Origin of the sequence: Streptomyces sp. NPDC049687 (assembly GCF_044465285.1) — a bacterium.
Lineage (GTDB): Bacteria > Actinomycetota > Actinomycetes > Streptomycetales > Streptomycetaceae > Streptomyces.
The window spans coordinates 114,406-172,076 of sequence record NZ_JBITLN010000003.1 but is presented as its reverse complement, the minus strand read 5'-3'; the positions used below and the strand labels follow the sequence as shown (position 1 = coordinate 172,076).

The following is a 57,671-nucleotide window of genomic DNA, read 5'->3' as shown; positions in this document are numbered from 1 at the left end:
GACGACGATGGGCGTCTTGCCGATCTGCCGCGCGATGTCGACGGCCTTGGCCAGGGTGGCGTCGCTGGTCTTCTCGCCGACGACGATCTCCAGCAACGCCATCTTGTCGACCGGGGAGAAGAAGTGCAGCCCGATGAAGTCCTCCGCCCTGGGGGCGCTTTCGGCCAGGCCGGTGATGGGCAGGGTCGAGGTGTTCGACGCCAGCACCGCGTCCGGGCCCAGATGGGCGGCCGCCTCCTCGATGACCTTCCGCTTCAGCCCCGGATCCTCGAACACCGCCTCGATGAGCAGGTCGGCACCGGCGGCGTCGCCCGGGTCGTCGGTGGGACGGATGCGGGCCAGGATCGCCTCCCGCTGCTCGGGAGTGGTGCTGCCCCGCTCGACGGCCTTGTCCAGGATCTTGGCGCTGTAGCCCTTGCCGCGTTCGGCGGCCTCCAGCGAGACGTCCTTGAGGACGACCTCCAGACCGGCCGTCGCAGCGACGTGGGCGATGCCGGCGCCCATCATGCCCGCCCCGAGGACGACCAGCTTTCGTGCCTGGTACGGCGGGTAGCCCTCCGGCCGGCTGGCACCCCGGTTGATCGCCTGCATGTCGAAGAACATCGACTGGATGATGTTCGCGGAGATCTGTCCACAGATCAGCTCCGCGCAGTAGCGCGACTCGATGGCCATCGCGTCGTCGATGTCCACCTGGGCGCCCTCGACCGCCGCGGCGAGCAGGTTGCGGGCGGCGGGGGCGGGGGCGCCGTGGGTCTGCTTGCGCAGGACGGCCGGCAGCGAGGGCAGGATGGCCGCCAGTTCCTTGCTGTCCGGGGTGCCTCCGGGGATCTGATGGCCCGGCCGGTCCCAGGGCTGAGCGGGTTCGGGGTTCGCGGCGATCCACGTGCGGGCGGCTGCCGCCAACTGCTCGGGTCCGGTGACGAGTTCGTCGACCAGCCCCGCCTCGAGAGCGGCCTGGGGGCGGAACTTCCGGCCCGGGAGCAGGATCTGCTGGAGGGCCGTGCGCACGCCGAACATGCGGACCGTGCGGGTGGTTCCGCCGCCGCCGGGCAGCAGGCCCAGGGTGACCTCGGGCAGGCCGACGCTCACGTGGGGCCGGTCGACGGCGATCCGGTGGTGGCAGGCGAGCGCGATCTCGTAGCCACCGCCGAGAGCCGCGCCCTGAAGCGCGGCGACGACCGGCCGCCCCAGCGTCTCCAGGCGTCGCAGGGCTTCCTTGACCCCGTCGAGCATGGCGGTCACGTCGGCGAGGTCGTCCGTGGTGCAGCGCATCATCATGCCGAGGTCGCCGCCGGCGAAGAAGGTCTTCTTGGCCGACGTGATGACGACTCCGGTGATGGCCTCGCGCTCGGCGTGCAGGTGGTCGACCAGGGCGGGGAGCTCGCGGATGAACCGGTCGTTCATGGTGTTGGCCGACTGGCCGGGATCATCCATGGTGACGGTGACTATGCCGTCCGCGTCACGTTCCCAGCGGAACATGGAGTGGTCGTACTGCGTGGTCATGTGTGCCTCCGTGGGCTGGTGAGGGGGCGTCACAGACGCTCGATGAGGGTGGCGACGCCCATGCCGCCGCCGATGCACAGAGTGACGACGGCGCGACGGGCCTGACGTCGTTCGAGTTCGTCGAGCGCGGTGCCCACCAACATCGCTCCGGTCGCGCCCAGCGGGTGTCCCATCGCGATGGCGCCGCCGTTGACGTTCACCTTCTCCATCGGGATCGCCAAATCCTTGGCGTACTTGAGCGGTACCGCCGCGAACGCCTCGTTGATCTCGAAGAGGTCGATGTCCTCGACGGTCAGGCCTGTGCGGTCGAGGAGTTTGCGGGTCGCCGGGATGGGGCCGGTCAGCATGATCGTCGAATCGGCGCCCGAGGTGGCGGTGGCGACGACGCGTCCGCGGGCGGTCAGTCCGCACCGCTCGCCGACGTGCTCGTCGCCGATCAGCACCAGGGCCGCGCCGTCGACGATGCCCGAGGAGTTGCCGGCGTGGTGCACATGCTCGATCCGCTCGACCCAGTGGTAGCGCTGGAGAGCCACGGCGTCGAAGCCGGCTTGGGTGCCGAGCTTCGCGAAGGACGGTGTGAGCGGGGCGAGCGATGCGGCGGTCGTGTCCGGTCGCATGTGCTCGTCGTGGTCAAGGACCGGGATGCCGTTGCGATCGTGCACCGGCACGACGGACTTCGTGAAGTAACCGCCGGACCAGGCGGCCGCGGCGAGACGCTGCGAGCGCTCCGCGTAGGAGTCGACGGTCTCGCGGGTGAAGCCCTCGATCGTGGCGATCAGGTCCGCGCTCACGCCCTGCGGGATGAAGGACGTCGCGAAGTTCGTCTCGGGATCGTTCATCCAGGCGCCGCCGTCGGCGCCCAGAGGCACCCGCGACATCGATTCGACGCCGCCGGCGATCACCAGGTTGTCCCATCCGGAACGCACCTTCTGCGCCGCGGTGTTCACGGCTTCCAGTCCGGACCCGCAGAAGCGGTTGAGCTGAAGTCCGGACACGGTGTCGGGCAGACCGGCCGCGAGCGCCGCCGTACGGGGCAGGACCGAGCCCTGGTCGCCGACGGGCGAGACGATGCCCAGGACCAGGTCGTCCACGGCGGCGGGATCAAGGCGTGGATGGCGTGCCTGCAGTTCCTGGACGAGTCCCACGACCAGCGACACGGGCTTGATCGTGTGGAGGGACCCGGACCGTTTACCCCGGCCTCGCGGGGTGCGGATGGCGTCGTAGATGAACGCTTCCGGCGACGACGGTGTGCGGGAGGACATACCTGGGCTTCCTTCCAGGAGTGGGAGCAGGTTGTCCCCGGGACCGTAGCTTAGTTAATATTCACTAAACAAGACCCTGATGTGTTTTCGTTTCGGGTCCGGCGAATCACGCGGGCAAGGCGATGGGAAGATGAGCTGTGGCTAGAGCGACGACACGAAGTGGTCAGCGCGCACCCCGACTCGGAGCGGAGGAGCGTAGAAGGCAGCTGGCGGAGACCGCGGCGCGGCGGTTCTACCACCATGGCTTCCACGCGGTCGCCCTCGCCGACGTGGCGACCGAGGTCGGAGTCACGGCCCCTGCCGTCTACCGGCACTTCCGGAACAAGAACGCTCTGCTCGCGGGCGCCATCGACAGTGGGCTCGACGTGGCGGACGCGGCTCTCGACGGCGCCGGGCAGTCGCTCGACGACATCCTCTTCCGCCTGGCGGGCGCCGCCCTCGACCGGCGTGATTTGTGGGTTCTGTTGCAGCGGGAGAAGCGGCATCTCGGTGGTGAGGAGCGGGCGGCGATCGACGCCAGGTTCGCCCGCTTCACCCTGCGGTTCTCCGAGCAGCTGAGGCGCGCTCGCCCCGACGTCGACCTCGGCCAGAGCAAGTTGCTCGTCACGGCCGCGCTGGCGACGCTGGCGAGCGCCTCGGTCAGCGGCGTACATCTGCCCCGCACCGAACATCAGCGCGTTCTCGCCGCCGCCGCGATCGCCGCCGCCCACACGCGACTGCCGACGGGGGAGGACGGCCAAGCAGGGCTGCCCGCCAAGCCCCGCCGCCCGCAGGACGCTCGGTCACGTGCCGAAGAGCTGCTGGAAACGGCGATCGAGCTCTTTCACGAGCACGGCTACACGGGGGTGAGTCTCGACGACATCGGTGCGGCGGTGGGCCTGTCGGGGCCCAGCATCTACTACCACTTCGAGACGAAGTCCGAGATCCTCGTGACGGCCTTCGCCCAGGCCGCGCACGGACTCGCCGCGCATGAGGGGGACGGAGGGGCGGGGGTCCCGCTCGGGGATCTGGTACGTGACTACATCCGCGCCGGCGTCCAGCAGCGCCACCTTTTCGGCGTCTACGTGACCGAGGCGATCAACCTCCCGCGGGAGGCCGCGGACAGGATCGGCGCCGAGCTGGACGCGAACGTCGAGGCGTGGACGGCCGCACTGCGGCTGCTGCGTGCCGACCTGTCCACCGGCGAGGATCGCGCACTGGTCTACGCGGCACGAGGAGTCGTCAATGACGTGGTCCGCGTCGGAGACCTGCACGGGCGACGGCAGATAGAGAGCGAGCTCGGCGCACTCCTGCGCGCGGTGCTTGAAGCGGATCCGGCCCGGATCGCGCCTGACGAGGTCTGACTCAGGCCTTCGGCGGATTCCGGTTGGCGGACGCGGACGCGGACGCGGCGTAAGGCCAAGCCGGGGCGGGGATTGGAGTAGGTGCCGGCCCAGCCTCCCGGTGAAGTCCCTCATGACCGATGGCGCGTGCCCGCGCCGTGGAGCATCGCGAAGAGTGGGTCGGGCCGCCGCCCCGGCACAGACCCGCAGGACCGGACGCCGACGGGTGATCGTTCTGATCCGTACCGATGCTTCGACCAACGCAGACCCGTTGTCCGCCGGGTCGAAGACCTCATCGGCGTCAGTGAGGACATCGGCTTCCTGTGCGCCGCCCACACGGCGCGGTTCAACTGGATTGACGGGCGGGCGAGTCCGCCTGACAGGCGAGTGGCTTCGGCGGTAGGACTGCCTCCGAACCCCGACCATCGCCCTCGGTCCGGCTGCCGCGGGGCCGTCCGGGCGAGGGCACCGGGCAAAGCAGCCTGCCGCGCCGAGACCTTCCTCGGGGGCAAACAGCCACCCGATGGTCGACCCGGAGACCTTGCTTAGTGAATATTAACTAGGTAAGTTTCAGCGCAACGAGTCAGCCACGTACCCATGGCGAGTCGCCAGCCCTCCGCGCAGGGCGCCTCTGCTCCTCTCTTCTCGTCAGGACCTGACAACTGACAGCCAGCCGTTCAGCGATCTTCCGCTGAACGTCCCTCCACACGGGTCTCTGGCCCCGCCCGTTAGCCGCACGGGGCCCCGCACATCCGAAGGGAGCACCTCGATGACGACGGTGTCCGACCTGGCCACGGCCTACCGGCATGCCGGTTACCGGGCGATCGGCTTGTGGACCGAAGACCGGATCGGTGATCTGCTCTCCGCGCAGGCGAAGCGGTTTCCGGACAGGGAGCTGTTCTCCTTCGAGGGACGGAGCCTGACCTACCGGGAGTTCGACCTCTGGACCACGACGGTGGCCACCGATCTCGTCCGCCGCGGTGTCCGCCGGGGCGACCGGGTTCTCGTGCAACTGCCCAACTGCCTCGAAGCCCTGGTCCTCCAGGTCGCGGCATTCCGGATCGGCGCGATCGACGTCCCCGTGGTGCCGATCTACCGCGAGCACGAGATGCGCCGCATCCTGGCCGACTGCCGCCCCAGCGCGGTGGCCGCCGCGGCCGAACTCGGCAAGCGGCGGCCGACCGAGGAACTCGACGGCCTGCTCGCCGAGCTCGGCCTCTCCCCGGCCGTGCGCTACGTGGTGGGCGGCCATCCGGACGGCTGGGCGCAGGTGCCCGACGCCTCGGGCGAGGCCGGGCCGCTGCCCGAGCCGCTCGCGGCGGAGGAACCCGCTCTGCTGCTGTACACGTCGGGGACGACGTCGCTGCCCAAGGGCGCACTGCTCTCCAGCCGCGCGCTGTTCGCACACATGCGGAACTTCCAGGAGGTGCTCGGCGCCGACGAACACACCGTGACGCTCACCCCGACGCCGCTCTCCCATCTCGGCGGCTTCCTGGCGGCTGTGATCTTCCCGGCCTTCCTCGGCGGGCGGTCCGTGATCACACGAGGCTGGCAGCCCGACGAGGCCCTCGGGCTGATCGAGCAGCACCGGGTCTCGCTCATGATGGGGGCCACCGTGTTCGTCTCCGACCTCGTGGAGCGCTACGAGCGAGACCTGTCACCGGACTACCGCCTGCCGACGTACGCCTGTTCCGGTGCCGCGATCCCGCCGTCCCTCGTCGACCGTGCCGGAAACGTCGGCGTCGCGGTGGTCCGGGCCTACGGCATGACGGAGACGGCTGGTGTGTGCGCCGCCGCCTCCGCGGACGACTCGCTCGCCCGGCGCCGGGAGTGGGACGGACGGATGCAGCGGGGCATGGAGATCCAGGCCGTCGACGCCGACCGGCGGCCGGTGCCGCCGGGAACCGTCGGTGAGCTGCGGATCCGGGGACCGCAACTGCTGTCCGGCTACACCGACCCCGACCTGACAAAGGCACAGATCGACGGCGAAGGCTGGTTCTACCCCGGCGACGTGGGCGAGGTCGACCCCTCCGGCTGGGTGCGGATGACAGGCCGCGTCAAGGACATCATCAACCGCGGCGGCGAGAAGTTCTCCACGATGGACATAGAGCTCGCCCTCGCATCGCACCCCGACGTCGAGGCGGCGGCGGTCACCGCCGTGCCCGACGCGCGCATGGGCGAGGGCGTGGGCGCCTGGATCGTCCTGAGACCGGGAGCCGTCTGGCACGGTCCCCAGGCGCTGATCGCACACCTCGAGACGCAGAAGCTGGCCAGACAGAAGATCCCCACGCACTGGCAAGTGATCCCCGAAATCCCCCGGACCGCCACCGGCAAGGTCCAGAAACACCACCTCACCGACCTCGGCGAGCGTCTTCCGCACGAAGAGAACTGACCGTTAGGAAACTCCCCGGAGAAAGGGAACCGCACATGACCACGTTCGAAAACATCACCTCCGTCGTCAAGGACGGAGTCGGGACCATCACCTTCGACCGGCTCGACCGCCGCAACGCGCTGAGCGTCGAGCTGATGACGGAGATGAGCGACCAGCTGGACGCGTGGGCGTACGACGACGAGGTCGCCGCCGTGGTCCTGACCGGCGGCGAGGACATCTTCTGCGCCGGCCTGGACCTGGACCTGCAGTCCGGGTTCACCGAGGAGACCCGCGCGGTCTACTCCGAGGCCTGCCTGCGCGCGTACGGCACCCTGCTGAACTACCGCAAGCCCACCATCGCCGCGGTCGGCGGCCCGGCGCTGGGCGGCGGCTGTGACATCGCCGTCTTCACCGACATCCGGATCGGCAGTGAGAACGCCCTCTTCGGATACCCGCAGATCAAGTTCGGCCTCACCCCCTATTTCTCCCCCCTCTGGAGGATCGTCGGACTGAGCCAGGCGAAGCTGCTGACCTTCTCCGGCGACCGGATCGACGCGAACGAGGCGCTGAGGATCGGCCTCATCGACCGGCTGGCGCCCGAGGGCCAGGTCGTCGCGCAGGCGAGCGACCTCGCCGCCTCCATCGCGGGGACGACCGTCAAGTCGGCCGTCAACAACAAGGAGATGGCCCGGACCTCGCCGGGACTCGACCCGGTCAGCGCCCTCACCTACGAGACCCTCGCCTACCGCGAGGTGATCTGGCACCCCGACATCGTGGGCCGTATCAACGACGCCTACAGCAAGATCAGGAACAAGTAGCGGACGGCCGGCGGCACATCCACCCGAGGAGCCCGATGTCCTTGTTCCTGCCCCGACCAAATGCCCCCAGCGCCCTCACTCCCCGGGAGCACACGCGGCTGGACGACGCACCCCACGCCTGCACCCCGGGTGCGGTGGAAAGACGCTTCGGCGTCCTGGGGTGTCGCGTCCAGGGCAGCTTTCTGCGAACGGTGATGCGCACCGGCCCGTGGATGGACGGCTCCGACGGACATCAGGCAGGAGCTCTGGCGGTGCTCCTCGACCACTCGATGGCCGAGACCATCTACAACGCGGCAGGACCGGGACGCTGGTCGCTCACCACCCGGCTGGCGTACGACATCGTTGCCCCGGCACCGTGGCGGACCGCTGCGCTGTACGCCACGTCCTGGGTACCGCGAAGTGATCGGAGCGGTGGCTTCGCCCAGTGCGAGGTGACGGACGAGCGAGGCGAGCTCGTGGCGGTGGGCTCCACCTGGGTCCAGAACGTCGCGGCTTCCGGCCCACTGCACCCGGCGGCTGCGGATGCCGCGACGGAGGACGCCGTCGGCAGCGGCGCCGCCAACTTCACCGACCACCTCGGCGCCCGACTGACCGTGGCCGGCGAGGACACCCGGGCCGAACTTCCCCGGACCGAGCCGTGGAACAACGGATACGGAACGCTCCACGGCGGCATCTGGGCGGGGCTGGCGGAGCTGGCGGGATCGGCCGCGCTCGCCCACCACGGGAGCGACCTGCGAACGGCGACGGTCAGCGTCTCCTACCTGCGGCGGACCGACAGGACATCGGTAGCCGCGGTGGCACGGCCGGTGCACCTCGGCCAGTCGTTCGGCGTGGTCGAGGTGACGGGAACCGACAACTCCGGGCGGCGGTGCGTCAGCGCGACCGTGACAGGACGGCAGCACGCCCGGTGATCCGGCCCCGCACCTGAAGGAGCAGAGGATGACCACCAGACACATCAGCGTCGACGGCGGCGGCGCGATCCGCCGTATCGCACTGAACCGGCCCGCCCGTCACAATGCGCAGACCCCTTTGATGTGGGCCGAACTGGCGGAAGCCGGAGCGGAACTGGCGGCGGACCCGCAGGTGCGGTGCGTCGTCGTCAGCGGTACCGGCGAGTCGTTCAGCTCGGGCATCGATCTCGACGAGATGCGCGGACCGGCCGGCTTTCTCCAGCGGCTCGCCGCCCATCCCGAAGGCGACCCCGACCCGATGCTGCCGTCCATCGCCAAGGCCCAGGAGGCGTTCCGCTGGATGGAGCGGGCTCCGTTCCTCGTGATCGCCGCAGTGACCGGGGTCGCCTTCGGCGCCGGTTGCCAGCTCGCCCTCGCGTGCGATGTACGCATCGTCGCGCACACGGCACGGTTCGCTCTGCGCGAGGTGCGGTACGGACTGATACCCGACATGGGGGCCACGGTCTCGCTGCCGAGGACGGTGGGCCGGGAACGCGCGCTGGACCTGATCCTCACGGGCCGGGAGTTCACGGGAGCGCAGGCGGTGGAGATGGGGCTCGCCCTGAGCTCGCACCCGGACGCGGACGTGGCAACCGCCGCGAGCGCGTACGCCGCAGAGATCGCGCGCGTACCGCGATCCGGCATCGCCCACACCAAGGCGGCGCTGTCCGAGCCGGATCCCGACCGAAGCCTGCAGCTGGCCGCCCGCGGCCAAGCCGCCTGTGTCCGGCAGGCGGACCTTCCGCGATCCGCAGGAGACAGTCCTCGGACCCCATGATGACGCCGACGGGTCACCACCTCTCCGCAGGGAGCCAACATGACAGACGAGCCGGGACCGCTGGATTTCCGTGATCTGGCGGTGGTCGTCACCGGAGCCGGATCCGGTCTCGGCCGACAGTACGCACTGGATTTCGCAGCAGCAGGAGCCCGGGTCGTGGTACACGCACGCCGGGCGGCGGCAGCCGAGGAGCTGACGGACCGCATTCGGGCGGACGGCGGCACGGCCACTGCCGTGGTGGCCGACGCCCGGGACGGGGCGGCGATCGTCACCGCGGCCGTCGACGCATACGGCCGGATCGACGCCCTGGTGGTGAACGCCGGCCATGTGCGCGATCACACGTTCCAGCGGATGACCAAGGAGGAATGGACCGACGTCGTCGACGTACACCTGGGCGGCGCCTACGAGGTCACGGCGGCTGCCTGGCCGCACATGGTGCGGCGGCAGCGCGGGAGCATCGTCCTGACGACGTCGGGCGCGGGCCTGCACGGCAACTTCGGCCAGGCGAACTACGCCGCCGCCAAAGCCGGCCTCATCGGCTTCGCCAAGACCCTGGCGGCCGAGGGGCAGCGGCACGGTGTACGGGTCAACGCGGTCGCCCCGATGGCGCACACCGGTATGACGGACGGTGTCTTCGACGACGAGCTGCGCGCCCGCCTTTCCGCCGCACAGGTGTCACCCTTCGTCCTGGCGCTGGCGCATCCGGCCTGCACCAGGTCCGGCGCCGTCGTGGAGACCGGCGGCGGCTGGGCTGCGGAAGTGCGTTGGCAGCGGTCGGCCGGCGTGCGCTTCACAGCCGCAGAGCTGACTCCCGCCGCCGTGCTCGAACGCTGGCCCGATCTGGCCGACTTCACCACAGGGGCCGACTGGCCCAGCAGTACCGCTGACTCCCTCGCCGCCGCGCGCACACGCCCTGTCACCGATCGGCGAACCGGCCGGTGATCGCGGAGCCGGGCCGCCGGACCGACACGAAGACCGCCACCTGATACTGGAGAAGAGCTGAGGGAGACTCCGCGGATTCCTCAAGGAGCCGGTCAGGACCTCCTCTCTACGGTGCCGGGTACCCGTTCCGCCGTGGAGGCGGGCACAGGGCGCCCGGCCATGTCGCTTTCCTGGCGCTGCGGTCGGCAGGACGCACAGAGCTGCCAGTCGTCGCGTCGCCCGCCTCGGCAGACGATTACCGGAGCACGGAGTGGGTGGAGAACGCGAGGGACGGCCTCGCGGGCGTCGCGGCACTCGTTGTCGATGCCCGCGAAAAGACGCCGGCTCGGCACCCGAGCAACACGCAGCCACGCCTACGGCATGCTCGCAGCACCGACCGAAGGGGTCGTGGCCTCTTCCTCGTCGCTCAGCTGACCAGCGGACGGGGCTGCCGCTACGGAGAACGAGGCAAGACCATCCGGCCAAGCCGCCCCTCGTGGCTTCGCCCCACCGTTGAGTGCCATGCCATGCCCTACGCCGGGGCCGCGATGCTCCGGGTGCTGTCCGTCGTAGGGGAAACGGGCTGGTGGGCGGCCAAGGATACAGCCGCCCACCGGCTCACAGGCCGAGCCGGGCTCGGATGTCGGCCGCAGCTCCACTGATCGCCTGATCGATCCCGAACTTCACTGCGGGGTCGAGGAGCGGAGCGCCGACGATACTGTCGGTGGTGCCGCTGGGGCCTGGCTGGGCGGCCACCGGCCGGCGGTGGCTGAACTCGTCGAATCCCGCCTTGCCGGTGTAGGCGCCGGTGCCGGAGTTGCCGACTCCGCCGAAGGGCGCGTCGACGGAGTGGTGGAGCAGGCCGTCGTTGCGGGTGACACCGCCGGAGGTGGTGCGCTGCAGGAAGCGTTGGAAGTCCTCGCCGTCCTCGCCGTACCAGTAGGCGGCCAGCGGCGACGGCCGGTCGGCTATGTAGGAGATCGGCTCGGCGACATCGTCGTAGACATGGATCGTCAGGACGGGTCCGAAGACCTCCTCGCGTTCGATCTGCGCCTCGGCGGGGACGTCGAGCAGGAGCGTCGGCGGAATGAAGCGGTCCGCACGGGACGGTTCCTCCGCGATGGGCGTGATCCTCCGGGCGCCCTTCTCGACGGCGTCCTCGATCAGGCCCAGCACGCGGTCGAAATTGCGTTCGTTGACGAGGGGCACGGCGGCAGGATTGTCGGTGTACGTGGGGAAGAGCCCGGCGAGTTCGGCCTGGAGCGCGGCGGTGAACTCCTCCGCGGCGCTGCGGGGCACGAAGACGTAGTCGGGGCAGAGGCAGACCTGGCCGCCGTTGAGCATGCGGGTGGTGGCGATGCGGTGCGCGGCCAGCTGCAGGTCGGCGTCGGGGGCGACGACGACGGGGTTCTTCCCGCCCAGCTCCAGCGTGACGGGCACGAGGTTCGCGCCGGCGGCCGCGGCGACCAGCTTGCCGACGGCCGGCGACCCAGTGAAGATGATCTTGTCGAGGTGCAGGTCGGCGAACTCCCGCGCGGTCTCGACGTCGCCGCACACGACGGCGACCTCGTCCTCGCGCAGGTACTTGGCGACGGCCCGGGCGAAGACCTCACCGGTGCGGAGGTGCACGTCGGTGAACTTCATGATGACGCGGTTGCCGGCGGCCAGTGCGTCCAGCGCGGGATGGACGGCCAGGCCGATGGGGAAGTTCCAGGCGGTGACGACCCCGACGACGCCGAGCGGCTTGTGCTGGACGAAAGCGGGGACGGGGCCGTCGACCGGGGTCGGCTTCATCCACTCGCCGAGGTTGTCGCGCAGGTGTGCCGCCTCCTCGATCAGGACGAGAAGCTCGGTGGCCTTGGTCAGGGTGGCCGGTCGCCGCCCGTAGTCCTCGGCCAGCGCGTCGGCGATCTCGTCGGCGGCGTCGAGTACGGCGAGCAGCAGCCGGTCGACGCGATGGCGGCGAACGTCCGCGCTGGGGTCGCCCTCAGCCCGGAAGGCGGCGCGCTGCAGGGCGACAAGCCGGTCCAGTTCCTTGCGGTCCACGTGGGTCGGCGCGGGGGGTGGGGAGGCGTGAGTGAGAGAGGACATGCGGGTACTCCTCGGATCGTTGACTGACACGGGGTCTCGATGCGGCCCCCGAGGGGCGTGCGGTGCCCGAGAGGGCGGCCTGCGCAGGGCGGTGCAGCGAAAGGACCGCCCCCGGCTCGGCAGGCCGGTCAGGCGGAGGCGGGCGCTCCCGCACTGTTCGCGCCTGCGACGAGCTGGTCCATGGCGCGTCGCGCGAGCGTCTGCTCGTGCAGGCGGCGGGCGGACTGCAGCAGCCGGATGCTGTCCGGGCCCCACATGCGGCGCAGGATGTAGCGCTCGTAGGGGCCCTGCTGCATCAGCCAGGCGATCGGGAGGAAGAGCTTCGCGGCACGGACGGCGGCCTTGTCCTTGCGCGGGCTGAGCCCCATCGACCGGCGCATCCTGGCCGGGAGGGTGCCCATGACGGGCAGCTCGATCAGCGTGGTCTGCAGCAGGTACGGGACGAGCGCGCGCACCTGTGAGATGTGGAAGTTCTTCTTCACCGCCTCTTTGGACAGCTTGGTCCAGTCCTCGCCGGTGTCCGGCAGGTTGTTCACCGTCGTGGTGGGCTCGAAGAGGTCGGCGTACTTCTCGTACAGGGCCCCCAGCTCGGCCATGTTCGCGGGGATGTCCTCCTCGGCCGCCCCGACGAGCCTCAGGTACGCCCCGGTCTCGGCGACGAACTGGTCGCGCTGCTCGGGGGAGAGACGGTGCGGGAACTTTCCGTCGCGGAAGGCGAACGCCTCGTACACACGCAGCATGGGGTGCATCTCCGTCAGCGCCGCCCACATGGCGTCCCGCGGCTCGCTCGCGGCGTAGCCGCCGAGCTCGGGCCGGGCGGTGTCGATGACGTCGCCGGCCACCCTCTTGTGGATGTTGTGGAGGTGCTTGTACATCAGCTTGGCGGTCTTGGAGTCACCGAGCCACATCGGGGCGTGCATGCCGGAGTTGCGCGAGAGCCGGTCGAACACGTCCAGCATGTTCAACGTCCCCTCCCGCGCCTTGCGGGAGACCGGATCGCGGTCCCGCAGGCCGGCGACGATCGGGTTGTAGCCCTTCGTCTGCACCGCGCCCTGAACGGCGTTGAGGAAGACGACGGTGGCCGGGTGGAGGAGGACCTCCCAGACCACGCTGCCCGGGCCGAAGATGCCGTAGTCCGGCGTGCCGTCCTCGTTGAGCGACTCACCTGCCGCGGTCGGCTCGCCGAAGCGCCGCCAGCGCCTCTCCGTGCCGAGCAGGTCCTCTCTGGTGATCTTCACTTTTCCCGTCTGGCTGCCGTGACCTGCGGCGGCAGTGCTCATCTCGAACTCCTTCATTCGGCACCACTTGAGTTCCCGCCCGGGAACTCAAGTCGCCAGCAAGCTATGCTCGGGGGTGCGCCGCGTCAACCCCTGCGAGGGCTTGAAGGTAAAAGGCCGTGAACATCACAGAACGGACATAGTTGTCCGGTGATCGGGAGGACTCGCGGGTGGCCGACCGCGGCGGCCCTCGCCTTCGCGGGCCCCGTGCCCCCGCCGAGCGGCAAACCTGCCCGCAGTCCGCACGGCGGCCTGAGGACGACTTTTCGGCGGACCCGTGACGCCTCGCCGGTGCGCTGACCCTGAGGGCGGGCCAGGGGCCGCGCTTGTGGTTCTTCGGTCGGGGCCGCCGTCAGTCGCGCGCCGGACCGGGGGTGTTCCGACCGTGCAGCAGGACAGCCTCGATGCCGCCGAGGAGGATCTCGACGCTCATCTCGAGCTGTTTCCGGTCGTACGTGTCGATGGACAGGTCGACCATCCGCGCGAAGTTCTCGAACTCCCGCTCGTGCCCGCTGAGCGCCTCGCGTGCCATGAGTCGCCGGGGGCGCTCGCCGCTCCGTGACACGAAGACGACGTCCTGCGCGTACGCCATGCAGACGTTGGTCAGCAGGGCCAGCACCCGCAGGGCGGACTCGTCGTCGAAGCCCGCCTCCGTCAGCTTCTTCGCGACGGCCTCGGTCGGTACGCCGAGCTTCGCGAGGAGCGCGTGGTCGAGGCGCAGGTGTTCGGCGAGCGCGTCCGTGGCGATCACGTTGTCCGCGAAGCCCAGGGCGTAGACGCGGCACGCTTCCTGCCATGAGCAGTCGGCCGGGATGTCGATGTCCGAGGAGTTCTCCGAGAACGCGTCCAGAGCCATCAGCTTCAGGAGGGTTTCGCGGTCGGTGGCGTGGTGTCGTACGGCCTTGCGGTCGACTCCGAGCTTGTCGGCGACGGCCTGCACGGTCAGCGTCTCCGTGTCGAGGGAGCGGGCCGCGTCGATGATGCGCCGCAGGTCGAGCCCGGCCCTGCGGCCGACGGGGCGCCGCCCCCCGGCGGACTGTGTCCGATCTGCGGCAACCACGACTTTCGCTCTCCTCTGCACGGGGGCTTGACCGGCCGTACCGGCGAGCTTAGCTTGCTCCCAGACAAATTCCCGACCGGGAACTTGTCTGGGAGGGAGTGCACGACGGAGTTCGCGGAAGATGAGCACCCGGCCACCGCAGGCCGGGGCGGCACGAAGATCGACCGGGCGGCGGCCGGGGACGGCAGCGACATCGCCCACCCAGAACTGGGCGGTACCCGGCCAACGAGCCCCGCGAGGCGATGTGTGTCGTGCTCACCGAGATGCTGCGCGCTTACGAGCCTTCGCCTTCTGGGGCGGGAAGAGGCCGCACCACCTCCCCGGCCGGCGCGACCAGCTCGTCCTGAGGCGGCCGCATACCTGCGCCTCGTCGGGGCGACCGAGGAAGCCGCAACGGCAGGCACTCGCCGAGCGCACTCCCGCCCCGGCCGCCGACCGGTCGCGAACAGCCTCATCCGCAATGTGAACAGCCTCACCCACGTCGACGCCGCCCGACCACACAAGGCCCCGAGCTGCCACATCGACACCCGACCGCCTCGATCTCGCGTTTCTCGCGCCACCCGCGCCCCTGCCCGAAAGGCTCACCGACATGACAACGACCCGAGCGGCTGTGCTGCGCTCCGCTGACAAAGAGCACGTCATCGAAGAGATCACCCTCGCCGACCTCCGCCCTGACGAGGTGCTGGTGAAGATCGCCGGGACCGGGATGTGCCACACCGACATGATGGCGCGTGACCCCGCCCTCGGGGCGTCGCTCACGCCCATGGTGCTCGGCCACGAGGGCAGCGGGGTCGTGACGGCCGTCGGCTCCGCGGTGACCGCCGTACACCCCGGCGACCATGTGCTGCTGAGCTTCGCGTCCTGCGGTGCCTGCCGAGAGTGTCTCAAGGGCGCTCCCGCGTACTGCGAGAACTTCGACGCCCTCAACGTCTCCGGTCGCTACCCCGATGGCAGCACGGGCGCGACCGACGCGCAGGGTCGGCCGGTCCCCAACCGGTGGTTCGGCCAGTCCTCCTTCGCCGAGCATGCCATCGCCGCCGAGCGCGACGTCGTGGTCGTCGACAAGGATCTCCCCCTGGAACTGCTCGGCCCACTGGGCTGCGGCATCCAGACCGGCGCGGGTGCCGTACTCAACGAGATGCGGCTCGCACCGGGCCAGTCCCTCGCCGTCTTCGGGGCGGGCGCCGTCGGACTGGCCGCCGTGATGGCGGCGAAGCTCGCCGGGGCGAGCGACATCGTCGTGGTGGACCTCAACGAGTCCCGGCTCGACCTGGCGAAGGAGCTGGGAGCCACCCGCACAGTGCTGGGAGGCGGGGAAGGCGTTGTCGAGCAGGTCATCGACGCCGGCCCGGGCATGGACTTCAGCCTGGAGACGACCGCCGTCGGCAAGGTCATCACCGACGCCGTCGCGGTCCTCGCGCGGCGTGGCACCGCGGTGCTGGTCGGTGTGGGCACCGGACTGCTGTCGGTGCCGCCGCCGCAGCTCGCGGGCCGTAAGGTCACCTTCGTCCTGGAGGGCGGTGCGGTTCCCAGGGTGTTCCTCCCGCAGCTGATCCGTTTCTGGCGGGAAGGCCGGTTCCCGTTCGACCGGCTCGTCCGCACGTATCCGCTCGCGGAGATCAACGCCGCGGAGGCCGACTCGTTGTCAGGTAGGACGATCAAGCCGGTTCTCATCCCCTGAACCCCGTCAATCCGTCCGCGATCCGACGGGCTCGCCGGTGTCCCTTCCCGCACGGGCCGCAGCAGATTCCCCCAGCAAGCCCTCCTCATCGGGGCACCCGCCTTCCCTGCTTAGTGAATATTTACTAAGGTGGTGGGACTCCCCCTCCCCCCGCTCTGACGGATCGTCGGTCTGAGCCAGGCGGAAGCTGTTTCCCGCATCACAGCGCCCACAGCAAGAGCAAGAGCAAGTTGTCGCCGGAATTCGGAGCTGTCAAAGATGACAATGCCGTTCGCCACCGAACACCCCTTTACGACGGACCAGGACATCTCGAGCACGGTCTTCTGGGACCAGCCATTCGCCGAGCGGGACAAGACCTTCGCCTGGCTGCGGGCCAACGCCCCCGTCAGCTGGCATCCGCCGCTCGAGAACCCGGCCCTTCCGGCCGATGTACACGGTGAGAAGGGCTTCTGGGCGGTGACACGCGCCGAGGAGATCCGCTACGTCAGCCAGAACCAGGACATCTTCAGCTCGGCCGTCGGCGGTGTCGAATTCCGCCCACGCGACCCGGCGTTGCCCATGCCGCCCAGCTTCCTGGAGATGGACCCGCCGGAGCACACCCGCTACCGGCAGATCATGAGCGCCGCGTTCACACCGAAGGCCGTGAAGCGACTGACGGCGCAGATCGAGGAACGGGCCGAGAAGATCGTCGGCGCGGTGGCGGGCGCTGGGGATTTCGACTTCGTGGAACGCGTGGCGGCGAAGCTGCCCATGCTGACGGTCGCAGACATGGTGGGTGTGCCGGAGAGCCTGACCGAGGAGTTCGCGCGCGCCGGCGACGACCTCATCTCGGCCATGGGCGGCGGTCCTCCCGAGGGCGCCAACCTGCTCGAGTACATGTTCCAGCAGATGACCGTGCTCCGGCAGATCGGTGTCGATCTCGTCGAGCACCGCCGGAAGCACCCTGCCGACGACATCGCGACGGCCCTCGCCGCCGCGCGGTTCGACGGCCGGCCGTTGAGCGAGGACGACATCCAGTCGCTGATGGTGCTGCTCAGCGTCGCGGGCAACGACACGACGAAGCAGACCACCTCATGGACGGCGTACAGCCTGGACCGGAACCCAGATCAACGGGCCTGGCTGGCCGAGGACTTCGACGGCCGCATCATGGCGTCGATCGAGGAGTTCGTCCGGCACGCGTCGCCGGTCGTCGAGTTCGCCCGCACCGCCACGCGGGACACCGAACTGGCCGGCCAGAAGATCACGGCCGGGGACAAGGTCGTGATCTTCTACTGCTCCGGCAACCGCGACGAGTCGGTGTTCCCCGACCCGCACCAGTTCGACCTGACCCGCCCTCGCAGCGCGCACGTCGGGTTCGGCGGCGGTGGTGTGCATTTCTGCCTCGGCAACGGCGTGGCCAAGGCCCAGCTTCGCGCGCTGTTCCGGCAGATCCTCACCAAGCTCCCCGACCTTCGGATCACAGGTGAGCCCGCACTGATGCGCAGCGAGTTCATCAACGGCGTCACCCACCTGCCCGCAAGCACCCGCTGAGCCCTGCCCGCGAGTTGCGCCCGCGCACCAGCGGAGCCAGGGAACCGCAGAGCCACACAGCCATACAGAGAGGACAGCCATGAAGATCCACGTCGACCGCGGGCGCTGCACCGGCATCGGTATCTGCGAGTCGGTCGCCCCCGACTTCTTCGAGGTAGGCGACGACGGCCGCCTCGTCCTGCACCGCGAGACGACCGACGAGAGCACCGCCGAGGACGTCACCGAGGCCGTCCGCGCCTGCCCCGCGCTCGCTCTGACCCTGGTGGAACAGTGACCTCAGGTGCCTTGACGTCGGGCGTTGCTGGCACAGGCGACGAGCCGGGCTTGGTGGTCGTCGGAGCGTCGCTCGCCGGCCTGCGCGCTGTCGAGGCCGCTCGCCGGGCGGGATACGGCGGCGCGATCACTCTCATCGGAGCCGAGCCGCATCTGCCGTACGACCGGCCGCCGTTGTCGAAGGCGTTCCTCACCGGCGACGCGGAGGCCACCTTCTACCTCGGCGAGGACATCCTGCGCAGGGACCTCTCGGTCGACCTGCGCCTGGGAGTCACCGCCCGCGCGCTGGACCCACAGGCCCGCACGGTGATCACTGATGCCGGGCCTGTGCCGTACGACAGGCTGCTCGTTGCCACCGGCGCGCACGCCAGGACGCTGGCCCACCTGCCGGCTTTGGACGGCGTGTGGACCCTGCGCACCCTGGACGACGCGACAGCCCTCCGAGCCTCGCTCCGGGGGGCGGCTGACGTGGTGGTCGTCGGGGCCGGCTTCATCGGGGCGGAGATCGCCTCTTCGGCGCGAGCGGGCGGTGCCCGGGTCACGATCGTGGAGGCAGCCGCCGTACCGCTCGTCCGCGCGGTGGGCGAGGTGGTCGGCCGCGTGCTCTCCACCCTGCACGAACGGCACGGCACACGCCTGCTCTGTGGCACGACGGTCGAGGAACTGATCGGGGACGGACACGTGAGCGGCGTCCGTCTGTCGACCGGCGAGGTCCTGCGCGCCGACGCCGTGGTCGTCGGCGTGGGCGCCACTCCGGCGGCACAGTGGCTGACGACTTCCGGCATCCTCCTCGACCCCCGCGACGGTGGCGTCGTCTGCGACGAGTACCTGGAGTCGTCCATCCCCGGCGTATACGCCGCAGGAGACGTCGCGCACTGGCCCAACGGACTGTTCGAGGGCGACGACACCATGCGCCTGGAGAACTGGACGAACGCCGCGTCGCAGGCCGCACGCGCCGCCGAGAACGCGGTACGGCCCGACCGGCGCCGGCCCTACGAGACCGTTCCCTACTTCTGGAGCGACTGGTACGGCCAGCGGATCCAGTTCGTGGGCACCGCCGACGCGGATGACGTGAGCGTCATCCGCGGCGGACCGGACGAGGACTCGGATCACCTCGTCGCCCTCTACCGACGTGGTGACCGACTCGTCGGCGCCGCGACCCTCAACGAACCCCGCAAGATCATGAAGTACCGGAGGTTCATCGCCGAGCGTGGCCTGTGGTCGGCCGCCGAATCCGCGGTCCCGGTCTGAAGGGGGTCCGAAACGGGAGCCCGCCGTCGATGTTCCCCACCCCTGCCCGAGAGGCGCTCACACCCATGGTGCTCGGCCACGAGGGGAGCGGGGTCGTGACAGCCGTCGGTTCCGCGGTGACCGGGGTACGCCGTGGCCGGGCCCGGCGGCCGTGCTACTTCCAGGTGAGACGGCGGCGTGCAAGTCGGCGAGGTGGCGCTGGGCGTGTCCTCGGGCAGGCCTTCGCGCGCAGTCCTCGAGGCAGTGCCGCGCGATCGGCCAGGAACAGTCCAGATCCCGGCCGGCCCGCACCACCGTGCGCCCGCCGTCACAGACCGGACCACCAAGGTCCTGGGACCCGCGGCGGGTGCCGCGGGAGCATCGCCTGCACCGCCTCCCGGGCCACCAGCCGCGAGTCCCGCCGTAGGAAGCAGTCCGCGACCTGCGCCATCACGTCCCCGAACGATCGCGGTGGCCGTTCCCATGCATGCGCCCACCCCTGACCTGCACAGACACATCACGATCAAGACTTAACAGCTGCCGTGGCGGATCGCCACCATCGCATCGGAAATGTCAGGCCTTCACGTTCTCTGCGGGTTCAATGACGGGAGTCCGCAAACATTCATAGACCAGGTTGGTCTGCACATCCGCAACCTCCGGTCGCTGCGTGAGCCGGTCGATCACAAACGAGTACAGATCATCACTGCTCGGCATGGCAACGTGAACCAGAAAGTCAGTACTGCCAGAGGTCACAAATACCCCAATTACTTCCGGAAGTTGCACAACCCACTCGCGGAACGTTTCGATCACACGTCGGGAGGGTGGCTTGATCTTCACAGAGATCAGGGCCTGCACGCCACGGCCGATCAGATCGAGATCGACAGCGGCGTGAAATCCTGTAATGACACCACGGTTACGCAGAGAGCGCACCCTCATGAGTGAGGTCGACGGGACGACATGAGTTGAATCGGCGAGTTCCCGGTTGGTCTTTCGGGCGTCCCGCTGCAGCTCCCGTAAGAGCGCTCGATCGAGCTTGTCGAGCACAGAAGTCCTCTTTCGTCGGTTAGTTGATTTTACCGTCGATCCTGGCTTCGAGTCATTGAACCCTTCTCATCCTGATCGCCAGGCGGTCTCAATGGCGTGAACAGCGGCGACGGTCCGGCTGATCCGGTTCGGGCTGCAGCAGGCCTTACGGAAGATCCGCCATTGCTTGAGGCGGGCGAAGGCTCGCTCGCCGGGTGCCCGCAGCTGTGCGTGGTCCCGGTTGAACTGGGCGTACTTCTCGGGGAGGCCACGGCCGTAGTAGGGGGTGTGGACTGTGGCGTCGGCTCCGCGGTACGCGCGGTCGGCCAGTACGAGGGTCTGCCTGGTCAGGCACGCTTGGATCACCGCGTGAGCGCGTGCGGCGGTGAGTCGTGGGTCCGGCCGGGCAGAGCGCGCGAATACCACAGCGCAGTGCCGTCCGGGCGGGCCAGGACCTGCACGTTCATCCCGTGATGGCGGCGCTTTTGCGAGTCGTACGGCTCGTCGGCGGCCACTCGGTCAGTCCTGCTCAGGGTGCCGTCCAGGATGAGGAACTCGTTCGGATCATGGTCGTGCAGCGCGTCCAGCAGGGTGGGAGCGTGGTCGGCCAGGACGTCGACGGCCTCGGTCGCATATCAGCCGGTCGTTGCGGTCGACACTCCGAACCCGGCCCCACCTGCTGTAACGTCTCGGTCTTTCGTAAGTGCACCAGGACGAGCAGAGCCTGTTGGAAGCGGCTCAGCCGTCGTCAGCGCGAGCGCCGTTCACGCCTTCGAGCGTAGATGAGCCAGGAGACGTACTCAACTATCTCGTGCGGCACATCGAGCATGGCTCGATACGGGACCAACAGAGCTCCTGCGGCCGGGCGTTGATGAGTGAGATCACCAACCGAACGACCAGGAGCCCTGCCACGTCACGAACCCCCACCAACCCTTCGCCATCAGCCCCGAATCTGAGGATGAGAAGGGTTCATTGACCTGACTCCGCTCACATGTGGCATTCGCCACGGATGCATCACCTCCCCCGTTTATTGCCCGAATGCGATAGGGGCCACAACCGCCCCCGGTTGTGGCCCCCTTGACAACTCAACGGAGCAAGGACAGCTTCCCCACCAGTTTGTCGATTCGTTTCCGAGGGCCGACGAGGCTGACCGCGTAATAGGCGAGCTCCTCAGCCGGCGTGCGGGCCAGCACTTCCAAGTACTCCGTGTAGACCGTGGCCTTCTGTGCAGAGTCCACCATGTCGGCGATGAAAATATTGCCGGAGGCAGCTGCCTTGGCCCGGATTTGCTGGATCTTCGTCGCATCCGCAGCAAGGACCGAACAACCGAGCCATGGAAGGCCGACGTGCGAGCCGCCCGACGCGTCGTCACCGCCGTCACCCAGCAGTCGAGGCATGGCGTTTCCGACAGCCGCGGCCATACAGGCCGTCGCGTTCGCGATGAGGCCAGGGTTGAGGGTCTCATCAACTACGACGACCCACTTGACCGCAGCGGAGCGGGTGGGCTGGTCGGGCTGGACATCCACTTCTTGGATGAATTCACCCGAAGGCCGTTGGACGGTTTCGACGGACACTGAGGTCTCATCCTTCCTGTTCGTTGGTGGTCCCGCGTCCGTGAGTGACCGTGGCAACGACCAGCGTCGCCATCAGCACAAGCAGGACCAGGCAGAGCAGAGCGCCCAAGTGAACGCCCACAGTGAAGTCGGCGCGCACACCCGTGAGCGCGCCGAGCAACGCGACACCCAGTACGCCGCCGAACTGGCGCGAGGAGTTCATCACGCCGCTCGCACGTCCGGACAGCATCGGGGCCACACCGGCCACGCCGCCCGCGACGATCGGTGGGAGCGTGAGGCCGGCGAACATCCCGAACCCGAGCATCGCGAGTGCCAACATCGTGTAGGAGCCCACGAACTGAACGATTACACAGGCCGCCATACCGCATGCGATGCCGGTCAGCAGTGTGGTGCGGCGCCCGAAGCGGGCTACGGCTCTGTTGGTCACCAGCACTGGCACAACGGCGGTGAGGACCGTCATGGGAAGGAACTCGATCCCGGCTCGGAGGGCGCCGCGGTGGAAGAAGTCCTGCAACAACAGCGAGAAGACGAATAGTTCACCGAAGAAGACGAATTGCCATAGCGTCACCATCACCACCGAGGACGTGTATCCAGCAGAGCGGAACAGCGCTGGTGGCACCATGGGGTGTCGCGAATGGCGCTCGACCATGATCATCCCTGCCGCGGCTCCGATCGCCGCTGCCGCTGGAACCCACATCCATGGCCTAGACCAGTCGAGCGAGGCACCCTCCACAAGCACCCAACAGGCCGCGCCGAACGCAACGACCGCGAGCAACTGGCCCGGCAGGTCGAAGCGAGCCTTCGTCGCCCGTGGGGTCGCGGGAACCGTGCGGCGGGCGACGAGCCATGTGCCCACCCCGATCGGGACGTTGATGACGAACACCGAGCGCCATCCGAACGTGTGCACAAGAATCCCGCCCAGTAGCGGACCCGACGCAGCAGCGACTCCACCGACGCTCGCCCAGGTGGCCACCGCCCGTGCCCGCTCGCGGGGCTCGATGTACAAATGAGGCAGGAGTGCCAGCACAGCCGGCAACATCAGCGCCGCCGCGAGACCCTGCAGCACCCGGAACACCACCAGCAGTGCCAGGCTCGGGGCGAGCCCGGCCAACAACGACGTGACCGTGAAGCCAATCAGTCCGAGCCCGAGCGTGCGCTCGTTGCCGATGCGGTCCCCGAAGATACCGCCGCTCAGGATGAGCGCCGCCAGCGCGATCGTGTACCCGTTGGCGACCCACTCGAGTTGGGTGAGCACGCCCCCGAATTCCCGCCCGAGCGTGGGGAGAGCCAGATTCACCACGGTCCCGTCGAAGAGCACCATGAAGTTCGCCATGCAGATGGCGGCGAAAGCCCATTTGCGTCGTCCGACGGTGAGACCAGTAGGGACCTGCCGGGACACCACGAGCCCACTCATCTTCCACTTCCCCTACGCGAGTTCACCGGCGAACATCGAATAAGTACAAGGAAAGCCTATTGAGCGCCGACCATTGATGCAGCCCTGAGAGTGGAAACGCGAACATAATTCGCCGCACCATCGGCTCGCTCCCTGCAATCCGAACAGAGACAGAGAAAACCCGGCCGCCACGCAACGAATGCGTGACGACCGGGGATGGTCACACAACAGGCAGAGCGCCGCCGTCCACGGGGAGCATCACTCCGGTGAGGTACGAAGCGGCGGGTGAGAGCAGGAAGGCGGCGACACGCCCGAACTCGTCAGGCTCGCCTGGCCGGCCAAGCGGTATGGCGGCCAAGGCCGCCTGTCTCGACGCAGGCGCGGAGACCGCGTCCAGGTACTTGAGGCGGTCGGTGGCAATGCGGCCTGGCAGCAGACCGTTGACCCTGATGCCGGCTGGACCGAGCTCGGTTGCCATGGTCTCGCTCAAATCGTCCAGGCGGCAGCTCGCACCAGTCTCGTCCGTTTGGCCCGCCCTTCCTGTGCTGGAAGGGGGCGGTTCGTCGCGACCGTCACCGGGGCGTTCCCAGCTGAGCGACGCCGCCCGGACGTCTTCCCGCCTCCAGTCGGCCCGGACGCCGTAGGCCTCGAGCAGGGGGGCAATCGTGCTCATTCACAGGCCCATCGGGTCCCCGTCGGCTGGAAGCAGTTGTTCGGCCCAGATGACCTTTCCCTCGCGGTTGTGCCGTGTGCCCCAGCTGTGGGCGAGCGCCGCGACCAGTTGCAGGCCGCGGCCGCCTTCGTCGAAGACCTGGGCGCGGCGCAGGTGCGGGGCGGTGCTGCTGGCGTCGGAGACCTCGCACGTCAGAGTGGACTGGAGGATCATCCGCAGTTGGACGGGGGCTTTGCCGTAGCGGATGGCGTTCGTCACCAGTTCGCTGACCATGAGTTCCGTGGTGAAAGCCATGCCTTCCAGTTCCCAAGCAGCCAGCTGGGCGGATACGAACTTGCGCGCGTCCGAGACGACGGACGGATCGGAGGGGAGACCCAGCGCGGCGACGTGGTCGGCGTCCAGTGCCTGGGTGCGCGCCACGAGAAGTGCGACGTCGTCGGCGGGCCGGGTAGGCAAAAGTGCGTGGAGGATTGCGTCGCAGGTGTCCTCCAGCGAGGCTGGTGCCTGGGCGAGGACGTCACTCATCACCGCGAGGGCGGTGTCCACGTCGCGGGTGCGACTTTCGATGAGGCCGTCGGTGTACAGGGCCAGGAGACTGCCTTGTGGCAGTTCGAACTGGGCTGTTTCGAAGGGCAGCCCTCCCAGGCCAAGCGGCGGGCCGATCGGCACTTCCGGGAAGTCAACCGCACGGGAGGTTGAGCCGACTCGGCTGCGGGAGGTCAGGGGAGTGACGACGGCCGGTGGAACGTGTCCGGCGCTGGCGAGGGAACACAGGCGGGAGACGGGGTCGTAAACCGCGTAGAGGCAGGTGGCGCTGAACTCGTCCGCATTCCCTTCCTCCTCACGCTGCAGGCGGATGACCACGTCATTGAGGTGGGTGAGGAGATCGTCGGGCATCAGGTCGATGTCCGCGAAAGCACGGACAGCCGTCCGCAGTCTGCCCATCGTGGCGGAGGCGCGGAGGCCGCGGCCGACCACGTCGCCTACGACGAGGGCGACGCGGGCTCCGGAGAGCGGGATCACGTCGTACCAGTCGCCGCCCACGCCCGCGCGGGATCCGCAGGGCAAATAACGGCAGGCCGTCTCGACGGCCGCCTGTTCGGGCATCTGATGCTGGAGCAAGCTGCGCTGGAGCGTGAGCGCGGTGGAACGCTCCTGGGTGTAGCGGCGGGCGTTGTCGATGTAGACGGCCGCCCTGGACGCGATCTCCTGGGCCAGGAACAGATCTTCGTCGTCGAAGGGGTCCGCGGCCTGGTAGCGGAGGAATTGCGCGAGGCCCAATGGGACTCCGCGGGCCCACAGCGGAACCAAGAGCACGGAGCGGATGCCGAGGGTGCGAAGGGCACCGCCGTGGTCCGCAGGCGCCCCCAGCCATGTGGGAAGGCCCGAGGCTGTGACGCGGTACCGCAGGGGCTGTCCGGTGGCCAGCGCGCGGGCCGGCGCCGACTCCTCGGGGTAGACATGCGTCTGCCCTGTGTCGACTGCTGAATCGGGGCAGCCATCCAACACAGACCGCTGGGCGACCCGACGGACTACCAAAGGAGCGGCTTCCGGCTCCATGCCGTCTTCCTGGAACGCGGAGTCGAGTAGGTCGACGGTGACGAGATCGGCGAACCCATGGGTACCTACATCTGCCAGTTCCTGGGCGGTGCGGGTCGTGTCCAGGGTGGTCCCGATCAGTGTACCGGCCTCATTGATCATGATCAGCCGCCGCTGCAGCCAACGGTCACGTTCCCTCTGGTATGCCGCAACAGCCCCTTTCGCGGTGCGATCGACGTACTCGAAACCCATCATGCTGAATGCGATCGTCGCCTTGGTGATCGACTCCGGGGCCGTGGTGAGAGGGGCGGTCTCCTCAAGGAGCAGGCGAAGCATACTGGCGTGGACGAGTCGATAGATCCGTAGGAGCTTGCTGATGTGCACTCCGTGCTCAGCGAGTCGGCGAGCGAACTCGATGCCGGCAGGTGGCGTCGTCACGTCGGCCATGTCAATGCGGTTCTCGAGAATATCCAGAACGGCGGAGACGTGCTCGGACACGGCCCCTGGCAGCAGAGCGGCGATGTCCTCGTACTGCCACAGTTCGGGAAGCTCGCGCCGCAAGCGCTGCAGCATCACAGCGGTGAATTCATCCGTTCGGGGCTCGAGCCCTCGAGCGAGATCGCGAATGAATGCATGGGCGTCGGTTCCCACAAGGCAAATGTATGGGCAAACGATGTGTATGGGCACCTTGAAGGTGTGGGACCGAAGGTCCGATCTCTTTGACGAAGCGGCGCCGAGTCTCGGCTTCCAGCCCCGGTTCGGCCCACTCCGCATCACGCTCGGCGATGGAGCCCGCACGGGGTGCGACGAGGTGCTGCCGCAGGTACAGGTCGCGGAAGGTCACCGGCCCACGAGGGCCGGGAACCCGGTCTCCAGAAGTCTCCGGCACCGGCATAGGCGTCGATGAATTCCGCGGCCGCAGCGGGATCCTCGGTTGCGATGGCGGCGACCAGTCCCGACGTCGCCTCGTTGGCGATCTGAGCCGCGTGCAGCGGGCCGTTCGCGTTGTCGCCGGTCACGGTTGCGGCGCGTCGCGGGTCGAGCGACCACTCGTGCCCGTCGTACCCGCGGGGACGGGAGTGCGGGGGGAGGTACACCGCGACACCCAAGAGCTACAGGACTTCGAGAACGCCGGGCAGCCGGTCGTCGTGCACCGAAGGAGGTCCCGTCCGGCACCACCCCGAAGTACGCACGGCCGATGGCTTCGACGCGCACGATGGCATCCGGGTGTCGTGCTGGTCCTGCTCACGGGTGATGAGTTGCGTGGCTTCCACGGCACGGGCGACCTGGGAGGCGGTCACGGCGTCCATGCCCGCGTGCTCGGCGACCTCGCGTTGGCTGGGCGGCTCCCCATGACGGCCGAGCCACCATGTGCTGGCCGGCACGACGAACTGCGGCGGCCTGGGTGCCAGGACCGCTTTGCGGGCGGACTACGTGGACGAGCTCCTCCGGGTGGGAAGCCACCCCGGCTACCCGACCTTGCCCGGGCCCTGTACCAGAGCCTGCCCAGCCTCATGGCGGCCCGTTCGCGCTACCTCGAGGTCAAGGCCCCGAATTCACCCAGGTGCCAGGAGCGGGCCACTTCATCGCCTTGGAAAGGTCCTGCGTGCCGCTCAGCAGGATTTCCTCGGCGACGGCACCGACCCCGCAGCGCACCGACAACAGCGTCGGGGACTGTGGTGGCCCCCTTGTAGCAACTCGACAGGTGCGCCCAGTGTCTGAGGCCGCACCTGTGGGTGATCGGATCCGAGTCGGAGCTGTGGCGTAGCTCAGCCGCTCCGCCTCCTCGCCGGTGGACAGCCGGTGGACAGACGCCTTTGGACGGTGCGCCACGGGGTGGCACGGGTCAACCTGTCACACATGCTCTGATCAGCAAAAACGTCAGCAGACAGCACGACGAGGCACGAGGCAACACGATCACTCATGGTCTCGTAATGCGTAGGTCTCGGGTTCGAATCCCGAAGGCGGCTCTTTCTAAGCCCAGCCCAGACAGTGTCTGAGCTGGGCTTTCTCGTTCAGCGGATGCGGCGACGGCGGCGGGAGTGGGCCGCGCGGCTGTCCATGGTCTCAATTCTGGTCTCAACGGAGGGCTCCGGCTGAGGTTCCGGGGCGGGCGCCGGGCGGGGCATGAAGGTGTCGCCCATGCGGCGCATGGCGTCCTTCGACAGGTGCGATCGGCCCTGGACGTACCGGCGGGTCTGGCTGATCTGGGTGTGCCGCAGGATCTCCATGATCGTGGGGCATGTCGACCCCGAGTTCGTTCAGGATCGTCCCGGCGGTGTGGCGGCTTCCGTCGTACAGGCGGCGGTCGTCGATCCCTGCTTCCGCCAACAGCTTTTGGAATTCCTCCCAGTCCTGTCGGGGATCGAGCGGCCGGCCGTCCGGGCGGGTGAAGACCAGGTGGTGTTCCTGCCAGGTGTCCCCCCGGCCGCGTCGCGCGCTGATTCCTGCTGCGCCTTGTGCTCGCGCAGATAGGGGATGAACGGCGGCGGGATGGGCACGGCGTTCCGACTCTTTTTCGTCTTGGGTCGCGTGAAGACGAGACCGCCGTTCTTGCGGTCTGGGCACGCGCGGGCGTGGCTCATGCAGTCCTTCGGGCATGGCTTGGGGCACCCGCGCTTATAACCCTTGTGGGTCGTGCACTCCGGGGGCAGGGCTCGAACCGATGGAACTTGGCACCGCACCCGTGCGCGTCCTTGCAGCCGTGCCGCCACGTGAGGCGCTGAAGCTGCCACTCGGGGCGGAACAGCTCGTGGGGCTGGACACGATTCGCCCCGCCCCCGGCGGCTGTCAGAACATCGTGTTGTCGTTGGCGGCGGTCTCGGGCACGGCCTGTTCGGAGCTCCAGTGCTCGACGATCCTGGCATCGCGGACCCGGAAGAGGTCGATGACCGACCGGCCACGCTCGCCCGGCGCGTCGACGTAGTGGCTGTGCACGGCGACCAGGTCGCCTTCGGCGATGACGCGTTTCGGTGTGACACTCGACTGCGGGAACTTGTCGAAGTAGCTGCCCAGGTCGGCCTTGAGGCCGGCCGCGCCGTCGGAGATGTTCGGGCTGTGTTCGTGGTAGTCGGCGCCGACGTAGGCGTCGATGGCGGTCAGGTCCTTGCGGACCAGCAGCTGGTCGACGAACGCGGTGACCAGTTCCTTGTGGTAGGCGGTGAACCAGCGCTGCCCGACCGCGTCGGTCCGCGGCTCGCTGAGCGTGGCGAACATGTCGTTGCCGCTGGCCGTGGTGGCGGGCACTTCCTGAATGACGTCCCAGTGCTCGGCGATCTTGCCGTCCTGGAAGCGGAACAGGTCGAACACGGCCAGACCCGGGGTGCCCGGCACCATGACGTAGCGGGAGTGCAGCAGCACCAGATCGCCGTCGGTGATGATCCGGCGGGGCTCGAAGGCGGTCTGCGGAAACTGCTGTCGCATGCCGGCGCTGAAGTTCTTGAGGGCGTCGGCTCCGTCGGGCGCCAGGGGGTTGTGCTGGATGTAAAAATCGGGCCGCACGACCCGATCGACGATGGCCGTGTCGCCGCGGACGAACACGTCCTCCAGCAGTTGCTTGGCAAGTTGCGCCTTGCTGTCTCGGACGGTCAGCACGATCTTGCCGGTGGTGCGGCCGGTCTCGCCGAGCGTGTGCGCCTTCGCGGCCTCGGCGAGCGGGAAGGTGGCCTCGATGTGGGCGCGCAGTGCGCCGGTCTCGACGAGGGCGGCGATGGCCTGCATGCCGGCGTGGTCGGCCTCGACCAGCAGCGACTCGTAGCGGATCCCCCGCTCGGCGATCGCCGCCAGTTCGCCGGCGTCGACGGGTACCGGAAGGATCGAGACGAGGGTGCCGCCCGGGCGCAGCACGGCCACGGATCGGGCGCGGGCGGCGGAGTCACGGGAGATCGGGTCGAGGACCACGTCGATGTCGCTGAGCACCTCGGTGAAGTCGACGCTGTGGTAGTCGATGACCTCGTCGGCACCGAGGGATCGCAGGAAGTCGTGTTTGGCGGCGCTGGCGGTGCCGATCACGTACGCGCCGCGGTCCTTGGCGATCTGCACGGCGAGGTGACCGACGCCGCCGGCCGCCGCGTGGATCAGGACTCGCTGCCCGGCCCGGACCCCGGCGGTGTCGACCAGTGCCTGGTAGGCGGTCAGCGCGGCCAGCGGCAGCGCACCGGCCTGGACGTGGTCGATGCCGGCGGGCTTGTGCGTGAAGACGCGGGCCGGCCCGGTCACGTACTCGGCGTGCGAGCCGACTCCGCCCGGGTAGGGCAGCATGCCGAAGACCTCGTCGCCGGGCTTGAACAGCGTGACGCCCACGCCGACGGCCTCGACGACGCCGGAGACGTCCCAGCCGAGCACCAGCGGCATCCGGGCGATGGTCGCGGACTGGGCACGGTTCCCCCAGTCGGTCGGGTTGACCCCGGCCGCGTGGACGGCGACCAGGATCTCGCTCACCCCTGGCGCCGGTTTGGGCAGCAGGGTCTCCTGCAGCACGTCGGGGGCGCCGTAGGTGTTCTGGCTGATGGCTCGCATGGTTTCGGTGTCCGTCATGGGCCCAGCCTTGCCGCCGTCACAGGCAGCTACAATCGCGCGATCGCCAATTTTCGACGGGATCCTGCCATGGTCAAGGTGCACCGCGTCGTTGTCCTCGCCTCACACGGGGTGTACCCGTTCGACCTGGGCATTCCCCACCGCGTCTTCGGCGCCGCGGACGGCCGCTACGAGGTCGTGACCTGCACCATCGACGGTCGCCCGGTGCGCACCAACGCGGACTACTCCATCACCGTCGATCATGGCCCGGAGGCGTTGCGCACCGCCGACACCGTCATCATCCCACCGTTCCACACCGGCAACCCCAGCCGTCAAACGCCGGTCGACCTGGCGCAAGTCCTCGCGTACGTGGCCCCCGGCACCCGGATCGTGTCCACCTGCACCGGCGCCTTCGTGCTGGCCGCGGCGGGGCTGCTCGACGGGCACCGGGCCACCACGCACTGGCACGCCACGGGCCTCTTCCGGGAGTGGTACCCGCAGGTGGAACTCGACCCGAACGTCCTGTTCGTCGACGAAGGCGACGTGCTGACCTCGGCCGGTGCCGCTGCCGGCATCGATGTCTGCCTGCACCTTGTCCGCAAGGACCACGGCAGCGAGATCGCCAACCGTGTGGCCCGCACCTGCGTCGTCCCCCCGTGGCGCGACGGAGGCCAGGCGCAGTACATCGAACACCCGGTTCCCGATGCAACGGCGAACGACACGTCCGCCGCCCGGCAGTGGGCGCTGCAGAACCTGCACAAGCCGCTGACTCTGAGCGACCTTGCCGAGCAGTCGAACATGAGCCAGCGCACCTTCGGCCGCCGCTTCAAAGAAGAAGTCGGCTTGAGCCCCGGACGCTGGCTCATCCAGCAACGCGTCGACCGGGCCCGGCAGTTGCTGGAATCCACCGACCTGCCGGTCGACGAGATCGCCGGCCAGGTCGGCTTCGCCGGCGGCGCCTCGCTGCGCGAACACCTGCACGCCGCTATCGGCGTCACACCACTGGCCTACCGGCGGACCTTCCGAGGCGCACCGGCAACGAGCCGTGCCGCCGCGGCGGATGCTCGGCGGGACGGGCAAGCATGTCGCCCTGGACCGTAAAATTATTGGGGGAGAGTTGGTCGTCGAGCACGCCGGGCAGGAGTGCGCCTACCGCGCCTCGGAGACGGATCTGACCCTCGTCGCCTTCTATGCCGACTGCCGGCACCAGGTCACTCCGGTCCGATCCGGGTACCGGGTGACGCTCACCTTCAACCTGCTCGCCGAGCCGGGGACTTGGGCGGAGGTGTCCGGACCGCTGGCGGAACTGGCACACAGTCTGGGCCGGCACTTCGGCTCGCCCGCCAAGCCGCGCTACGGCACCCGCGAGTTGGATCCGCCGACCCGGCTCGTGTACCTGCTCGATCACGAGTACACCCAGCGGGGTTTGAGCTGGGAGCGGCTCAAGGGCGCCGACGCGGAGCGTGCCGCTTTGCTGCGCGCCGCTGCCGGGCAGGCGGGGTGCGAGTCGGTGCTCGCCCTGGCCGAGGTGAAGGAGACCTGGGATGCCTGTCCCGAAGGGGCCGATCCCTGGGGCGACTACGGGTACGACGAGAATGAGGACGGCGATGCGGGCGAGGACGGGGGCTACGTCCTCCAGGAGCTGGTCGACGACGAGATCACCCTGGGCTGGTGGACCGGTCCGGACGGCCCCGGTGGCGAGGAGATCTCGTTGCGGGTTCAGGACTACGAGGTGTGCGCGAGCACCGCGAGCGCGGACCTGACGCCCTACGACTCCCAGTACGAGGGCTACAGGGGCAACTACGGCAACACGCTGGACCGGTGGTACCGGCGGGCCGCGGTCGTCGTGCCTGATGCCGCTGCTGCGACGCGCCGCGGAGGCGAGCACGGCGGCCGAGTGGGGCGTGGCGGGGCTCGCGCGGGACTGCGCGGACCGGCTGCGAGCTGTGCAGTGTTCTCGGTGCGTTCCTCGGCTCCCGGTCGCGGCGGGTCCACGAATGGCCGCTGGCGAAGGAGGGGCAGCGGCATGTGCACACCAGGATCGACTCGGCCGAGCTGCCGGTGCGCCACCAGACCAGGCGGCAGGGGCGCCCGTACACGCTGGTACTGACGAAGACCCAGGAACTGTTCACCCGTGAACAGAGGGTACGCAGCCAAGCCACGGCGGACCTGGCACGGCTGATGTCGCTGCGGAACGGATGAATGCGGCTTCCGGCTCGGCAGCCTCGTCGGGCAGGTACGACCTGGCCGACGTGCGCGGCCACGGCCACTCCGGCGGGCGACCAGCGCGCTGACGCAGGCCGGCTGCCACACCCCCAGCGACCGCTCGATGAGGGACACCAGACAACTCATTGGAGGTGGGGAAGGCCGACATGCTCATCGGTCGGCGGTGCCGGGCGGGACGACCCATTCGGTGGGTTGGCCGGTGAGGGAGGCGATCATGTCGAAGTCTCCGTCGTAGTGGAGGACCGTTCGCCGGTTCAGTTCCGCTGTGGCGGCGATCAGCAGGTCGGGGAGGGACAGAGCGCGGTGGAAGCCTGCGTTGAGGGCATGGCGCTGGATCTCGAGAGCGCGGGCGAAGGCGTTGTCATCGGTGCGGAGGTAGTCGAAGGCGTGGAGCCAGGTGCTGATCCGTGCTGCTTCTGAGCCGTCCCGTGCGGAGTGGATCATCTCGAACTCGGTGGGCTGGCACACGGCGAGGAGGTAGCGCTCGTGCAGAGGCTTGAGCACCTCCTTGACGCTCGACTTCGTCCAGCGAGCGAGGGCGGACTTGTCGATCAGGTAGTGGTCCTGCATCAGGCGGCCCGGCCTCCGTCGCGGTCGCCGTTGTGCTTGAGGGAGCCGTCTGCGTTGCGGGGGCCGGTGTTCTCGACGATCTCGCTGAAGTCGAGCTCGCCGGCGTCCATGGCGTCGAAGCCCTCCTGCCGCAGGTGCCTCTTGACGGCGTCTTCCATGGCGAGGCGGACGGCTTTGGCCTTCGTTTTAGTCCCGAAGATACGCATGGCCTCGGTGACCATGTCTTCATCGAGGTCGATGACGGTTCTGGCCATTGGCTGGTCCCTTCGCAGATGCTCCTGTCGGTGAAACGATACCATCTATCGGCTGTGGTAGATATCGTTTTGATCAGGGGTCTCGTCGTGGATGGAGGCTGCGGCGTCAACTGTGAAGTGCCGCGCGGTCGCTTTTTATAGGAAATGGGCAGTCGCCCTCATGCGGGGCTCCGTCCGTGGCAGGGGTTTCGTCGGGAGTGATGGGGCGGCTAGAGGTGGTCGGCCGGCGGCCCCGCCGGTGGACAGCCGATGGACAGACGCCTTTGGACGGTGCATCTCGGGTTGGCACGGGTCAACATGTTGCACGTGCACTGATCAGGCGGAACGTCACTGGGTGGCACGACGAGGCACTACGCGACACGAATGCTCATGATCTCGTGATGCGTAGGTCTCGGGTTCGTCTGTTTTTCTGATCTTGGAATGTGTGCACGAAGTACTTCGGTCGTCTGTGTATGTCATGCGTAGGTCGCGATTCCGCGAGCTGTCGCCGACGGTCCATCACACGGAGTTGACCTGGGATTTTGATGCATTGCGCCCTCGGGGTGGTCTTGTTGGCCGTGGCTCCGGTGGACAGCCGGTGACGGGCGTGCTTGATACTCCGTCCGGCCGGGGGAGGAGGACGGGAGTCGTCCTGTTGTGGCTTTGTGGCAGACGTGGACTTTGGCGCCTCCCCAACCCAGCCAAGCGCCCGGGCACCCCGCTGAGCGCGTCCGCCGCCGAGCCGACGGCCCTGGAGCGCCGCGACCCGGCCGCCGACGCCTGACCGACGGCCCGAGGGGACCGCCGACCCGCAGCGAGCGGCGCTCTTGTGCGCCAGGGGGTCCTGCGTCAGGCTTCTCACCGGAACAGGAAATTGACATGAGCATGCCTCTATGAAGGGCCCCCACATGCCCCTGACCCCTACCGCAAAAGCTGCGAAACGAAGACTGGCCGGCGCGCTGCTCCTGGCCCTCGGCCTCGGCTCCCTCTGGTCCGTACCCGCCACCGCCGCCGACCGGCCCACCCCTGCCGTCCAGGGCGCCGGCGCCCTGGACGCCGTCCCCGGCAGCTACATCGTCATCCTCGGCAAGGGCGCCGCCCGCGCCGCGTCCGTCGCCGGCAAGGCGCTCGCCGAGGAGTACGGCGCCGAGGTCGAGACCACGTACACGGCAGCCCTCAACGGCTACGCCGTCCACGCCTCAAAGGCGCAGGCCGAACGGCTGGCCGCCGACCCCGCCGTCGAGGCCGTCGTACAGAACCGGACCTTCCGGCTCGCCACCACGCAGGTCGCCCCGCCGTCCTGGGGCCTGGACCGCGTCGATCAGGCGGCCGTTCCGCTGGACGGCAAGTACACCCGCGACGACACCGAAGGCGAGGGCGTCACCGCGTACGTCCTGGACACCGGCGTGCGGATCACCCACGCCGACTTCGGCGGCCGGGCGTCCTACGGCTACGACGCCATCGGCAAGGACAACGTTGCCGACGACGACCACGGTCATGGCACCCACGTCGCCGGCACGCTCGCGGGCACCGTCTACGGCGTCGCGAAGAAGGCGAAAATCGTCGCCGTAAAGGTGCTCAACAGACAGGGAACCGGGAGCACGGCGCAGATCGTCGCCGGGATCGACTGGGTGACCGCCAACGCGGTCAAGCCGGCCGTCGCCAACATGAGCATCGGCGGTCCCGGGGACACCGCCCTGGACACCGCCATCCGCAACTCCGTCGCCTCCGGCGTGACGTACGCCGTCGCCGCAGGCAACGAATCGGCGGACGCCTCAACCCGCTCGCCCGCCCGTATCACCGAGGCCATCACCGTCGGTGCCACCACCTCCGCCGACGCCAGGGCGAGCTACTCCAACTACGGCGCCTCCGTAGACCTGTTCGCCCCTGGCACCGCCGTCGTCTCCGACTGGCTGACCAGCGACAGCGCGGCGACCAGCCTCTCCGGCACGTCGATGGCGACCCCGCACGTCGCCGGGGCCGCCGCGCTCTTCCTCGCGGACCACCCGACGGCCACACCCGCCGAGGTGCAGAGCGCCCTGGTCGCCTCCGCCACCACCGGCGTCGTCACCGGCCCGGGGACCGGCTCGCCCAACCGGCTCCTGCGCGTCGGCCCGGGCACCGCCGTCGCGCCGCCCGCCGGCCCCCGCTTCGAGAACACCACCGACTACGCGATCAAGGACTTCGCCACCCTCGACTCACCGATCACCGTCACCGGAGTCACCGGCAACGCGCCCGCACAGCTCCAGGTCCCGGTGTCCATCCAGCACACCTTCATCGGCGACCTGGAGATCAGGCTGATCGCGCCGGACGGCACCGCCTACGACGCGAAGGCCCGCGCCACCGGCGGCAGCGACCACGACGTCAACGTCACCTATGTCGTCGACGCGTCCGCCAGGGCCGCGAACGGCACCTGGGTGCTGCGCGTCACCGACCGAAACCTCTTCAACTCGGGGACGCTCAGCTCCTGGGCCCTCCAGTTCTGACGTGAACCGCGGCGCCGGTCAGAAGATCGCCCCGTACGCCTGCCGGCCCGTCGCGATCTTCACCGGCGCCGCGAACGAACTCTTCCCGTTCCCGGTGCTGCGCCAGACGTTGCCCGACGTGTCACGGGAGACGACGTCCGCCCTGCCGTCGCCGGGGAGGTCGCCGACGCCCACCAGGGAGTCGTACGACGCGCCCCAGCGGTCGGCCACCTTCGCGCGGGCCGTGAAACCGCCGGTGCCGTTGCCGTCGTAGCGCCACAGGGTGTTGGACCTGTCCTGGGCGAGGAGGGCGGCGCGGCCGTCGCCGTCGAGGTCGCCCACCGCCACGACAAGTCCGTCGATGGTGAGGTCGCCCGGGTGGGTCAGCACGTCGTACTGCTTCCAGCCGGTGCCGAGCGAGGTGTACGGGTGGTGGGGGCGAAGGCAGGGCCGGGGCGTCGACCGTGCCCGGTGCGGGTTCCTCGACCGGTGCCGCGGTGCTCGCGCTGGGCCTGGGACTCGTCGTCCACTGGTTCCGCACCGCGATCGACTTCTTCTTCTCGGGTGACGCGAAGGAGATCAGCGACTCTTACGCGGTGGTCACCGAGACGTTCAGCGGCGGGCGGGAGGAATGGGTCGACGACGTCGGACGCGTCGCCAGCCGGCACGAGGGCCGCGGCGGTACCCACACCGGCCTGTCGGCGGCTCTCCTTGTCGGCGACCGGATCGCCGACCCGGCCTTCTGTGCCCGCCTGCTCGACTTCCTCGCCAACGCCCTCGACGGTGCCAACCCGGTCTTCGCACGCGTCGACCACCTGAACTTCCAGGACACCCCGGACCTGGAAGCGGCCCTGCGCCGGACCCACCGCAAGTACCTCAGTGAATCCCGCACCCACCTCCGCGGCTACTCCTGGATCACCGGCGTCCCGGCCGAAATCGCCGCCCGTCTCGGCGGCGCGCAGCGCCTCTCCGCCACCGGCGCCTTTCATGAGGTACGGGAGTTGCCCGGCGGCGGACTCCTCCTGCAGGCCATCGAGACCCTCGCGGGGTACGGCGACCGGGCGATGCGCGAGGTCTTCCGGGCCCTCGCCCCGGTCCTGCCACCGGGCATCCCGGAGCACGACCCCGCCCGCCCGGACCTCCGGGTGGTGTTCGAGGACGCGAGCGGCGTCTGAGGAGGACATGCTGAACCCCTGAACCCCTGAACCCCCAGGAGGCCCTCATCAAGCAGGTGGTCCCGGTCGTGAAGGCTCTCGCGGACTCATCGTCGGGCGCCCGGGCCGGAGCCGTGTTCGCGCCCTGTTGAACTGCTCAGCCGGACGCCACGTATCAGTCACCGTGGGGTGGCACCGCGGTGCCCGGCGTACTTCCAGGGAAACGGGTCGGCAGGCATGAGCCTGTCGTAGGTTGCATCGTGCAGGGACCGTCGAGGCGTTGGCGGCGTGCTGCAGACGCGGTGCTCAGAAAAGGGCTGAACGATTTCAGTGGATTCGAGCCGTCCGGTCAGTAGCGCTCTCGACCTGGCCGCCCCGGCGGGGCAGGAGGAGGAGGCGAGCGGGGCACACGTCCGTCCGCAGGTGCTGGGGCTGGATGGTCTCCGCGGCTTGGCGGCACTGTATGTGGTCCTGTTCCACTGCTGGTTGTACACGTTCCCGGGGTATCCCGACAGTTCGGCGCCTCCATGGCTGGACGGGCTGATGTTCGGGCGTCTCGCCGTCGTCTTCTTCCTGGTGCTGTCCGGCTTCTCCCTGGCGATCTCCCCGGCGCGTCACGGTTGGCGGTCGGGCGGCGTCGCCCAGTTCCTGCGCCGACGCGCCTGGCGCATCCTGCCCCCGTATTGGGCAGCGCTGGTCATGAGTCTGATCATTTCCTGGTTCGTGGTGCCCGCTTCACACTTCGGACCGCCTACGGGCTCGTCGGTTCTGGTGTTCGGCCTGCTCGCTCAGGACATGGTCACCGCACCGACACCCAACGGCGCGTTCTGGTCGATCGGAGTCGAGGCCGAGCTTTATCTGCTCTTTCCCCTTCTCCTGTTCGTCCGGCGGCGGTGGAGCGCGGCGGTCCTGGTCGCGTGCGTGACTCTTCCGGTGATCGCTCGTGGCCTGATGGCGGCCGACGCGTCTCCTGTGGAGGGCGCCAACTGGCTCGCTCCACACCTCGCTCCCGTGTTCGTCGCCGGCATGGTGGGCGCGGGAATCGTCGTCGCGTCGGACAGCGTCCGGCGCCTGCCCTGGGGATGGTTCGCCGTCCTGGCCGCCATGCCTGTCCTGGCTCTCGGTGTCGTCCGGGGGTCTGTCTGGACGGTGACCCACTACTTCTGGGTGGATCTCGCCGTCGCTCCCGCCATGACGATGCTGATTGCCGCGGTTGCCACCGGCAGACCCGCTGTCCTCGTACGGCTCCTCACCGCGCGGCCCATCAGGAGTCTGGGCAGCTTCTCCTACAGCCTCTACCTGATCCATCTGCCGATCGTCATGGCCGTGATCCGCCGGGTGGCACCGCATTTCGTATCGCCCGGCCTGCCCACATTCGGGTTCACGCTGATCGTGGCCCTGCCGGTTTCGGTGCTCGGGTCATGGCTTTTCTCCCGGATCTTCGAGATCCCTTTCAAGGGGAACAGGTCCTGGAAGTCCATGATCGCGCTGGGCCGTTCCCACCGGACCGGCAGGAGTGCGAGAGACCTCCAGCGGATCTGATGCTCGAGTTCGGTTCGTCGTCCATCCTGCAGACTCGCCGACGGATGTTCGTCGGCAGTGGCTGCGCCGAGCCCCTCTCCAGTGACTCCGGGCCCAAGTTGAGCCTCCGCTGTTTGAGTTGGCCGTTGTCGGGTCTGCGGAGGGTGACCTTCGCCCGGTAGTGGGCTGTTGTTCCTGGGCCGGGTCGTGGGTCGCGGTTCGGCGATAGCGTGGCGGGGCAAGCGTGCTGCGTACAGGTTGGGTGGGCGGGTACATGCGGATGCGGTTCGAGGCCGGGGCCGAGGAGGAGTTCGAGGCGGGGCGTGGGTTGTTGGTCGACCGGCTGGTTCGTTGGGCGGGGGAGCGGGGGCTGCCTGTGGACGGATTTCTGGCCGAGGCGGCGCTTGAGTACCGGCACCGGGCGACCGTTGACGGCCGGTTGGGGCTGTGGGAGCCGAGGCATGTGGAGGAGCTGCTGCTGGTCTGGTTGCCCGAGCAGGTCACCGAACTTCCCGGGGAGGAGCTCGGCGATGCGCCGGGCACGTTGCGCACGCTGCTGCGTTTTCTGCACGCCGCGCAGTTGGCGGATCCGCGCGGTCCCGCGCTGGAGGATTCCCTTGCCGCGGTCGAAGTGGCGGCGGAGGGGTATCCGGTGGCGATGGCGGACCGCGCCCGGTGGGGTTTGGCGAAGTTCTGGGCGACGATCGCTGCCGAGCAGGGCGTGGACGTCCTTGACGGGTCGGCGTTGCAACGGTTCGCGGAGCGGGCGCAGCGCGGCGAGGTCGTCTACGACCAGCAGGCCCTCGACGCGGTCATGGAACGGCGGTTGACCGGTCGTGCACTGGCCGGCGTGGTCCGGGCCGAGCCGCAACTGCCCGTGGTGTTGTCACCCGATGACGAACTGCGCCGACGGGCGGAGGCGTCTGCGGTGGTGGCGCAGTTGCGCGGGCTTGCCGAGTGGGTGGGGCGCGACGGCCGTGCGGTGACGGCGGCGGGGCGGCTGCGGATCGCCGACGCGCGCGAGCTGGTGGATGTACTGGGCACCGGCGACGAGGTCGAAGGCGTGCGCTCCTCGGCCGATCTGCCGCGGTTGGGGCTGCTGGTGGAGTGGGCGAAGAAGGCGCGGCTGGTCCGGGTGGCCAAGGGACGGCTGTATGCGGTGGCCAAGGCCCGGCCGGTGCTCGTCGACCCTCTTCAGCTGTGGCTGCGTGCCTTCGGCGCGTGCTTCGAGATGCGGCAGGCACTGATCGGGGCGCGCAGCGGGTTGCACGTCGAGTCGATGCTGTTCCATCTCTACGAGGAGGTGCTGGAGGATGTGCTGAACACGCTCTACAGCCTGCCGCACCCGATGCCCTGGCCACACCTGCGGGACTCCGTGCACCTGGCCTACCGCTCTCGGTTCCCGTTCGACGGCGGGGCGGACCTCCAGGGGAGGATGTGGTTCGAGCACGCTGACCGGGATCTGCGCACGGTGCTCGACGCGCTGGTGGACCTGGGGGCGATCGAGCGGCACACGGGTATGGCCGATCCGGTGTTCGTCGACGTTGACCTCTTCGATGCCGGAGACGAGCTGCCCCCGGACCTGCCGCCGGAGCTCGCGGAGCTGATGGACGTCGCGGGAGCGCCGAACGACGCGGCGGCACAGGAGCGCGCCCGTGCCCGGCGCGAGGAGCTGACCGCCGGGCCGGTCGAACTCATCCGTCTCACCGAGCTCGGCACCCGGGCCGTACGTCAGCGCCTGCTGGCGCTCGGCCGGGACGCACCGCTGGTCGGTGAACTGGCCGAGGCGCCGGCGGCCGGCCTGCTGGGGGTACTGGCCGAGGACTACGACCCGGACACGGCCCGTGCGGAGTTGGCCGGCTGGATGTCGGCCCGCGGTGAGAGGGATGCCGCAATGCGGCAACTCACCGACGCCGTACGGACCATGGACTTCCGTACGCGGGCGCAGGCGATGCTCGACGTACTTCTGACGGCGTTGCCGGACGGCGAGGGAGAACGGCTGCTGCGCGCGCTGCGTGGCGATGCCCGGCTGGCCCCGCTCGCCCTGAACTCGCTGGCGCACCAGGGACTGCTGTCCCCCGAGGACATGACCGATGCGGAGCATCTGCTGGTGCTCGCCGAGAGTCTGCTCCAGCTCGTGGAGCTGGCCGGTGGTGGGTACGGCGCCGGGGAGGCGCTGCGCGCCCAGGGTCCCGAGGTCATGGACGCGGTTGCCGCCGCGCTGGACTCCGCGCACCCGGACCGGGCGGGGCTGGAAGAACTCAGGCGGCTGGCGGCCCGGGCACCGCGCTCCCGGGCCGCGCTCCCGGGCCGCGCTCCCGGGCCGCGCGCCTCGGCCGTGGGCGGAAGCGCGGGCGCCGCGTCGGCAAGAGCGGCCGCAAGCGGCATCGCTGACCAGGACGGCACCGCCCACTCAGCGGGCGCGGGCGGCGTCGGCACAAGCACGGAGCGGGGAGTCGGATGGCCCTCGGCGCCGTACGTCCTCGTGGGGCGCGCCGCCGTCGGGGCGTGGCCGAGGAGTGGGACGAGGACGGGCTGCGGGCCGTGCGTGGCGCGCTCCATGGACAGGACCGGGCGGGGTTGCTCGCCGCGTCGCGCCGTGGCCCTGCGGGTGAGGTGCTGCGGGCACAGGCGGTCGCGCTGTTGTGGCTGCGCCGGGCGCCCCGCGCCGCCCTGGCCGGCGATGGTGTGGCCGTGGCCGTGGCCGTGGCCGTGGCTGCGGCGCAGGGGCTGCCGGGGGCGGCGGAGAGGGCGGCCTCGTTTCTCGGCGCGCTTCAGGAACGGGGTGTGATCCCGAACCGTGTCAGGGACCGGTTCCGTTCCGTGCGCGGTCCTGCGTCTGCGGAACGCCTGCAGGGTCGTTACCGCCGACCGGTCGCGTGTTCGGGGTTACGGGTGCGACGGGCCGTGGAGGTGGCGCAGGGCTCGGGTGGCGGCGTGGGCGCCGCACATCCCGTGGGCGCCGGGGCCGGGCGGGGTGGCCGCGGAGCACAGGTAGTGGCCGGGCACCCCGACGTCGTGGGGATGCAGGGTGGGGCGTGGGCCGAAGAGCAGTTGGGGGATGTCCTTGGCGCCGGTCATGATGTCGCCGCCGACGTAGTTCGGGTTGTACTCGGCGAATCCGGGCGTGGTGCGCGTGGCGGTGCCGACGATGCGGTCCCGGAACCCCGGGGCGAACCGCTCGATCTGGGCGGTGATCGCTTCGGTGGCGTCGCCGGAGTAGCCGTTCGGGACGTGGGCGTACGTCCATACCGGGTGCACGTTGCCCACCGACCGCCGCGGGTCGGCGAGGTACTGCTGGCCGACCAGGACGAACGGGCGGTCGGGCATGTGCCCGGCGTGGATGGCACGTTCGGTGGCGGCGATCTCGGCGAAGGTGCCTCCGACGTGCACGGTGCCGGCGCGACGCGCCGCTCGGGCGGTCCAGGGGACTCCGCCTTCCACCGCGAAGTCGACCTTGAACGCCCCCGGGCCGTGGCGGAATCTCCGGTAGGCCCGGGCGACGCGCGGCGGCAGCCGGTCGCCCATGATGTCCGCCAGGGCGGTGGGGGCCACGTCCCAGACGGTCACGTCCGCAGGCGGCAGGTCCCGGGCCGACACCACCCGGACGCCGGTCTCGATCTTCCCGCCGAGACCGAGCAGCAGCGCCGCCATGGCCTCGGTGATGCGGCGCGATCCCCCTTCGGCGACGGCCCAGCCGTGCCGGTGTCCCGCGGTGAGGATGCCGAGTCCGATGCTGGCGCTGAGCGGCCGGTGGAGTGGGCGGAAGGCGTGTGCGGCGGCCCCGCCGAAGAGAGCCCTGGCCTCTTCGGTGGAGAAGAGCTTCGCCAGGAGCGTCGCGGGGGCGAGCGCCGGCGTGCCGAAGCGGGCGAGGTGGACGGGGTGCCGTGGCAGGTGCAGGAGCGGGCCGAGGATGTCGTCGCTCCAGGTGTCGTACGCCGCCGACGGGCCGTTGAACAGCCACCGCCAGAGTCGGCCGTCGGTGCCGAGGCCGGCGGCGGTCTCGGCGACCGAGCGGTGCAGGACCCCGGCTGTGCCGCCGTCGAGCGGATGTGCGCAGTCGATCTCCGGCCACGCCCACCTCAGCCCGTGGCGGCCCAGGTCGAGGGAGCGCAGGAACGGTGATCCGACGGCCATCGGGTGGACGGCCGAGCAGTGGTCGTGCAGCAGCCCGGGAAGGATCGCCTCGCTCGAGCGCGCGCCTCCGCCGATCTCGTCGGCTGCCTCCAGCACCGTGACCTGTACATCCGCCCGGGCCAGGGCGATGGCGGCGGCGAGGCCGTTGGGGCCGGCGCCGACCACGGTCGCTGTACTCATGTCGTCCTGCCTTCGCGGAGACGTCCGTGGGGTGGAGCCTGGTCGGGGACCGGAACAAGGGCCCGCCGCCGTGGGTACGGAGGTGCCCTCATCCTCCCTGCGGCGTCAGACCTTCCGCCACCGCGGACCGCGTGACCGGCGCCGCGGCCGACTCGCTGCGGGTCCAGGTGACGTCGAGCGGGATCGGGCCGTTCGGCAGCCACGGCTGCTCCTCGACCGCGTCGGCGACCTTCCATGTGCCTCGTTCGATCACTCCCAGCGCGGCGTCGATCACCTGGTAGTGCTGGGTCCCGCGGTGGATGGCCTGCGACTCCACCCAGACGACGATCCACTCCCCGGGGGCGAACCCGACCCGGGACTGTACGGCGTCGATCAGGTCGATGTTGTGCAGATGACCGTCGCCGAAGTTGAACCCGATCAGCGAGTTGCATCCGAACTCGGCTTCGCGCACCGTGCGCTGATCCAGGTCCGGAAAGTTCTTCAGCAGGACCGAGAACAGGCCGCGGCCCTGGCTGTGCATCGACCGCCAGGCGATCGTCTGCTGCATGGTGATCTCCGCGACCGCCGGCGGATAGCCCATCGCCCGGAGCTGGTCGACCTGGTTCCGCGTCGGCCGGTGCGGCAGGGAGTTGAGCTTCTCCTCCGCGCCCGGTGCGAAGACCCACAGCGCGGAGGCCCAGTTGCCCGCGTACTGGCGCATCGAGGGCAGGAACGACACCAGGTCGGGACGCAGATTGCCCAGGACCGGGAAGAACAGCAGCGCGGCGGCGATCCCGGCGGCCAGCCACGGTGAGGACATGTCGCCGACGCCGTAGCCGTCCCGGGCCGGGAAGCCGAGGAACAGGAAGACCGACAGATAGGCGAAGAGGAGGTTCCACTCCAGCGGTACCGCCAGCGGGAAGGTGGAGGTGATGAACAGGTGGAACACGACCATCAGCAGCACTCCGGCGAGGGTGAGCCAGTGGTTCGTGGAGAGGAGCAGGACCAGCGGAGTGATGACCTCGACGGTCGTGCCGCCGATGTGGGCCATGAACGACGAGACCTTCGACGGGCGGATGTCGCGGGGGAAGTCGCGATAGTGCAGCCGCTTGACCCGCTTCGACGGGACGCAGGGGCTGTTGGAGACCATGGGCGCGACGACGTTGGTGAAGTGCAGTCCGAACTTAGACATCCCGGCGCCGACCCAGACGACGCAGATCAGCAGCTTCGCGGCGACGATCATGTCGGTGAACGGCAGGACGGCGAAGAACACCAACGCCGGCAGGTACTGCTCGCCGCGGGCGGCCAGGAAGACTGTCTTGTCGCGCAGACCGTTCAGCACGTACAGCACGATCGGCGCGATGAGCAGGGCCGGGCGTACGAGCCCGGACGTGTTCTCCGGCAGCGCGTCGGCGAGTGACCCCGTCGACGTTCCCGGCAGCGCGATCGCGAGGAGCAGGGAAGCCAGGAAGGCAAGGTAGAGCAGGACGTCGGCCACGGTGCGACGGTCGCCGTTCGTGAACGGGACACGCTTCCAGGGCCGTAGCCGGATGGTGCCCGGCCGGGCCCAGAACAGGATTCCGCCGGTCATGGGCTTGAACTTGCCGGCGATGGGTCCCCAGGAACCCGCCGCACCGAGCGTCTCCAGGAAGACCGTCCACAGCACCAGCTTCTGGTACACGACCGGCTGGTTCCACCAGTGCACGACGTCCCAGAACGGTCCGGCCCCCGACGTCCAGGTCGCCAGTGCCGTCCCACCGAGAACGTAGAGGAACAGCACCTTGACCGCATAGATCGTGTGGATCATTTTCGGCGTACCGAAGCCGTACTCCACCCAGTGGAGTGCCAGCGCCTTCGTGCGTTCCATCAGCGGTTCCTCCAGGAAAGTTTCCTGGTCGACCGGCGGGAAATCGCCCGTTGTGAATCCCATGCTGCTCGCCTTTCTCATCGCCGTTTTCGGGCGTGGCGGTGCGCGCCCGGAAGTCTCGGGGCCGAGACCTCTGACGGGAATTCTTCGAATGGATCTCTCAGGTGTTCCGGGAGAATGCGCGAAGGCGCGGCTTGTCGATCTTCCCCACGGGATTCTTCGGCAACGACCCGGCGACGAGGACCGACACCGGTACCTTGGTCCGGGCCAGCGAGCCGCGGCAGTGCTCGACGAGCTCGGCGGGGGTGGCCTCCGAGCCCGGCAGCAGGGCCACATGGGCGACGGGAACCTCGCCGAGCACGGGGTCGGGCGCACCGACCACCGCCGCCTCCAGCACCGCCGGGTGGGCGTGCAGGACGTTCTCGATCTCCTTGGGGTAGATGTTCTCCCCACCCCGGATGATCATGTCCTTGATCCGGTCGACCAGGACGAGGTAGCCGTCCTCGTCGAAGCGTCCGACGTCGCCGGTGTGCAGCCAGCCGTCGACGACGGTGGCGGCCGTCTCCCGCGGCAGTCCGAGGTAGCCGCGCATGACGTTCGGGCCCCGGACGACCACCTCGCCCACCGATCCGGCGCCGAGCGGGTTGCCCTCGGCGTCCATCACCGCGACGGTCTGTCCCGGCAGCGGGAGCCCGACCGTCCCGGGTTTGCGCGGCCCGGCGGGCGGATTCAGCGTCGAGGCGCAGGTGCCCTCGGACAGCCCGTACCCCTCGACGACCGGCACCGCGAACCGGTTCTCGAACCGGGCGATCAGTTCGGCCGGCATCGGTGCGGCCCCGCAGATCACCCGGCGCAGCGACGAGGTGTCCGGGCGTACCTCGTCCGGCAGCGACACCAGCATCGCGTAGATCGCCGGAACGGCCGAGAAGTAGGTCGGCCGGGCCCGTTCCACCGCGGCGAAGAAGGCCGAGGCCCGGAACCTTCCGGCGATCGTCGTACGCCCTCCCGCGAGCAGCGGCGACAGCACGCTCACCACGATCCCGTTGACGTGGAACAGCGGCAGGATCAGCAGGCTGTGATCGGTTTCGTCCAGGCCGAGACCGTCGATGATCATCCGGCACATCGCGGCCACGTTGGCGTGGTCCAGCATGACGCCCTTCGGGCGCCCCGTGGTCCCGCTCGTGTAGATGATCAGGGCCAGGGAGTCCGGGGCGGGAAGGACGAGGTCCGCGGCGGTGTCCTCCTCCGCGGTCGAGGCGTGCGCCACCGCGGCCACGTCGAGCGTCCCGAGGGTGCGTGCGCCGTCGGTGATCACCACCTTGGCCGCGGAGTCCTCGATCTGATGGCGGGCCTCGGCGTCGGTGAGTTCGGGGTTCACGGGCGTGACCGCGGCGCCCAGACGCCATGCCGCGAACATGATGACGACCAGTTCCAGACGATTCGGCAGCACCACCGCGACCACATCCCCGGCACCTGTTCCGGCGGCGCGGAGAACTGCCGCCGCACCCCGGACACGTTCCAGGAAATCCTGATTCCGCAGCTGTTCGTGGTCGTCCGCGATACAGGAAGCCGTGGGGTTCCGTGCGGCCCGGACATCCGGCAATTCGGCGATGTGCTGCACGATTCCTCACCATTGAGTCGCACCGTGACGAAGGGAATGAGGAAAAGGTAGGCAGGGAGCACGTGGCCGACCATGGGCTTGCATCCCAGCCCGGGCCGATCCCTTTGTGCCACCGTCACAAAGCGCAAACGCGGTGACCGGGACGTCGCCGGGTACTGTCCCGGCGCGAGCCGTCACGTTACCTTCCCGGTATGAGCGCCCCCGTCGACGGTGCCGTGCACGACGTCGCCAAGCACATCCAGGCCGATCTGGGGAACCTGACGGCGGGGATGACCTCGATGTTCGTCGACGTCATCCCCGAGTTCCGCCACGACGACGCCGTGCGGAAACTCATGGTCGCCAGCACCTCGTCGAATCTCCTGGCCATCCTCGACATGCTGGCGCTGGGAATCTCCCTCGACGACATCACCGTGCCGCCGGCCGCGGCCGAGTACGCCCGTCGGTTCGCCCAGCACGACCTGTCCCTGGAAGCGCTGCTGCGCGCCTACCGGCTCGGCGAGCACATGTTCGTGCAGTGGGCCATGACCGCCCTCGGACGGCTCGACCTGTCCATGACCGACGCGCTGGCGACGACGAGCCGGATCGCGCTCCTGACGAACAGTTACATCGACCAGGTCATCGAGGGCGTCATCGACATCTACGAGAACGAGCGCAGACGCTGGGACGGCCGCTCCGACGCGGCCCGCGCCGCCCAGGTCCGGGCTGTGCTCGACACCGAGGGACTCGACCTGGCGTCGGCCGAGAAGATGCTGTCGACCTCCCTTCGTGGCTGGCACCTCGCCGCGATCATCTGGACGCGTCCCGGATCGTCCGCCTCCGCCGGGGCCGGACGCCGCGCCGGAGCGGCGATCCTGGCCGCGGCCACCGGCAAGACCCCGCTGACGATCTCCGCCGACGAGCAGACCACCTGGGCCTGGATCTCCTCCGCAGGCAAGCCCGTCCTCGACGTCCCCCGGCTCGAGGACGAGCTCGGCAGACACCCCGCGCTCCGGATCGCCATCGGCGACCCGTCCTCCGGGCTCGACGGGTTCCGCCAGACGTTCCGGGACGCGCAGCGCGCCCGCAGCGTCGCCGTCACCGGAGCCGACCCCGACCGCTCACTCACCCTTCACTCCCAGGTCGCGCTGGCAGGCCTGCTCGTCGACCACCTCACCGACGTCAACGCCTGGGCCGAACGCGTCCTGGGCGACCTCATGCGCGACGACGACGGCATGGTGCGCCTGCGCAGCACCGTGCAGGTGTTCCTGGACGCGCGAGGCAGCTTCACCGACGCCGCCACCCGCATGCACGTCCACAAGAACACCGTGCACTACCGCGTCCGCAAGGCCGAGGAGATCCTGGGCCACCCGCTCACCGAGAACCGACTGGACATCGAGGTGGCCCTGCTGGCCTGCGCACAGCTCGGGCTGCGGTCCGCGGAGGGTGCGGAGAGACCGACGTGACCGGCGACAACGCCCGTGCGGCCGGGGCCTCCGTTGCGTACCCGGGCATCGAGCGATGCAGTCAAACTTGCCTACGGCTTCGTTGGTGCCAACGCCCCTCCGGATCATTAGTCAAACTTGACCAGGACTAGGCGGCTCACCGCTTGGGCTCGTGACGGGATGCTCTTGTCGCGGGGAACGGCAAACGGCCCGCCGGAGGTCATGCGCTCCGGCGGGCCGCTCGGGTTGGTGCTCGGGAGGCCGCGGGGGCCTCGGGGCGGGGCTCAGCCCAGTCTCTGGACCGTTTCCCAGCCGCTCGACCTCAGCGTGCTCGCCGAGCCGATGGCGGTGGCGCCGCCCTCGTAGAGGAGCAGGGCTCCGGCCGCGTTGGTCGTCCAGATGTCGGGGATGCCGTCGCCGGTGGCGTCGGGCGTTCCGTAGATCAGCGGGAAGGCGGTGTACGTGAACGAGCTGGAGGCGTACGTGTCGTCACCGTCCAGGCTCGCCGCGGACGTGCCCAGGCTGGCCAGGACCGTGCCCTCTCCGTCGCTGTCGAGGATGCCCTTGCGCAGGACGATGTTGCCGGCCGCGGTGCGGTAGGTCATGTCGGCCGCGCCGTCGGCGTTGTAGTCGGCGATGGCCACGAAGTCCCGCTCCTTGTCGCCCCAGGCGGTGGACGTCATCTTGGTGGCCTCGCTGAACGTACCCCCGCTGTAGCCGCTGAGGATCCACAGCTCGGCGCCGTTGACCCCGCCGGCCACGAACAGCTCGGGCTGGCCGTCGCCGGTGATGTCGCCCGCCGACTTGATCTCCGAGAAGGTGGAGGGGGCGGGGGCGTTGGCGGGCAGGCGGATCTCGAGGCGCTTGCTGACGTCGATCGCGCCGTAGCCGTCGCCGGGGTAGAGGAACAGCCGGCCCTCGGGGGTGCGCACCACCCAGTCGGTGACGCCGTCGCCGGGGGCGAAGTCGCCGTTGTGCGTGACCAGGGAGTAGGTGCCGGTGCCGTCCCAGATGTGCGGGGCGGTGCCGCCGTCCTTGATCAGGGTGCCCTTGTTGTGGGTGCCGAAGGCGCTGGACACCCAGGTGCCGTCCTGCGACACCGAGTCGATCCAGAGGTTTCCGGCGGCGGTGAGATGGGCGAAGTCCGCGTCGCCGTCGCCGTTCAGGTCGCCGGGGCCGTCGGCGGTCGAGCGCGGCATGACGTAGAAGAAGTACTTGCGGGCGTTGGGCGAGATGTTGCCCGCCGAGTCCACGGACTTCACGTACAGCGTGTTGGGTCCGGCGGCCGGCGGCTTGATGCCGGTGATGGTGGCCGTCTTGATGGCCGTGGTGCAGGACTTGGTGAGACCGCCCGAGGTGCCCTGCGAGCCGCCCGCGCAGGCGTAGCCGGCGTAGTTGGTGGAGTTGATGGACCAGACGAACTTCACGATGTCGGTCTCGGAGGTCGAGCCGACCGCGAAGGTGAAGCTGCCGCTGTTGCCGAAGGGCTTGTCCGACCAGACGTCGGGCTCGCTGTCGCCGTCGTCGTCACCCGGGAAGTCGGTCGAGACGACCGGGGCGGGGGAGTCGGGCAGGTCGGTGTCGTAGGTGAAACGGCACACGCCGTCGCCGCCGGTGGGTGCCCAGCCGCTGCTGACCTTGGCGTCCCAGGCGCGCACCCGCCACGAGTAGGTGACCCCGGTGGTCAGGTACGACCTGATGGAGATTCCGCCGACCTCACCGTCGTCGACTGCCTTGGTGAACGTCTTCGTCGTGGTGTCGGACTTGCCCGTCTGCCACAGCTGGAACTCCAGCTTGGTCAGGTCGCTGTCCGGGTCGGTGGCCTTGCCGCTGATGGTGATGGTGTCGGCTTTGCCGACCTTGATGTACGGCGAGGCGCTGGTGTCGCAGGAGCCGGGGCTCATGGTGACGGACGTCGGGGTGTTCGGCTTCCGGTTGTACGTGACCGCCAGCGTGGGGGAGCCGTCGCCCTCGGCCTTGAACTTCTTCCAGGAGTACGTGTCCGTCTCCAGGCTGCTGGAGGAACCGGTCGGCGCGGAGGACGAGGTGGAGGCCACCAGGCCCAGGTTGAAGCTGGTCACGCCGTCGTCGGCGGCGTCCTGGAGCAGCGTGGTGACGGTGAAGTTGACGTACGCGTCCGGGCAGGAGCTGTTGGACTTCCAGCCGTAGGCGAAGGACTTCGAGGTGATCTTCCGCTTCCAGGTCGGCTGGCGGTTCCAGGTGGTCTTGGAGGTGAAGTCGCCCGTGCCCCACAGCTGCACCGTGCGCTTGCTGCACGACCAGGAGTGGGTCTCCAGCACCTTCAGGGTGGCGCTGGACACGTCCGCGCCCTTGATGGAGTTCCTGAGCTTCATGCGGAAGAACGAGCGGGCCGTGCCCCAGGTCTCCCTCTCGAAGCCGACGCGGGCTTCCTTGGTGTCCTCGTTGTAGTTGGCGCCGTCGTAGAAGCTGGAGCTCGGGTACCGCTTGTAGACCGTGGTCCAGTTGGCGCGGATGCCCGTGGTGGAGGGGTCGAGGAACAGCGGGTAGGTCAGGTCCTCGGTGTCCGCGAGATAGCTGCCCGGCGGGGTGATCGTCAGCACGTCGTCGCCGAACCCGGCGGCGGCGGTGGTGGCGTGGGCGCCCTCGCCGGGGCCGTTGACGGCGGGCAGGGCGAGGGTGTCGGAGGCGGACGCCGTGGTGCCGTAGGCGACGGGGTCGAGGTTCTTGCCGGCGTCGTCCGGGTTCTCGTTCGGGACCTCGTCGGCCGGGACGTCGTCGGGGTTCTCGCGCGCGGGTGCCTTCTCGACGACCTCGGGGTCCTCGTTGGTGCCCGTCGCGGCGTCCGCGTCGGTGTCCTCGGCCTCCGTGGTGTGCGTGCCGGCGGAGTCCCACAGGAACGGCGTGGGGGAGACGGCGATCTCGTTGCCTCCGCCGTCCTTCGCCATCAGCACATCGGTGCCGGGGTCGAGGGTGAAGGTGAGGCTGGAGGAGGTGACGCGGTAGCGGGGCGGGTCGGCGACGAGCCGCTCCGCGGCCTCGGGCGTGTGGACGACCAGGACGTGGGTGAAGCCGGTGTCCCGTGCGGACAGCATCAGGTCCACGCCGGGCAGGACGCCCTCGTACAGCGCGCGGTTGTCCTCGACGACCGGCTCGGGCAGCGCGCCCGGCCACTCGAACTGGATCTCGTGGCCCTCGGCGGTCATCGTCAGCAGCGGGGTCCAGGTGGTCCCGGCCGTGTCGTCGACCTGTTCGGCGCTGCCGCTTCCGGTGCGGAACACCGCCGACTGAACGGTCGTAGCGGAGCCGTGGGCCGCCGCCTTGCGGGCCGTGCCGCCGCCCTTCCCGCCGGCCGAGAACGTCACCGGGTACGGGCTGTTGACGGTGTGCCAGCCCTTGCCGTCCTTGCGCAGGCCGGTGTCGATCGGCGCCCATTTGCCCTGGGCGTTCTTCGCGCGCAGGGGGGCGACGGAGACCGTGTAGGTGAACGTTCCGTCAGGGTTGGCGTACGTGGTCGAGAACTCGTCGGCCAGCGCCGCGACTTCGACCTTCTTGCCGCTCTTGCGCGCCCGGCGCTGGGCCTCGTCCTCGTCGACCGGCTGCGCGGCGCGCTTGGCCCTGGCGTCGGAGACGGTGTCGCCGTCGTCGCGCAGCGCGAGCGTCGCGGCACCTCCGGCCAGCACCGCGAGGGCGACGGCGGCGGCCAGGCCACGCCGAACGCGCCGTCTGCCAGGGGGACTTGATTCCGTGGCGGTGTCGAGGTCGCTCAAGGGGCCCTTCTCCACAACAGGCTGGACCGCAGTGCGGCGGGCGCCGCTGCGGCATGGCTCTTCCGGGTTGCCCTCAAGGCCTGGTGACAAGCCGTGGCGAGCGCGCGACGCGCCGGATTGGGCGGTTGGAGTATGAACAGCTCCTCCCGGCCAGATCAACACCCTTCGGGCGGGCCACCGTTGGCAACGCCCTCGCAAAGAGTCCTGGCGTGATTTTTTAATGATCTTTGTCTGGTTTTAGTCAGTGACATAGCTAACACAGATTCAGCACATCTTGACGTGGATCTTCACGGTGCCTTTATTTCGTGCTCAGTCTGTAAGTCATTGATCACCAAGTGCCATCGGTCTGAGCGTTCCTGATGGTTTGTTACGGGGGAAGGGTCGATTGGCCTTGCGTGCCGTGCTGTCGTGGTCGGGCAGGGGTTCACTGGCGAGAACGCCACGTGAGCGTCTGGTCCGCCGCAGAACGCGGGTCGGTGTCATAGCCGGTCTCGTCCTTGCCCTCAACGTCACCCTGCTGCCCAGCGCCGTCGCGTTCGGCCCCGACGACCCCCGTACCGCGGTCGAGCTGGAGGATCTGCAGGAGACGGATGCCGTCCCGGTCGACGAGGACCTGACCGACAAGCTCGAGGAACTCGCCGGCTCCGCCGCGACCGACCCCCAGCAGCAGTACGCCCCGGCGGCGGTCGCCGAGGTGCCCGCGGCCTCCGGCACGAAGGCCGTCGACAACCTGACCGCGGGCAGCACCACCGAGGTCGCCAAGTCGGCCGACGGCACCATGAGCATCGGCGTCGGCGCCCCCGAGGGTGCCACCTCCACGCAGGTCGACGCCCTCGAAGGCCAGTGGAGCGTGGCCGCCGCGGCCGAGGCCGACGCCGTGGCGGACGGTGCCCAGGGCTTCATGCTCGCGGTGGACGCGCCCGACACCGCCACCGGCGACGCGGTCGTCTCCATCGACGCCACCAAGCTCGCCGAGAGCTACAGCGCCCAGTGGCTGGACCGGCTCTCCTTCACCCTCATGCCGGCCTGCTACGCCACCACGCCCGAGGACGAGGCGTGCTCCACGGGCGTCCCGGTGACCACCGAGGTCGAGCGCACCGGCGACACCGTCACCGTGCCGCTGGACGCCGGTGACTCCTCGGGCTCCGAGGCCGACCCCGGCGAGGACACCGCCGGCGACGAGGTCACGGGCTCCACCGACACCACCGTCGAGGTCCCCGAGACCCTGGTCAACGTCACCCTGGACACCGCCGACCTGGCGTCGGTCTCCGGCACCACCGCCGCCACCACCAACAGCGCGGTCAGCACGGACGCCGGCAGCGTCGACTCCGCCGTGTGGCACGAGGACGCGGCCGACGCCGTCCGGCAGATCGCCGACTCCTCCGGCGGCGGCCTGCTCGTCGGCAGTTCCTACGGCGCCGGCGCCGGCGGTGACTTCTCGGCCAGCCCGATCGTCTCGGCGGGTTCCTGGACGGCGGGCGGCTCCTCGGGCGCCTTCAGCTACTCGTACACGATGGCCGCTCCGCAGGTGCCGGCCGGCCCGGCGCCCAACGTCACCCTCAGCTACAACTCGCAGACCTCGGACGGTCGTACGTCCTCCACCAACAACCAGGTCTCCTGGGTGGGTGAGGGCTGGGACTACAACCCCGGCTCCATCACCCGCACGTTCGTGGGCTGCGCCGCCGACACCGCGAACGCCAACAACGACAAGCACTTCACCGGCGACCAGTGCTGGGGCTCGTACAACGCGGTGCTCTCCCTCAACGGGACCACCACCGAGCTGGTGCGCGACGACACCACCAAGCAGTGGAAGGGCGCCCGCGGCGAGAACATGCGGGTCGAGCTGCTGACCGAGTCCGACTACAAGAAGGTCATCGCGGACGCCCTGGGCGTCCCGACCTCGGACATCGGCTACAGCTCCAACAACGGTGACAACAACGGCGAGTTCTGGCGCGTCACCACCGACGACGGCACCCAGTACTTCTTCGGTCTCAACCGGCTGCCGGGCTGGTCGTCCGGCAAGCCCGAGACCAAGTCGGTGCTGAACGTGCCGGTGGCCGGCAACCACTCCGAGGACCCCTGCTACGCCGCGAAGTTCGCGGACTCCTTCTGCGACCAGGGCTGGCGCTTCCAGCTCGACTACGTCGTGGACACCACCGGCAACGCGATGTCGCTGTGGTGGGAGAAGGAGAAGAACGCCTACGCGCGCGACATGAAGGAGAAGCCCGCGGTCTCCTACGACCGTGCCGGCTACCTCTCCCACATCGACTACGGCCAGCGCGCCACCACCCTCTTCGCCGACGAGCCGCTCGGCCGGGTGAAGTTCAACGCCCGTGAGCGCTGCTTCGAGGACCCCGCGCTGAACGTGGCGTGCTCGAACACCAACTTCGACTCCAAGCAGTCCGACCAGACCCGGCCCTGGTTCGACACCCCCGCCGACCTCGCCTGCGCGACCGGTGGCAAGTGCACCACGTACGCCCCGACCTTCTGGTCGCGCAAGCGCCTGGCCTCGGTCGACGCCTGCACCCAGCGCGAGCAGGGCGTGAAGCTGACCGAGTACACCTCGGATGCCGACGGCAACGAGACCGGTCAGCGCAACGCCTGCGGCCTGGACGGCGACTCGGCCACCACGACCGCGCTGTCGAAGGTCGACTCCTGGGGCCTGAAGCAGTCCTTCCCCTGGAACCTGACCGGTGAGTACACCGCGCTCTGGCTGGAGTCCATCACCCGCACCGGCTACGCCGTGGACGGCTCCACCGACCGCCTGAACCCGGTCTCCTTCGGCCACAACGAGAACCCGCTGCCCAACCGCGTCAAGACCAGCTCCTCCGACACCAACCCGCTGTTCGCGCGGCTGCGCATCCAGGACGTCGTCTCCGAGTACGGCGGCCGCACGCACGTCGACTACAAGGCGCCCGAGGGCAAGTGCCTCACCGGCGCCGACCGGCCGACGATCGACAAGAACCACTCCCTCTGCTACCCGGCGTACTGGCATGCCGACGGTGAGCTGGAGGACAAGCGGATCTCCTGGTTCCACAAGTATGTCGTCGACAAGATCACCGAGTTCCCGCGTCTCGCCGACGCGCAGGACATCGTGACGACGTACAAGTACGAGACCTACGACGACGCCGTCGACGGCGCGCTGTGGGCCAAGAACCAGTCGGAGTTCTCCCGCCCGAAGAAGCGCACCTGGGACGACTTCCGCGGCTACCCGCTCGTCACCACGACCACCGGCAGCACGGACTCGGTCGGCGGCAGCGTCGCCTCCAAGTCGGTCACCCGCTACTTCCGGGGCATGGACGACGACGTCCTCGCCGACGACACCCCGGAGAAGGCCTCCGACGACGTCAAGCGCTCCGTGGTGACGACGGACGTCACCGGCGCGAAGCTCGCCGACGACCGCAAGGCCTACGCCGGCATGGTCGCCGAGTCGCTGACCTACCCGGACACGTCCGCCGACACCACCACCGGCTGGGTCGCCCGCAGCGTCAACTACCCCGACGCCCCGGTCCGGCTGGCCACCCGCAACCGCACGGACGGGCCGGACGTGGTGTCCGAGCGCGTGACGCTCGGCAAGACGTCGACGATCTCCAAGGCCTCGACCAAGGACGCGGACGGTTCGTACCTGCGCACGATGACCTCCTCGACCGACTACGACGCGAATGGTCTGCCGACCAAGGTTCACGACTACGGCGACATGGCCGTCAGTGGCGACGAGTCGTGCACCGCGACCTCGTACGTGAACAACACGTCGGGCACCAACTACCTCGTCGGCCTGGTCGCCCAGACCGTCACCACCACCGGCACCAGCACCTGCTCCACCGACCTGTCCAGTGCCACGGGCTCCACGCTGGTCAGCGCCTCGCGCATGTTCTACGACAGCGCGACCTCGTCCACCGCCACGCCCACCAAGGGCCTGGTGACCAGGACGGAGGCGCCGACCGGCGCCGGCACCGGCTGGGAGACCGCCAACCCCGAGTCGCGCACCGAGTACGACTCCACCGGCCGCGTCACGAAGGTCACCGACCCCACCGGCGTGTACAACACCACGACGTACACGCCGTCCAGCGGCCAGGTCTACAAGATCGACACGGTCACCGGAAACAAGGTCGTCAACGGCGCCGTAGTGGCCGGCTTCACCGACAGCACCGTCCTGGAACCCGGCCGCGGCGTCACCATCAAGTCCACGGACGCCAACGACCGCGTCGAGACGTACGAGTACGACCCGCTGGGCCGCGCCGTAGCCGCCTGGGACGCCACCCAGACCGCCACCGACGACCCGACGGTCAAGTACACGTACAACATCGACCTGAAGAAGCCTGTCTCGGTGGTCACCGAGTCGCTGTCGGACAACCCGAGCAGCGCGGCGGGCGACGGCAAGTACGAGTCGTCCACGGCGATCTACGACGGTCTGGGCCGTGAGCGCCAGACTCAGACCCCCGCCGTGGGCGGCGGCCGTCTGATCACCGACACCCTGCACAACAGCGCCGGGCAGGTCCGCTACACCCGCAACGCGTACTACATGGAGGGCGACCCGGGCACCGACCTCGTCGTCCCCGCCTCCGAGTCGCTGGTCCCCAACGCGACCTCGTACACGTACGACGGCCTCGGCCGGGTCCTCACGGTCACGCCGGTACACAGCTCCTTCGCGCAGACGGGGGAGACGTACTACAAGAGCGACGGGACGGTGGCGCACCGCAGCACCGACCGCCGCACCCGCTACGAGTACGGCCTCGACTACACGGTCGTCCGCCAGCCCCAGGGCACGCCCGCCTCCCGGGTGTGGACGGACGCGCTGGGCCGCACGACCCGCCAGGACACCTTCAGCGACACCTCGCTGACCGAGGCCGGCGCGATCACCACGACCTACGCGTACGACCTCCGCGGCGACATGGTGACCAGCACCGACGACGTCGGCAACACGCGGACCTGGAAGTACGACGCGCTGGGCCGGGTCACCGACACCACCGACCCGGACACCGGTGCCACGCACACCGACTACGACGCCTACGGCCGCGTGGACACCGCGACCGACGCCCGCGGCCAGAAGGTCTCGTACACCTACGAGCGCCTGAACCGCGTCGAGCAGGTCAAGGTCACCCCGAAGGGCTCCACCACCGCAACCCTCGCGCAGACCTACGCCTACGACGGCGCGACCGGCGGCAAGGGCCAGCTGTCCTCGGCCACCCGCTACACCGATGGCAAGGCGTACACCACCACCATCGGCGGCTACACGGCCGACTACCAGCCCACGGACATGACCACGGCCCTCCCGCCGGGTTCCACCGCGGGCCTGACCGCCGACGGCTTCGCCACCCAGTACAAGTACACGTACAAGTACAACGACGACGGCCAGCTCGAGACCTACACGACGCCGGCGGCCGGCGGCCTCGACGCCGAGGACGTGATCACCCGGTACAACGAGGCGGGTCTGCCGACCTCGGTCTCCGGCAAGGACTGGTACACGGCCGAGGCCTCCTACTCGCCCTACGGCCAGGTGCTCCTCTCCACCGTCGGTGAGCAGGGCCACCGCCTGTGGCAGCAGAACACCTTCAACGAGTCCACCGGTGAGCTGCTCACCAGCAGGCTCGTCCGGGAGGCGGCGACCCCCGACACGGCGGTCGTCCCCGGCAGCGAGGTCAGCAAGCGCTTCTACAGCTACGACCCGTCGGGCAACGTCCTGTCCGTCGCGGACCGCATGGGCACCACGACCGACCAGCAGTGCTTCAAGTACGACGCCCTGGGCCAGCTGAAGGAGGCGTGGACGACGCCGGGCGGCGGCGCCTGCGTGGCCTCCGGCAAGACCACCGCCGAGCCGGTCTACTCCGACGGCAAGGTCAACGTCTCCTCCAACAACTCCGGTTACTGGCAGTCCTACGACTACGACGTCCTCGGCAACCGCACCAGGAAGACGGCCTACAAGGCCGACCCGACTTTCACCTCCGGGGTCCGCGACACCAAGGGCGACGTCGTCACCGACTACGCCTACGGCACCAGCGACACCGCGAAGAACGACCAGCCGCACACCCTCACCTCGTACACCACGTCGTCGACGACGGCGGCGGGCGCGGCGGTCAAGGCCCGCTCCACCCAGACCTACGACGCCGCGGGCGAGATGGAGACCCGCTCCACCGGCGGCGACACCGCCCAGACCATGACCTGGACCTGGGACGGCAAGGTCGAGTCCGTGACCGGCTTCGGCGCGGACGGCTCCGGGGCCTGGATCGGGACGGGCGACATGTGCCTGGACCTGGCCGGCTCCAGCACCACCGCCGGCACGGCCCTCCAGATCTATCTCTGCAACAGCAGCAAGGCGCAGAACTTCCGCATCCGGGCCACCGACACCAACAACGACGGCACGGTCGAGGACGCCACGATCGGGCAGCTGGTCGTGGGCGGGGTGTGCGCCCAGCCGAACGGCACCGCCGCCGGCGCGGCCGTTCTGGTCCAGGCCTGCGACAACGCCGTGGCGGCGCAGCGGTGGCAGACCCTGAGCACCGGTCAGATCAAGTGGGTCGGGAACGCTTCGGCGAACCTGTGCCTGTCGGCCCCGGCGTCGACGGTCGGCACCGACCTCACCCTGGCGGCCTGCAGCTCGACCGCGGCCACCCAGCTGTGGAAGCCGGCGTCCAAGACGACGTACGTCTACGACGCCATGGGCAACCGCCTGCTGGAGCGCACCAGCGCGGGCGCGGTGCTGAACCTGCCCGACACCAAGGTCTCCCTGACCACTGCGGGCAAGGTCCGCTATGCCGAGCGCACCT

Annotated in this window: 36 protein-coding genes and 6 pseudogenes (2 of these 42 only partly in view); 20 read left to right on the top strand and 22 right to left on the bottom strand. The window is 69.3% G+C overall.

Going from position 1 to position 57,671, the window contains the following annotated elements; translation table 11 throughout:
* Both ACIBVL_RS10750 and ACIBVL_RS10745 read right to left on the bottom strand, forming a co-directional pair.
* Positions 1-1,503, bottom strand: partial view of a 3-hydroxyacyl-CoA dehydrogenase NAD-binding domain-containing protein gene (locus ACIBVL_RS10750; protein WP_399095282.1) — the 5' portion only. Its footprint begins 672 nt before the window's first position; only the first 1,503 of its 2,175 coding nucleotides appear in the window; the start codon lies at positions 1,501-1,503; the stop codon falls past the left edge of the window.
* A 29-nt stretch (positions 1,504-1,532) separates the two neighbouring features.
* Positions 1,533-2,765: an acetyl-CoA C-acetyltransferase gene (locus ACIBVL_RS10745; RefSeq protein WP_399095279.1), complete on the bottom strand. Its 1,233-nt coding sequence runs from the start codon at positions 2,763-2,765 to the stop codon at positions 1,533-1,535.
* A gap of 137 nt (positions 2,766-2,902) precedes the next feature.
* Between ACIBVL_RS10745 and ACIBVL_RS10740 the strand changes: the two genes are divergently transcribed.
* From ACIBVL_RS10740 to ACIBVL_RS10715, 6 genes are all read left to right on the top strand, one after another.
* A complete protein-coding gene (locus ACIBVL_RS10740; RefSeq protein ID WP_399095276.1) occupies positions 2,903-4,108 on the top strand; it encodes a TetR/AcrR family transcriptional regulator in 1,206 nt (401 codons plus the stop codon).
* Positions 4,109-4,856: 748 nt separating this feature from the next.
* A complete protein-coding gene (locus ACIBVL_RS10735; protein ID WP_399095273.1) occupies positions 4,857-6,479 on the top strand; it encodes a class I adenylate-forming enzyme family protein in 1,623 nt (540 codons plus the stop codon).
* A gap of 35 nt (positions 6,480-6,514) precedes the next feature.
* Positions 6,515-7,276 (top strand): enoyl-CoA hydratase/isomerase family protein, encoded by a 762-nt coding sequence (locus ACIBVL_RS10730; protein WP_399095270.1) that lies wholly within the window; start codon positions 6,515-6,517, stop codon positions 7,274-7,276.
* A 134-nt stretch (positions 7,277-7,410) separates the two neighbouring features.
* Positions 7,411-8,187 (top strand): PaaI family thioesterase, encoded by a 777-nt coding sequence (locus ACIBVL_RS10725; RefSeq protein ID WP_399095267.1) that lies wholly within the window; start codon positions 7,411-7,413, stop codon positions 8,185-8,187.
* A gap of 28 nt (positions 8,188-8,215) precedes the next feature.
* Positions 8,216-9,004: an enoyl-CoA hydratase/isomerase family protein gene (locus tag ACIBVL_RS10720; RefSeq protein ID WP_399095264.1), complete on the top strand. Its 789-nt coding sequence runs from the start codon at positions 8,216-8,218 to the stop codon at positions 9,002-9,004.
* 39 nt (positions 9,005-9,043) lie between these two features.
* Positions 9,044-9,946, top strand: coding sequence for an SDR family NAD(P)-dependent oxidoreductase (locus ACIBVL_RS10715; protein ID WP_399095261.1), 903 nt, complete (start codon positions 9,044-9,046; stop codon positions 9,944-9,946).
* Positions 9,947-10,543: 597 nt separating this feature from the next.
* Here ACIBVL_RS10715 and ACIBVL_RS10710 read toward each other — a convergent pair.
* From ACIBVL_RS10710 to ACIBVL_RS10700, 3 genes are all read right to left on the bottom strand, one after another.
* Positions 10,544-12,016: an aldehyde dehydrogenase family protein gene (locus ACIBVL_RS10710; protein WP_399095258.1), complete on the bottom strand. Its 1,473-nt coding sequence runs from the start codon at positions 12,014-12,016 to the stop codon at positions 10,544-10,546.
* A gap of 128 nt (positions 12,017-12,144) precedes the next feature.
* On the bottom strand, positions 12,145-13,296 hold the full coding sequence (locus tag ACIBVL_RS10705; protein WP_399095255.1) for an oxygenase MpaB family protein: 1,152 nt from the start codon (positions 13,294-13,296) through the stop codon (positions 12,145-12,147).
* Between the two features lie 349 nt (positions 13,297-13,645).
* Positions 13,646-14,353, bottom strand: a complete 708-nt coding sequence (locus ACIBVL_RS10700; protein WP_399095252.1) for a hypothetical protein — start codon at positions 14,351-14,353, stop codon at positions 13,646-13,648.
* A gap of 589 nt (positions 14,354-14,942) precedes the next feature.
* On the opposite strand from ACIBVL_RS10700, the gene ACIBVL_RS10695 reads away from it, so the two are divergent.
* From ACIBVL_RS10695 to ACIBVL_RS10675, 5 genes are all read left to right on the top strand, one after another.
* Positions 14,943-16,034, top strand: a complete 1,092-nt coding sequence (locus ACIBVL_RS10695) for an NAD(P)-dependent alcohol dehydrogenase (RefSeq protein WP_399095249.1) — start codon at positions 14,943-14,945, stop codon at positions 16,032-16,034.
* A gap of 258 nt (positions 16,035-16,292) precedes the next feature.
* Positions 16,293-17,564: a cytochrome P450 gene (locus tag ACIBVL_RS10690; RefSeq protein WP_399095246.1), complete on the top strand. Its 1,272-nt coding sequence runs from the start codon at positions 16,293-16,295 to the stop codon at positions 17,562-17,564.
* A gap of 79 nt (positions 17,565-17,643) precedes the next feature.
* Positions 17,644-17,838 (top strand): ferredoxin, encoded by a 195-nt coding sequence (locus ACIBVL_RS10685; RefSeq protein WP_330266290.1) that lies wholly within the window; start codon positions 17,644-17,646, stop codon positions 17,836-17,838.
* A gap of 53 nt (positions 17,839-17,891) precedes the next feature.
* Positions 17,892-19,088: an NAD(P)/FAD-dependent oxidoreductase gene (locus tag ACIBVL_RS10680; RefSeq protein WP_399097174.1), complete on the top strand. Its 1,197-nt coding sequence runs from the start codon at positions 17,892-17,894 to the stop codon at positions 19,086-19,088.
* A 29-nt stretch (positions 19,089-19,117) separates the two neighbouring features.
* Positions 19,118-19,570: an alcohol dehydrogenase catalytic domain-containing protein gene (locus ACIBVL_RS10675; protein WP_399095242.1), complete on the top strand. Its 453-nt coding sequence runs from the start codon at positions 19,118-19,120 to the stop codon at positions 19,568-19,570.
* A gap of 70 nt (positions 19,571-19,640) precedes the next feature.
* On the opposite strand, the gene ACIBVL_RS10670 is transcribed toward ACIBVL_RS10675, so the two are convergent.
* The 7 genes and pseudogenes from ACIBVL_RS10670 to ACIBVL_RS10640 all read right to left on the bottom strand — a co-directional run bounded on the left by ACIBVL_RS10670 (position 19,641) and on the right by ACIBVL_RS10640 (position 26,654).
* Positions 19,641-20,111, bottom strand: a complete 471-nt coding sequence (locus tag ACIBVL_RS10670; protein WP_399095239.1) for an Lrp/AsnC family transcriptional regulator — start codon at positions 20,109-20,111, stop codon at positions 19,641-19,643.
* A 66-nt stretch (positions 20,112-20,177) separates the two neighbouring features.
* Positions 20,178-20,919: pseudogene (locus ACIBVL_RS10665) on the bottom strand (transposase family protein).
* Between the two features lie 256 nt (positions 20,920-21,175).
* The gene (locus tag ACIBVL_RS10660; protein ID WP_399095236.1) at positions 21,176-21,664 is read right to left on the bottom strand and encodes a DUF2000 domain-containing protein; all 489 of its coding nucleotides are present in this window, start codon (positions 21,662-21,664) and stop codon (positions 21,176-21,178) included.
* 7 nt (positions 21,665-21,671) lie between these two features.
* The gene (locus tag ACIBVL_RS10655) at positions 21,672-23,078 is read right to left on the bottom strand and encodes an MFS transporter (RefSeq protein ID WP_399095233.1); all 1,407 of its coding nucleotides are present in this window, start codon (positions 23,076-23,078) and stop codon (positions 21,672-21,674) included.
* A gap of 199 nt (positions 23,079-23,277) precedes the next feature.
* Positions 23,278-23,544: pseudogene (locus ACIBVL_RS10650) on the bottom strand (SDR family NAD(P)-dependent oxidoreductase); the annotation flags it as partial.
* Between the two features lie 186 nt (positions 23,545-23,730).
* Complete coding sequence (locus tag ACIBVL_RS10645; RefSeq protein ID WP_399095230.1) at positions 23,731-25,920, bottom strand: SpoIIE family protein phosphatase; 2,190 nt, start codon at positions 25,918-25,920, stop codon at positions 23,731-23,733.
* Between the two features lie 461 nt (positions 25,921-26,381).
* Complete coding sequence (locus tag ACIBVL_RS10640) at positions 26,382-26,654, bottom strand: MarR family transcriptional regulator (protein WP_399095227.1); 273 nt, start codon at positions 26,652-26,654, stop codon at positions 26,382-26,384.
* A 10-nt stretch (positions 26,655-26,664) separates the two neighbouring features.
* Here ACIBVL_RS10640 and ACIBVL_RS10635 point away from each other — a divergent pair.
* Positions 26,665-26,869 (top strand): annotated as a pseudogene (locus tag ACIBVL_RS10635) (alpha/beta hydrolase); the annotation flags it as partial.
* A gap of 415 nt (positions 26,870-27,284) precedes the next feature.
* Here ACIBVL_RS10635 and ACIBVL_RS10630 read toward each other — a convergent pair.
* The 3 pseudogenes from ACIBVL_RS10630 to ACIBVL_RS10620 all read right to left on the bottom strand — a co-directional run.
* Positions 27,285-28,021, bottom strand: a pseudogene (locus tag ACIBVL_RS10630) (tyrosine-type recombinase/integrase); the annotation flags it as partial.
* A gap of 38 nt (positions 28,022-28,059) precedes the next feature.
* Positions 28,060-28,821 (bottom strand): annotated as a pseudogene (locus ACIBVL_RS10625) (nuclear transport factor 2 family protein); the annotation flags it as partial.
* Between the two features lie 30 nt (positions 28,822-28,851).
* Positions 28,852-29,787 (bottom strand): annotated as a pseudogene (locus tag ACIBVL_RS10620) (NADP-dependent oxidoreductase); the annotation flags it as partial.
* A gap of 87 nt (positions 29,788-29,874) precedes the next feature.
* Here ACIBVL_RS10620 and ACIBVL_RS10615 point away from each other — a divergent pair.
* Complete coding sequence (locus ACIBVL_RS10615) at positions 29,875-30,885, top strand: GlxA family transcriptional regulator (protein ID WP_399095224.1); 1,011 nt, start codon at positions 29,875-29,877, stop codon at positions 30,883-30,885.
* The gene (locus ACIBVL_RS10610; protein WP_399095220.1) at positions 30,830-31,894 is read left to right on the top strand and encodes a hypothetical protein; all 1,065 of its coding nucleotides are present in this window, start codon (positions 30,830-30,832) and stop codon (positions 31,892-31,894) included. Before ACIBVL_RS10615 ends, ACIBVL_RS10610 begins: the two co-directional genes overlap by 56 nt.
* A 266-nt stretch (positions 31,895-32,160) precedes the next feature.
* Here ACIBVL_RS10610 and ACIBVL_RS10605 read toward each other — a convergent pair whose 3' ends face one another.
* Both ACIBVL_RS10605 and ACIBVL_RS10600 read right to left on the bottom strand, forming a co-directional pair.
* A complete protein-coding gene (locus ACIBVL_RS10605) occupies positions 32,161-32,580 on the bottom strand; it encodes a PIN domain nuclease (protein WP_399095217.1) in 420 nt (139 codons plus the stop codon).
* The gene (locus ACIBVL_RS10600; protein ID WP_045563117.1) at positions 32,580-32,834 is read right to left on the bottom strand and encodes a type II toxin-antitoxin system VapB family antitoxin; all 255 of its coding nucleotides are present in this window, start codon (positions 32,832-32,834) and stop codon (positions 32,580-32,582) included. The genes ACIBVL_RS10605 and ACIBVL_RS10600 overlap by 1 nt, the downstream gene beginning before the upstream one ends.
* An 887-nt stretch (positions 32,835-33,721) precedes the next feature.
* On the opposite strand from ACIBVL_RS10600, the gene ACIBVL_RS10595 reads away from it, so the two are divergent.
* On the top strand, positions 33,722-35,299 hold the full coding sequence (locus ACIBVL_RS10595) for a S8 family peptidase (protein ID WP_399095213.1): 1,578 nt from the start codon (positions 33,722-33,724) through the stop codon (positions 35,297-35,299).
* Positions 35,300-35,317: 18 nt separating this feature from the next.
* On the opposite strand, the gene ACIBVL_RS10590 is transcribed toward ACIBVL_RS10595, so the two are convergent.
* Entirely contained in the window at positions 35,318-35,668 is a 351-nt protein-coding gene (locus ACIBVL_RS10590) for an FG-GAP repeat domain-containing protein (RefSeq protein ID WP_399095210.1), read from the bottom strand.
* A 74-nt stretch (positions 35,669-35,742) separates the two neighbouring features.
* On the opposite strand from ACIBVL_RS10590, the gene ACIBVL_RS10585 reads away from it, so the two are divergent.
* The 3 genes from ACIBVL_RS10585 (at position 35,743) to ACIBVL_RS10575 (ending at position 40,744) form a co-directional block, all read left to right on the top strand.
* Positions 35,743-36,453, top strand: a complete 711-nt coding sequence (locus ACIBVL_RS10585; protein ID WP_399095207.1) for a hypothetical protein — start codon at positions 35,743-35,745, stop codon at positions 36,451-36,453.
* A gap of 309 nt (positions 36,454-36,762) precedes the next feature.
* A complete protein-coding gene (locus ACIBVL_RS10580) occupies positions 36,763-37,974 on the top strand; it encodes an acyltransferase family protein (protein WP_399095204.1) in 1,212 nt (403 codons plus the stop codon).
* A gap of 223 nt (positions 37,975-38,197) precedes the next feature.
* The gene (locus ACIBVL_RS10575; protein WP_399095201.1) at positions 38,198-40,744 is read left to right on the top strand and encodes a hypothetical protein; all 2,547 of its coding nucleotides are present in this window, start codon (positions 38,198-38,200) and stop codon (positions 40,742-40,744) included.
* Positions 40,745-40,842: 98 nt separating this feature from the next.
* On the opposite strand, the gene ACIBVL_RS10570 is transcribed toward ACIBVL_RS10575, so the two are convergent.
* The 3 genes from ACIBVL_RS10570 to ACIBVL_RS10560 all read right to left on the bottom strand — a co-directional run bounded on the left by ACIBVL_RS10570 (position 40,843) and on the right by ACIBVL_RS10560 (position 45,737).
* Positions 40,843-42,270 (bottom strand): phytoene desaturase family protein, encoded by a 1,428-nt coding sequence (locus ACIBVL_RS10570; protein ID WP_399095198.1) that lies wholly within the window; start codon positions 42,268-42,270, stop codon positions 40,843-40,845.
* Positions 42,271-42,358: 88 nt separating this feature from the next.
* Entirely contained in the window at positions 42,359-44,179 is a 1,821-nt protein-coding gene (locus ACIBVL_RS10565) for a DUF3556 domain-containing protein (protein ID WP_399095195.1), read from the bottom strand.
* A gap of 97 nt (positions 44,180-44,276) precedes the next feature.
* Positions 44,277-45,737 (bottom strand): class I adenylate-forming enzyme family protein, encoded by a 1,461-nt coding sequence (locus tag ACIBVL_RS10560; protein WP_399095192.1) that lies wholly within the window; start codon positions 45,735-45,737, stop codon positions 44,277-44,279.
* A gap of 191 nt (positions 45,738-45,928) precedes the next feature.
* On the opposite strand from ACIBVL_RS10560, the gene ACIBVL_RS10555 reads away from it, so the two are divergent.
* On the top strand, positions 45,929-47,179 hold the full coding sequence (locus ACIBVL_RS10555) for a helix-turn-helix domain-containing protein (RefSeq protein ID WP_399095189.1): 1,251 nt from the start codon (positions 45,929-45,931) through the stop codon (positions 47,177-47,179).
* A gap of 263 nt (positions 47,180-47,442) precedes the next feature.
* Here ACIBVL_RS10555 and ACIBVL_RS10550 read toward each other — a convergent pair whose 3' ends face one another.
* Complete coding sequence (locus tag ACIBVL_RS10550; RefSeq protein WP_399095186.1) at positions 47,443-50,907, bottom strand: DNRLRE domain-containing protein; 3,465 nt, start codon at positions 50,905-50,907, stop codon at positions 47,443-47,445.
* A 385-nt stretch (positions 50,908-51,292) separates the two neighbouring features.
* Here ACIBVL_RS10550 and ACIBVL_RS10545 point away from each other — a divergent pair, with 385 nt between their 5' ends.
* Positions 51,293-57,671, top strand: the 5' portion of a protein-coding gene (locus ACIBVL_RS10545; protein WP_399095183.1) for a polymorphic toxin-type HINT domain-containing protein. 1,904 nt of this gene lie beyond the right edge of the window; 6,379 of the gene's 8,283 nt are visible here — the first part of the coding sequence; its start codon is at positions 51,293-51,295; its stop codon lies off the right edge, out of view.

What these genes read in the sequence shown, in the direction of transcription:
- ACIBVL_RS10570 (WP_399095198.1), bottom strand. Translation starts at nt 42,270, where the DNA reads ATGAGTACAGCGACCGTGGTCGGCGCCGGCCCCAACGGCCTCGCCGCC.
- ACIBVL_RS10595 (WP_399095213.1), top strand. Translation starts at nt 33,722, where the DNA reads ATGCCCCTGACCCCTACCGCAAAAGCTGCGAAACGAAGACTGGCCGGC.
- ACIBVL_RS10565 (WP_399095195.1), bottom strand. Translation starts at nt 44,179, where the DNA reads ATGGGATTCACAACGGGCGATTTCCCGCCGGTCGACCAGGAAACTTTC.
- ACIBVL_RS10690 (WP_399095246.1), top strand. Translation starts at nt 16,293, where the DNA reads ATGACAATGCCGTTCGCCACCGAACACCCCTTTACGACGGACCAGGAC.
- ACIBVL_RS10695 (WP_399095249.1), top strand. Translation starts at nt 14,943, where the DNA reads ATGACAACGACCCGAGCGGCTGTGCTGCGCTCCGCTGACAAAGAGCAC.
- ACIBVL_RS10720 (WP_399095264.1), top strand. Translation starts at nt 8,216, where the DNA reads ATGACCACCAGACACATCAGCGTCGACGGCGGCGGCGCGATCCGCCGT.
- ACIBVL_RS10555 (WP_399095189.1), top strand. Translation starts at nt 45,929, where the DNA reads ATGAGCGCCCCCGTCGACGGTGCCGTGCACGACGTCGCCAAGCACATC.
- ACIBVL_RS10710 (WP_399095258.1), bottom strand. Translation starts at nt 12,016, where the DNA reads ATGTCCTCTCTCACTCACGCCTCCCCACCCCCCGCGCCGACCCACGTG.
- ACIBVL_RS10675 (WP_399095242.1), top strand. Translation starts at nt 19,118, where the DNA reads ATGTTCCCCACCCCTGCCCGAGAGGCGCTCACACCCATGGTGCTCGGC.
- ACIBVL_RS10705 (WP_399095255.1), bottom strand. Translation starts at nt 13,296, where the DNA reads ATGAGCACTGCCGCCGCAGGTCACGGCAGCCAGACGGGAAAAGTGAAG.
- ACIBVL_RS10735 (WP_399095273.1), top strand. Translation starts at nt 4,857, where the DNA reads ATGACGACGGTGTCCGACCTGGCCACGGCCTACCGGCATGCCGGTTAC.
- ACIBVL_RS10715 (WP_399095261.1), top strand. Translation starts at nt 9,044, where the DNA reads ATGACAGACGAGCCGGGACCGCTGGATTTCCGTGATCTGGCGGTGGTC.
- ACIBVL_RS10730 (WP_399095270.1), top strand. Translation starts at nt 6,515, where the DNA reads ATGACCACGTTCGAAAACATCACCTCCGTCGTCAAGGACGGAGTCGGG.
- ACIBVL_RS10600 (WP_045563117.1), bottom strand. Translation starts at nt 32,834, where the DNA reads ATGGCCAGAACCGTCATCGACCTCGATGAAGACATGGTCACCGAGGCC.
- ACIBVL_RS10685 (WP_330266290.1), top strand. Translation starts at nt 17,644, where the DNA reads ATGAAGATCCACGTCGACCGCGGGCGCTGCACCGGCATCGGTATCTGC.
- ACIBVL_RS10655 (WP_399095233.1), bottom strand. Translation starts at nt 23,078, where the DNA reads ATGAGTGGGCTCGTGGTGTCCCGGCAGGTCCCTACTGGTCTCACCGTC.
- ACIBVL_RS10745 (WP_399095279.1), bottom strand. Translation starts at nt 2,765, where the DNA reads ATGTCCTCCCGCACACCGTCGTCGCCGGAAGCGTTCATCTACGACGCC.
- ACIBVL_RS10605 (WP_399095217.1), bottom strand. Translation starts at nt 32,580, where the DNA reads ATGCAGGACCACTACCTGATCGACAAGTCCGCCCTCGCTCGCTGGACG.
- ACIBVL_RS10615 (WP_399095224.1), top strand. Translation starts at nt 29,875, where the DNA reads ATGGTCAAGGTGCACCGCGTCGTTGTCCTCGCCTCACACGGGGTGTAC.